The 57,671-nt window shown below is 41.9% G+C and carries 51 protein-coding genes, 8 tRNA genes, 1 rRNA gene, 1 riboswitch and 1 other annotated feature (1 of these 62 running past the window's edge); of the genes, 13 read left to right on the top strand and 47 right to left on the bottom strand.

Annotation, left to right across the window (positions count from 1 at the left end):
* From ACFPA1_RS07345 to ACFPA1_RS07325, 5 genes are all read right to left on the bottom strand, one after another.
* On the bottom strand, positions 1-940 hold the 5' portion of the coding sequence (locus ACFPA1_RS07345) for a DEAD/DEAH box helicase (protein WP_241114069.1). Its footprint begins 551 nt before the window's first position; 940 of the gene's 1,491 nt are visible here — the first part of the coding sequence; the start codon lies at positions 938-940; its stop codon lies beyond the left edge, outside the window.
* Positions 941-1,160: 220 nt separating this feature from the next.
* Positions 1,161-1,850, bottom strand: coding sequence for an alpha/beta hydrolase (locus ACFPA1_RS07340; protein WP_213148138.1), 690 nt, complete (start codon positions 1,848-1,850; stop codon positions 1,161-1,163).
* A 79-nt stretch (positions 1,851-1,929) separates the two neighbouring features.
* Positions 1,930-3,306 carry a UDP-N-acetylmuramoyl-tripeptide--D-alanyl-D-alanine ligase gene (locus tag ACFPA1_RS07335; protein ID WP_378581888.1) on the bottom strand — a complete coding sequence of 459 codons (1,377 nt, stop codon included), beginning with the start codon at positions 3,304-3,306 and terminating at the stop codon, positions 1,930-1,932.
* A 96-nt stretch (positions 3,307-3,402) separates the two neighbouring features.
* Positions 3,403-4,479 (bottom strand): D-alanine--D-alanine ligase, encoded by a 1,077-nt coding sequence (locus ACFPA1_RS07330; RefSeq protein ID WP_213148140.1) that lies wholly within the window; start codon positions 4,477-4,479, stop codon positions 3,403-3,405.
* A gap of 173 nt (positions 4,480-4,652) precedes the next feature.
* Positions 4,653-5,432 carry a hypothetical protein gene (locus ACFPA1_RS07325; protein ID WP_213148141.1) on the bottom strand — a complete coding sequence of 260 codons (780 nt, stop codon included), beginning with the start codon at positions 5,430-5,432 and terminating at the stop codon, positions 4,653-4,655.
* A gap of 275 nt (positions 5,433-5,707) precedes the next feature.
* Between ACFPA1_RS07325 and mgtE the strand changes: the two genes are divergently transcribed.
* The 3 genes from mgtE (at position 5,708) to ACFPA1_RS07310 (ending at position 9,111) form a co-directional block, all read left to right on the top strand.
* Positions 5,708-7,066, top strand: coding sequence for a magnesium transporter (mgtE, locus tag ACFPA1_RS07320; RefSeq protein ID WP_378581887.1), 1,359 nt, complete (start codon positions 5,708-5,710; stop codon positions 7,064-7,066).
* A gap of 122 nt (positions 7,067-7,188) precedes the next feature.
* Complete coding sequence (locus tag ACFPA1_RS07315) at positions 7,189-8,373, top strand: FtsW/RodA/SpoVE family cell cycle protein (protein WP_378581886.1); 1,185 nt, start codon at positions 7,189-7,191, stop codon at positions 8,371-8,373.
* 144 nt (positions 8,374-8,517) lie between these two features.
* Complete coding sequence (locus ACFPA1_RS07310) at positions 8,518-9,111, top strand: DedA family protein (RefSeq protein WP_378581885.1); 594 nt, start codon at positions 8,518-8,520, stop codon at positions 9,109-9,111.
* A 483-nt stretch (positions 9,112-9,594) separates the two neighbouring features.
* Here the strand turns inward: ACFPA1_RS07310 and ACFPA1_RS07305 are convergent, their stop codons facing one another.
* From ACFPA1_RS07305 to argS, 6 genes are all read right to left on the bottom strand, one after another.
* Positions 9,595-9,909: a DMT family transporter gene (locus tag ACFPA1_RS07305; RefSeq protein WP_213148145.1), complete on the bottom strand. Its 315-nt coding sequence runs from the start codon at positions 9,907-9,909 to the stop codon at positions 9,595-9,597.
* Positions 9,909-10,250, bottom strand: a complete 342-nt coding sequence (locus ACFPA1_RS07300) for a DMT family transporter (RefSeq protein WP_378581884.1) — start codon at positions 10,248-10,250, stop codon at positions 9,909-9,911. Before ACFPA1_RS07300 ends, ACFPA1_RS07305 begins: the two co-directional genes overlap by 1 nt.
* Before the next feature lie 65 nt (positions 10,251-10,315).
* A riboswitch (guanidine-I (ykkC/yxkD leader) is annotated at positions 10,316-10,421 on the bottom strand.
* 81 nt (positions 10,422-10,502) lie between these two features.
* Entirely contained in the window at positions 10,503-11,021 is a 519-nt protein-coding gene (locus ACFPA1_RS07295; RefSeq protein ID WP_213148147.1) for a methylated-DNA--[protein]-cysteine S-methyltransferase, read from the bottom strand.
* Positions 11,022-11,080: 59 nt separating this feature from the next.
* Entirely contained in the window at positions 11,081-12,277 is a 1,197-nt protein-coding gene (locus ACFPA1_RS07290; RefSeq protein ID WP_213148148.1) for an MFS transporter, read from the bottom strand.
* A 94-nt stretch (positions 12,278-12,371) separates the two neighbouring features.
* Positions 12,372-12,842 carry a DinB family protein gene (locus tag ACFPA1_RS07285; protein WP_378581883.1) on the bottom strand — a complete coding sequence of 157 codons (471 nt, stop codon included), beginning with the start codon at positions 12,840-12,842 and terminating at the stop codon, positions 12,372-12,374.
* A 71-nt stretch (positions 12,843-12,913) separates the two neighbouring features.
* The gene (gene argS / locus ACFPA1_RS07280) at positions 12,914-14,611 is read right to left on the bottom strand and encodes an arginine--tRNA ligase (RefSeq protein ID WP_378581882.1); all 1,698 of its coding nucleotides are present in this window, start codon (positions 14,609-14,611) and stop codon (positions 12,914-12,916) included.
* A gap of 54 nt (positions 14,612-14,665) precedes the next feature.
* Positions 14,666-14,881, bottom strand: a binding site (T-box leader).
* Positions 14,882-14,993: 112 nt separating this feature from the next.
* On the opposite strand from argS, the gene ACFPA1_RS07275 reads away from it, so the two are divergent.
* On the top strand, positions 14,994-15,245 hold the full coding sequence (locus ACFPA1_RS07275) for an alpha/beta-type small acid-soluble spore protein (protein ID WP_213148151.1): 252 nt from the start codon (positions 14,994-14,996) through the stop codon (positions 15,243-15,245).
* Positions 15,246-15,298: 53 nt separating this feature from the next.
* Here ACFPA1_RS07275 and ACFPA1_RS07270 read toward each other — a convergent pair whose 3' ends face one another.
* The 3 genes from ACFPA1_RS07270 to ACFPA1_RS07260 form a co-directional block, all read right to left on the bottom strand.
* A complete protein-coding gene (locus ACFPA1_RS07270) occupies positions 15,299-15,877 on the bottom strand; it encodes a TetR/AcrR family transcriptional regulator (protein WP_213148152.1) in 579 nt (192 codons plus the stop codon).
* 213 nt (positions 15,878-16,090) lie between these two features.
* Positions 16,091-16,273: an Arc family DNA-binding protein gene (locus tag ACFPA1_RS07265; protein ID WP_213148153.1), complete on the bottom strand. Its 183-nt coding sequence runs from the start codon at positions 16,271-16,273 to the stop codon at positions 16,091-16,093.
* 12 nt (positions 16,274-16,285) lie between these two features.
* Complete coding sequence (locus tag ACFPA1_RS07260) at positions 16,286-17,152, bottom strand: SPFH domain-containing protein (RefSeq protein ID WP_213148154.1); 867 nt, start codon at positions 17,150-17,152, stop codon at positions 16,286-16,288.
* A gap of 183 nt (positions 17,153-17,335) precedes the next feature.
* On the opposite strand from ACFPA1_RS07260, the gene ACFPA1_RS07255 reads away from it, so the two are divergent.
* Entirely contained in the window at positions 17,336-17,917 is a 582-nt protein-coding gene (locus ACFPA1_RS07255; protein WP_213148155.1) for an undecaprenyl-diphosphatase, read from the top strand.
* 372 nt (positions 17,918-18,289) lie between these two features.
* Complete coding sequence (locus ACFPA1_RS07250; RefSeq protein ID WP_378581881.1) at positions 18,290-19,207, top strand: nuclease-related domain-containing protein; 918 nt, start codon at positions 18,290-18,292, stop codon at positions 19,205-19,207.
* 555 nt (positions 19,208-19,762) lie between these two features.
* On the opposite strand, the gene ACFPA1_RS07245 is transcribed toward ACFPA1_RS07250, so the two are convergent.
* From ACFPA1_RS07245 to ACFPA1_RS07210, 8 genes are all read right to left on the bottom strand, one after another.
* The gene (locus ACFPA1_RS07245) at positions 19,763-20,953 is read right to left on the bottom strand and encodes a M14 family metallopeptidase (RefSeq protein WP_378581880.1); all 1,191 of its coding nucleotides are present in this window, start codon (positions 20,951-20,953) and stop codon (positions 19,763-19,765) included.
* A gap of 76 nt (positions 20,954-21,029) precedes the next feature.
* Positions 21,030-21,941 (bottom strand): class I SAM-dependent methyltransferase, encoded by a 912-nt coding sequence (locus ACFPA1_RS07240; RefSeq protein ID WP_378581879.1) that lies wholly within the window; start codon positions 21,939-21,941, stop codon positions 21,030-21,032.
* Between the two features lie 141 nt (positions 21,942-22,082).
* Entirely contained in the window at positions 22,083-23,480 is a 1,398-nt protein-coding gene (locus ACFPA1_RS07235) for an FAD-binding oxidoreductase (protein ID WP_213148159.1), read from the bottom strand.
* Positions 23,481-23,600: 120 nt separating this feature from the next.
* The gene (locus ACFPA1_RS07230; RefSeq protein ID WP_378581878.1) at positions 23,601-24,980 is read right to left on the bottom strand and encodes a dihydrolipoamide acetyltransferase family protein; all 1,380 of its coding nucleotides are present in this window, start codon (positions 24,978-24,980) and stop codon (positions 23,601-23,603) included.
* Between the two features lie 29 nt (positions 24,981-25,009).
* Entirely contained in the window at positions 25,010-25,990 is a 981-nt protein-coding gene (locus ACFPA1_RS07225) for an alpha-ketoacid dehydrogenase subunit beta (protein ID WP_213148161.1), read from the bottom strand.
* A complete protein-coding gene (gene pdhA, locus ACFPA1_RS07220; RefSeq protein WP_378581877.1) occupies positions 25,990-27,054 on the bottom strand; it encodes a pyruvate dehydrogenase (acetyl-transferring) E1 component subunit alpha in 1,065 nt (354 codons plus the stop codon). Before pdhA ends, ACFPA1_RS07225 begins: the two co-directional genes overlap by 1 nt.
* A 169-nt stretch (positions 27,055-27,223) precedes the next feature.
* Positions 27,224-27,781 carry a DJ-1/PfpI family protein gene (locus ACFPA1_RS07215; RefSeq protein ID WP_213148163.1) on the bottom strand — a complete coding sequence of 186 codons (558 nt, stop codon included), beginning with the start codon at positions 27,779-27,781 and terminating at the stop codon, positions 27,224-27,226.
* Between the two features lie 133 nt (positions 27,782-27,914).
* A complete protein-coding gene (locus ACFPA1_RS07210) occupies positions 27,915-28,517 on the bottom strand; it encodes a DedA family protein (RefSeq protein ID WP_378581876.1) in 603 nt (200 codons plus the stop codon).
* A gap of 172 nt (positions 28,518-28,689) precedes the next feature.
* Between ACFPA1_RS07210 and ACFPA1_RS07205 the strand changes: the two genes are divergently transcribed.
* The 5 genes from ACFPA1_RS07205 (at position 28,690) to ACFPA1_RS07185 (ending at position 34,965) form a co-directional block, all read left to right on the top strand.
* Entirely contained in the window at positions 28,690-29,526 is an 837-nt protein-coding gene (locus ACFPA1_RS07205; protein WP_241114081.1) for an alpha/beta hydrolase, read from the top strand.
* A gap of 184 nt (positions 29,527-29,710) precedes the next feature.
* The gene (locus ACFPA1_RS07200; RefSeq protein WP_213148165.1) at positions 29,711-30,430 is read left to right on the top strand and encodes a response regulator transcription factor; all 720 of its coding nucleotides are present in this window, start codon (positions 29,711-29,713) and stop codon (positions 30,428-30,430) included.
* On the top strand, positions 30,427-31,836 hold the full coding sequence (gene pnpS / locus ACFPA1_RS07195; RefSeq protein WP_378581875.1) for a two-component system histidine kinase PnpS: 1,410 nt from the start codon (positions 30,427-30,429) through the stop codon (positions 31,834-31,836). Before ACFPA1_RS07200 ends, pnpS begins: the two co-directional genes overlap by 4 nt.
* 186 nt (positions 31,837-32,022) lie before the next feature.
* Positions 32,023-33,927, top strand: a complete 1,905-nt coding sequence (locus ACFPA1_RS07190) for a PhoX family protein (RefSeq protein ID WP_378581874.1) — start codon at positions 32,023-32,025, stop codon at positions 33,925-33,927.
* Positions 33,928-34,053: 126 nt separating this feature from the next.
* Positions 34,054-34,965 (top strand): EAL domain-containing protein, encoded by a 912-nt coding sequence (locus ACFPA1_RS07185; protein WP_213148167.1) that lies wholly within the window; start codon positions 34,054-34,056, stop codon positions 34,963-34,965.
* 104 nt (positions 34,966-35,069) lie between these two features.
* On the opposite strand, the gene ACFPA1_RS07180 is transcribed toward ACFPA1_RS07185, so the two are convergent.
* The 3 genes from ACFPA1_RS07180 to ACFPA1_RS07170 all read right to left on the bottom strand — a co-directional run bounded on the left by ACFPA1_RS07180 (position 35,070) and on the right by ACFPA1_RS07170 (position 42,203).
* Entirely contained in the window at positions 35,070-35,999 is a 930-nt protein-coding gene (locus ACFPA1_RS07180; RefSeq protein WP_213148168.1) for a phosphate ABC transporter substrate-binding protein, read from the bottom strand.
* A 191-nt stretch (positions 36,000-36,190) separates the two neighbouring features.
* The gene (locus tag ACFPA1_RS07175) at positions 36,191-39,277 is read right to left on the bottom strand and encodes an efflux RND transporter permease subunit (RefSeq protein WP_378581873.1); all 3,087 of its coding nucleotides are present in this window, start codon (positions 39,275-39,277) and stop codon (positions 36,191-36,193) included.
* A gap of 178 nt (positions 39,278-39,455) precedes the next feature.
* Complete coding sequence (locus tag ACFPA1_RS07170) at positions 39,456-42,203, bottom strand: alkaline phosphatase family protein (RefSeq protein WP_378581872.1); 2,748 nt, start codon at positions 42,201-42,203, stop codon at positions 39,456-39,458.
* A 333-nt stretch (positions 42,204-42,536) separates the two neighbouring features.
* On the opposite strand from ACFPA1_RS07170, the gene ACFPA1_RS07165 reads away from it, so the two are divergent.
* Positions 42,537-42,719 carry a hypothetical protein gene (locus ACFPA1_RS07165; RefSeq protein WP_213148171.1) on the top strand — a complete coding sequence of 61 codons (183 nt, stop codon included), beginning with the start codon at positions 42,537-42,539 and terminating at the stop codon, positions 42,717-42,719.
* Between the two features lie 25 nt (positions 42,720-42,744).
* On the opposite strand, the gene phoU is transcribed toward ACFPA1_RS07165, so the two are convergent.
* From phoU to ACFPA1_RS07135, 6 genes are all read right to left on the bottom strand, one after another.
* Positions 42,745-43,404, bottom strand: coding sequence for a phosphate signaling complex protein PhoU (phoU, locus tag ACFPA1_RS07160; RefSeq protein WP_213148172.1), 660 nt, complete (start codon positions 43,402-43,404; stop codon positions 42,745-42,747).
* A 13-nt stretch (positions 43,405-43,417) separates the two neighbouring features.
* Complete coding sequence (gene pstB, locus ACFPA1_RS07155) at positions 43,418-44,191, bottom strand: phosphate ABC transporter ATP-binding protein PstB (RefSeq protein WP_213148173.1); 774 nt, start codon at positions 44,189-44,191, stop codon at positions 43,418-43,420.
* Positions 44,192-44,203: 12 nt separating this feature from the next.
* Positions 44,204-45,013 carry a phosphate ABC transporter ATP-binding protein PstB gene (gene pstB / locus ACFPA1_RS07150; RefSeq protein ID WP_378581894.1) on the bottom strand — a complete coding sequence of 270 codons (810 nt, stop codon included), beginning with the start codon at positions 45,011-45,013 and terminating at the stop codon, positions 44,204-44,206.
* Positions 45,014-45,041: 28 nt separating this feature from the next.
* Entirely contained in the window at positions 45,042-45,929 is an 888-nt protein-coding gene (gene pstA / locus ACFPA1_RS07145; RefSeq protein ID WP_378581871.1) for a phosphate ABC transporter permease PstA, read from the bottom strand.
* On the bottom strand, positions 45,929-46,849 hold the full coding sequence (pstC, locus tag ACFPA1_RS07140) for a phosphate ABC transporter permease subunit PstC (RefSeq protein WP_378581870.1): 921 nt from the start codon (positions 46,847-46,849) through the stop codon (positions 45,929-45,931). The genes pstA and pstC overlap by 1 nt, the downstream gene beginning before the upstream one ends.
* Before the next feature lie 76 nt (positions 46,850-46,925).
* Positions 46,926-47,837 carry a phosphate ABC transporter substrate-binding protein gene (locus ACFPA1_RS07135; protein WP_213148176.1) on the bottom strand — a complete coding sequence of 304 codons (912 nt, stop codon included), beginning with the start codon at positions 47,835-47,837 and terminating at the stop codon, positions 46,926-46,928.
* Between the two features lie 182 nt (positions 47,838-48,019).
* Between ACFPA1_RS07135 and ACFPA1_RS07130 the strand changes: the two genes are divergently transcribed.
* The gene (locus ACFPA1_RS07130) at positions 48,020-48,232 is read left to right on the top strand and encodes a hypothetical protein (protein WP_378581869.1); all 213 of its coding nucleotides are present in this window, start codon (positions 48,020-48,022) and stop codon (positions 48,230-48,232) included.
* 87 nt (positions 48,233-48,319) lie between these two features.
* Here ACFPA1_RS07130 and glmS read toward each other — a convergent pair whose 3' ends face one another.
* The 16 genes from glmS to rrf all read right to left on the bottom strand — a co-directional run.
* Positions 48,320-50,122 (bottom strand): glutamine--fructose-6-phosphate transaminase (isomerizing), encoded by a 1,803-nt coding sequence (gene glmS, locus ACFPA1_RS07125; protein WP_213148178.1) that lies wholly within the window; start codon positions 50,120-50,122, stop codon positions 48,320-48,322.
* A 452-nt stretch (positions 50,123-50,574) separates the two neighbouring features.
* Positions 50,575-51,927 (bottom strand): phosphoglucosamine mutase, encoded by a 1,353-nt coding sequence (gene glmM / locus ACFPA1_RS07120; protein WP_378581868.1) that lies wholly within the window; start codon positions 51,925-51,927, stop codon positions 50,575-50,577.
* A 36-nt stretch (positions 51,928-51,963) separates the two neighbouring features.
* Positions 51,964-53,181, bottom strand: a complete 1,218-nt coding sequence (locus ACFPA1_RS07115; RefSeq protein ID WP_213148180.1) for a YbbR-like domain-containing protein — start codon at positions 53,179-53,181, stop codon at positions 51,964-51,966.
* Positions 53,174-54,001, bottom strand: coding sequence for a diadenylate cyclase CdaA (cdaA, locus tag ACFPA1_RS07110; RefSeq protein ID WP_213148181.1), 828 nt, complete (start codon positions 53,999-54,001; stop codon positions 53,174-53,176). The genes ACFPA1_RS07115 and cdaA overlap by 8 nt, the downstream gene beginning before the upstream one ends.
* A 126-nt stretch (positions 54,002-54,127) precedes the next feature.
* Complete coding sequence (locus tag ACFPA1_RS07105) at positions 54,128-54,751, bottom strand: zf-HC2 domain-containing protein (protein ID WP_378581867.1); 624 nt, start codon at positions 54,749-54,751, stop codon at positions 54,128-54,130.
* Positions 54,752-54,769: 18 nt separating this feature from the next.
* Positions 54,770-55,333 carry an RNA polymerase sigma factor SigW gene (sigW, locus tag ACFPA1_RS07100; RefSeq protein WP_378581866.1) on the bottom strand — a complete coding sequence of 188 codons (564 nt, stop codon included), beginning with the start codon at positions 55,331-55,333 and terminating at the stop codon, positions 54,770-54,772.
* A gap of 264 nt (positions 55,334-55,597) precedes the next feature.
* Positions 55,598-56,497, bottom strand: a complete 900-nt coding sequence (rocF, locus tag ACFPA1_RS07095; protein ID WP_213148184.1) for an arginase — start codon at positions 56,495-56,497, stop codon at positions 55,598-55,600.
* Positions 56,498-56,752: 255 nt separating this feature from the next.
* A tRNA-Lys gene (locus ACFPA1_RS07090) sits at positions 56,753-56,825 on the bottom strand.
* A 73-nt stretch (positions 56,826-56,898) separates the two neighbouring features.
* Positions 56,899-56,973 (bottom strand) — tRNA-Gln (locus ACFPA1_RS07085).
* 43 nt (positions 56,974-57,016) lie between these two features.
* Positions 57,017-57,101 (bottom strand) — tRNA-Tyr (locus ACFPA1_RS07080).
* 8 nt (positions 57,102-57,109) lie between these two features.
* Positions 57,110-57,185 (bottom strand) — tRNA-Thr (locus ACFPA1_RS07075).
* A gap of 9 nt (positions 57,186-57,194) precedes the next feature.
* A tRNA-Val gene (locus ACFPA1_RS07070) sits at positions 57,195-57,270 on the bottom strand.
* Positions 57,271-57,276: 6 nt separating this feature from the next.
* Positions 57,277-57,351: transfer RNA gene (locus tag ACFPA1_RS07065), tRNA-Glu, on the bottom strand.
* A 24-nt stretch (positions 57,352-57,375) separates the two neighbouring features.
* Positions 57,376-57,448: transfer RNA gene (locus ACFPA1_RS07060), tRNA-Thr, on the bottom strand.
* A gap of 28 nt (positions 57,449-57,476) precedes the next feature.
* Positions 57,477-57,551, bottom strand: a tRNA-Asn gene (locus ACFPA1_RS07055).
* 10 nt (positions 57,552-57,561) lie between these two features.
* Positions 57,562-57,671 (bottom strand): 5S ribosomal RNA (rrf, locus tag ACFPA1_RS07050); the annotation flags it as partial.

Genomic DNA, 57,671 nt, shown 5'->3' with positions numbered 1-57,671 from the left:
AAACATGGGTAACGCCGGAAATATCAAGTCCACGTGCCGCTACGTCAGTTGCAACGAGAACATCGATATTACCTTCTTTAAACTTACGTAACACAGAAAGGCGTTTGGCCTGGCTTAAATCACCATGGATGCCTTCTGCAGTGTAGCCGCGAAGGTTCAAGGCTTCGGATAACTCATCGACACGGCGCTTCGTACGTCCAAACACAATCGCTAATTCCGGTGATTGGATATCAAGAAGTCTGGTTAAAACATCAAACTTGTTTTTTTCCTGCACTTCAACATAGTATTGTTCAATCAACGGAACCGTCATTTCCTTCGTTTTCACACGGACAATCTGCGGGTCCTTCATGAACTTTTCAGCAATTCGTTGGATTGGCCCTGGCATGGTTGCTGAAAAAAGCAATGTTTGGCGCCCTTCTTCCGGAACTCCTGCAAGGATAGATTCAATATCCTCGATAAATCCCATATTCAACATTTCATCGGCTTCATCCAGAATTACTGTCTGAATTTGGTCAAGACGCATGGTTTTTCTGTTAATATGGTCAAGAATCCTGCCTGGTGTACCGACAATGATATGCGGCGCTTTCTTTAATGAACGGATTTGCCGTCCAATATCCTGTCCGCCATAAATCGGCAGAACCCGGACTCTTTTACCCGCACCAATTTTATAAAGCTCTTCGGATACCTGGATAGCAAGTTCCCGAGTCGGAGCAATAATAATCCCTTGAATTGCTTCTTGTTTTGTATCAATTTTTTCAACTAACGGAATTCCAAAGGCTGCGGTTTTACCTGTTCCTGTCTGAGCCTGGCCTATTACGTCTTTATTTGCTAAGCTTAATGGAATCGTCTCAGACTGAATAGGAGTTGCTTCTTCAAATCCCATCTTTAGGACAGCTTTCAACGTAGCCTGGCTAATGCCTAAATCTTCAAACTTCGTCAATGTATTCATTCTCCTTCATCTATTTAACAATATTTTTAATATCTAAAGCTAAATCTATTCTCAAGAAACACATCAAGTAACATCTTTATTTTACCAAAAAAAAGACATTCCTCCCAAGGAGTATGCCCATTTTTCACCAATCTTTAGACACATTGCTATTAATGATAACATTATCAATAGTATTATGCAAATAAAGTTTGGATGGTTCATGCCTTATCATTTAGGAATTACCCAAAAAATCAAGCACCTGAGAAAATAGGACCGTACGCTCTCCACAGTGACAGATATGATGTTTTGATTCCTTTATATAAATAATCTTTTTTTCCTTTGCTCCGATGGTCCGATAAAGATATTCCGCACTTTTCGGCGGAACAATCCCGTCAGATTCTCCTTGGGCGATAAAGGTTGGCACATTTACCTGATTCAGCATCGGCCTGATATAGGTAACAAGCCGGCGGAATTCCAGTGTTGCTGCAAGCGGGGTCTCAGTTATTTTCCTTTTATAACGCAGGAACAGCTCATTATTCCGGATGCTGCCGGTAAATATATCCTTAATAAACATCTTTACATCAGCCGCTAGTTGTTTGGGATGAATATAGTAAGCAGCAGCACTAAGCAAAATGAGCTTGTCCACAGGATAATGTGCTGCAAGAAAGCTGGCAATCAAACCGCCCATGGAAAAACCAACGACATACACCTCATCACAAATTTCCAGAAGTTCCTTTAATTCTTCCTCGGCATGGCGGATCCATTCCTGGTAATGAACCCCTTTTAAACGGAGGGTTTCACCATGCCCCGGCAGCGTAGGAACACGAAAAACCCAATCTGTACGGTTCTTTAAATACTCCACCAAGGGCTCCACTTCATATGGGGCGCCCGTAAAGCCGTGAATGCACAAGCAGCCTATCATCCCTTTGTCACCTGCCCCATGGCCAAAAGCGCATTAACATCCGGTCTGCAAGAGACTCAAATAACCGCTCGGCCAATCCTTATTTTTGCAGTGCCTTGACAACTTCCTCCAATTTCATCCCTCTTGATGCTTTAACAAGCACGAGAGTCTGCCCATTTAGATATTTTTTTAACGACTGAATTAATTCCTCTTTATCAAGAAAGTCAAAAACTCTTTCATCACCCAATACGTTTCTTGCCCCCGCAGCGATATGGCTGCCAAGTTGTCCATAGGTGAACAGGAACTCAATTTTGTCAGCATTTAAACCTTCACCTATTTGCAAATGATACTGCTCCTCCTGCGGCCCAAGCTCGAGCATGTCGCCGAGAACGAGGATTTTCCGCTCATAGCCCTGAAGGTTTGACACTAATTCAATTGCCGCCATCATGGACGTAGGGCTTGCATTATAAGCATCGTTAATGATTTTCTCACCACGCTTCCCTTCCACAAGCTCCATCCGCATATTCGTCAGTTTGGTTGTTTTTAATCCTTCAGTTATTTCTTCAAAGGAAACGGAAAAATATCGGGCAATCAGCATCGCCGCAAGTGCATTTAAAATATTGTGTGTCCCTAAAACCGGCAGTTCAAAGGTTTTATCAGAAGCATTAATCTTGAAGCTATTCCCCTGTTCAAGCTGGGTAATTTCAGTTGGAAATAAATCATTCGTATCGCTTCTGCCGAAGGTTTGAACTTGAACATCTCCTTTAAATTGATGAATACGCTCCATCAACAGCGGCTCATCACCATGGAGTACTGCCAGTCCGCCTTTTTGAAGTCCCTGAAGAATTTCAAGTTTGGCTTCAGCAATCCCTTCTCTTGAGCCAAGGTCAAGCAGGTGGGATTCACCGATGTTTGTAATGACAACGGCATCCGGACAGGCCAGTTTGGTAAGGAATTCAATTTCGCCGCGGCCGCTCATACCCATTTCTAGGACAGCTATCTCCGTATCTTCATTTAAGCCAAGCACTGTTAAAGGAAGACCGAGATGATTGTTGTAGTTACCCTCGGTTTTTTGGACCTTATATTTAAGTGACAATAAACTTGAGGTCATGTCCTTTGTTGTTGTTTTTCCATTACTCCCGGTAATTCCAACTACTTTGACAGACAATTCCTTCCGATATTTGCGCGCCAATTCCTGCAAAGCCGCGAGGCAGTCGTCAACAATCAACAGTGGCAGCCCTTGCGGCGGATTCGGAACATCCTTTTGCCAGAGCGCCGCGCCGGCCCCTTTCTTGATGGCTTCTTCCACATATTTATGGCCGTCTACCTTCTCACCTTTAAATGGAACAAATAAGTTGCCCGGTTCAATTTTTCTGGAATCAATCGTTACACCTGCAATAACGATGTCAAGATATGACGTGATATCATTTTGCGCAGAGACCATTTCGGCAATCTGCTTTAATGATCGTTTAATCATGATTAACTCCTCCTCTTATGTCTTATTTATAAAAATGGACACGGCAAAAACAGCCGTGTCAAATGTTGTTTTTTATCCTAAGCTGCGCTTTTGTTGTTAAAAAGTATATTTAATCTGTTGCTTTTCGGCGTGTCTTTCTTTGGCTAGGTCCACAAGCCGCTCAATTAATTGCGGATATTCTACTCCGGTGTGCTTCCAGAGCAGCGGGAACATACTAAATGGCGTGAAACCAGGCATCGTGTTCACCTCATTAATTAACACCTTGCCATCTTGTGTTAAAAAGAAATCAGCCCGGACCAATCCCGAACAGTCAAGCGATTTAAAGGCACGAATTGCCATGTCCTTCATTACTGCGTATACATCCTCAGGTATCTCCGCAGGAATAATCAACGCCGTTTCCCCATCTTCGTATTTCGCCTTATAGTCATAAAAATCCTTTTTCGGGACAATTTCTCCGGCAACGGAGCATTCTGGTGCATCATTGCCAAGAACAGCAATCTCGATTTCGCGGGCAGTGACGCCCTCTTCAATAATGACTTTTCGGTCAAATTGGAAAGCCTCTGAAAATGCAGTATCAAGCTCAGCCCGGTTGCGGCATTTGCTGATTCCAACGCTCGAGCCAAGATTGGCCGGCTTTACGAAGCATGGATAGCCGAGCTCCTTCTCAACTTGTTCGTAAGCTTCTTCTTTGGCACCCGTCCATTCACTCTTAATAAAAGAAACATAGTTTACCTGCCCAAGACCTGCTTGTGCAAATATATTTTTCATGACGACTTTATCCATGCCGGCTGCTGAAGCCAAAACACCGTTCCCGACATACGGCAGGTTTAGGATTTCCAATAATCCTTGAACGGTTCCATCTTCCCCATTCGGTCCATGCAAAAGTGGAAAAATGACATCAAGCTCAGCGTTCTCTTGGTTCTCCGATTGGAATAGAGCAGGCGATAAAGCGGCCGGGACTTGACTGTCAGCGGAATATGCCAGTTCCTTTACTGTTTCAGCCGGTTCCATTAGCTGCGGACCTTTAATCCAGCGGCCTTCTACATTTATATAAATTGGATGAATTTCAAATTTTTCAAGATCTAATGCTTTCATGACAGCAAGAGCCGTTTGTAATGACACCTGATGCTCTGCGGATTTTCCTCCGTAAAGCAATCCTAATTTTGTTTTCATGCTGAAAACCTCCATCTTTTCATTCACATTTTATTTTATCACTTTCTTTAATCAGAAAGGAAATTCGATATACCTAAGTTTACTTGATTTTCAAATTTATATTATGAAGCCCATAGTTTGTTTGTTTCCTCTTGGTTTTTCCACGACGAAATAGGCTGACTTTTAGGTCAGCCTTAAACAACGTTAAGTTTCCATTCTTTTGTCTTTTTGTCAAAAATAATTTTTGCATGATAAGGCTTTGTCCTAATATATTGATATTCCTCATACATATCATCCATATTAGCATAGTCGCCAATCACCCAAATTGGAATTTCAATTCGGGTCCGCTGAGCGTCCGCATCCCTAAACGAAATGCAAATTCCTTCCTTGATGAACGGCGTCAAGGACAGCAGGATTTCCTTATTCACCGGCGTGTATGTCCGTTTTTTACGAAGTCCCAGCAGCGACTTTTCCGGTTTTATTTCCCCCAGCTTATCGGAAACCACTTCACTTAGTAAATGGAAAAAGTCCTTGAAGCTGCGGTAATATGTTTTATTAAACCAGCCGTCATCATGAGCTAAGTAAACGAAACGGTTGCCCAATTTATTGTAGAACGGGGTTTTCAAGTGTTGTTTATGGTGGCCTAAGTATAATAATTCCGCCATTTCCTGCCCAGAAAGTTCATTTAAAACATCTTCTTCCAGAAAATCAATCCAGCAGAAATCTCCGTAACCGTAAACATCATCCGCAGCCAATTTGTTTATTCCTTCTTCCGGACAGTACTCGAGCAGTGTGTGCATGTTAAAATCAGCATCATCATAGCGGTGCTTAAGTAACAGCAGGTGATTTAAAGACCCGGAAAAAGCTGCCGCAAATTCTGCGAATTCAATCCCATAGGATAAAACATACTGGTCTGATTGATTTAAATGTAAATAAATAAGGTCCCGTATGTCTTGATGATGATGCTTTTTCAACGCCAAACTCCTCCGTTCAAACACGTTTTATATTTTATCAGTTCCAGTTTCCATGAAACTTCCAAATGCTTATAGACAATACCTCCTCATTTTATCAAAAAATAGGAAAAATAGCTTATTTCATTTCTTTTACAAATAATAATATTCGATTAATGATTTAACCTAAAGGTATTACCTATAATGACGTATACTATGGATTAACCATATTGACTATTCTATGTACTCCCGCCTTATTTAATTTATAGCGATTTGGTCTAGGAAAGGAGTGATAAACCTTGGTTAAAGATATGACTCATGAGGAAATAAGTTTATATATTATCAACACATTAACTGAAAATAAAAAGGCCGAATTTGAAGCTGCTCTGGATGAACTTCAGCCCTACGATGTCGCGGCGATTTACAAAGAGTTGCCAGAAAAGCAAAAGAGCAGGTTTCTACTTTATTTAAAATATGATCTTCTTGCCGACCTGATGGAAGAGCTGGAAAAATCCGAACAGCTTGAATTGTTGAATATGCTGGGGATTGAGAAATCCAGCAAGGTCCTAGATTTAATGGACAATGATGATTTGGCCACGCTTCTGCATGAATTGTCTCCTGAAAAAATAGATTCCCTCCTTTCGGAAATGGATACAAAGGAATCTAATGCCGTCAAAGATATCATGAGTTATCCTCCTGAAACAGCAGGAAGAATTATGACGAATAGGTTTGTTTGGATTCGCAACTATTATACCGTCAGGGAAGCGGTTGATAAGCTTAAATCGTTTGCTGAGTTTGCCGAAACGCTGAATTATTTATATGTCATTGACGAAGATAGCAAGCTGGTGGGAGTTGTATCCTACCGCGATTTACTGCTTGCTGGTGAAGGCGACAGGATTGACAACATTATGTTTGAACGGGTTATTTCTGTTACCGTCACAACAGACCAAGAAGATGTCGCCAAGACCGTTGAACGCTACGACTTTATCTCTGTACCGGTTGTCGATGAGAATCATGTGCTGCTCGGGATTATTACAGTTGATGACGTCATCGATGTCGTGATTAAAGAAGCAAATGAGGATATCGAGAAGCTGTCTGCTTCAGGTAAAGCAATCGATTTTGATACAAAAACGCTCGTTGCCGCAGCGCGAAGGCTTCCTTGGCTTATCCTGCTTCTGTTCATTGGGCTTATTTCAGGACGGATTATTTCAAGCTTTGAAGACACGTTGAAGCAGGTGGTTGCCCTTACCTTTTTCATGCCAATGATTGCCGGAATGACCGGTAACACCGGAACGCAATCGCTTGCCGTCGTTGTCAGAGGACTAATTTCTCACGATATTGATAAAAAGGTTATCTTTCGTTTAATCATGAGGGAGCTCGGAGTGGGAATTTCGATCGGCGCAACGTGTGCGATATTAATATCGATCATTGCGTATATTTGGCAGGGAAGCCTGACGTTAGGATTTGTAGTCGGCAGCTCACTGTTTTTCACTCTAATCATCGGAACGCTTGCCGGGACCATCATTCCGATTATTCTTTACCGTATAAAAATTGACCCTGCAGTGGCCTCAGGGCCGCTGATTACCACCTTAAATGATATTTTTTCCTTACTCACTTATTTCGGGATTGCGACGATGTTTCTTCATTATTTAATGTGAGACTGAAACTTTTCCTTCTTAAAATCGTTAAATAATATGACAGATTTTGCCTATGTTGTTGTAGGCTTACCATTTCTTTGTTAGTCTGATAATAAATAATTGCTAAAAATAAGGTGTGGTCTATGGATACAGAGATAAAAAAAGCGGACCGTTTTGATTGGACATTAACATTATTATTATTTCTTTTCTTTCTTATCAGCTGCCTAGCAATTTACAGTGCCCAATCGACCGGTCAATACGGAGAACGGAATTTCCTGATTATGCAGGTCTTTTGGTATGTGGTCGGCGCTGCCATTGTTTTGGGATCCATTCTTTTCGACAGCTATCAGTACCGCAAACTTGCCTGGGTACTATATGGCTTTGGGATTTTCCTGCTAATCCTGTTAGCGGTTGCCCCGCCAAGTATTGCACCCGAAAGGAACGGCTCGAAAAACTGGTTTGTGATTAAAGGCATTGGGACCATCCAGCCTTCAGAGTTCGTCAAAATCTTTTTAATCTTGGCCTTAAGCCGGGCAGTGGCCGCTCATCATGAAAAGTATATTGAAAAAACGCTGACGACCGACCTGCTGCTGTTGCTTAAGCTTGGCTTTATTACCGTGGTGCCGCTTGGTTTAATCGTAGTGGAAGACTTAGGGACAGCCCTGGTCATTATGGCGATTTTGACCGGTGTTATCCTTGTTTCCGGCATTTCGTGGAAAATCATCTTGCCCATTTGCAGTGTTGGCGCTTCGTTTGTTGCCCTAATCTTTTATCTTGTGTTAAATAAACCGGAAATTCTTGAAAAATATCTCCATGTGGAAACCTATCAATTTAATCGAATATATTCCTGGCTTGACCCGGCTAATCATTCATCCGGATCAAGCTTTCATCTGCTGCAGTCATTAAAAGCAATCGGGTCAGGTCTTATATCTGGCAAAGGTTTCAGCAATGGGGTGGTTTATGTCCCCGAAGCCCATACCGATTTTATTTTTAGTGTGATCGGCGAGGAATACGGCTTTGTCGGCGGCAGCGTTGTCATCGGACTGTACTTTTTGCTTATTTACCATTTAATTAAAACGGCGCTGGATACGAATGAGCCGTTCAATACATATGTTTGCACGGGCATTATCTGCATGATTACCTTTCATGTGTTCCAAAATGTCGGCATGACAATTCAAGTGCTTCCGATTACAGGAATTCCCCTGCCCTTTATCAGCTACGGCGGCAGTTCGCTGATGGGGAATATGTTTGCAATGGGTCTTGTCTACAGCATCCGCTATCATCATCGAACCTATATGTTTTCTACAGAAAAATCATTAAGTTCCTGATTGTCTATGAGGCAGCGGCTGTTAAGCTGCTTTTTTCTTTTTGAATGGAATGTCTGGATGAAAAAGACCATATATATTTCTTTATGAGACAAACTATTATAAACTGGTTAGAGTGACTATTATTTACATAAGTGAAGGTGTGCTATGAAAGAGTTTATTTTTTCGGTATTAGATTTTCTATCACAGTTAGGTTATTTCGGGATTGCTTTGGGATTAATGATTGAAATCATCCCAAGCGAGCTCGTTTTAGGATATGGCGGCTACATGATTTCGCTCGGAAAAATTAATTTTGTCGGGGCCGTAATTGCCGGGACCATCGGCGGAACACTTGCTCAGTTGTTTTTATATTGGGCGGGCTATTATGGCGGTCGGCCATTTTTGGAGAAGTACGGAAAGTATGTCATGATTAAAAAGAAGCATATCGATGTAGCGGAGCATTGGTTTGAAAAATATGGCGTAGGGGTCATCTTTACAGCCAGATTTATCCCTGTCGTCCGCCATGCGATTTCCATTCCTGCCGGGATTGCCAAAATGTCTGGTCTTAAGTTTACTCTTTATACCGTGGCAGCGATTATCCCGTGGACCATATTGTTTCTTGTGTTGGGCAAGACATTGGGTGCAAACTGGTCGCATATTAAAGAAGCGGCACAGCCATACGTCATGCCGCTCCTGATCGCAGCGATTGTGCTGGGAGTTATCTACTTTTTAATTAAAAAGACGAAGAAAACCACTGACTAGACATTGTAAAAGGTTTACTTGTGAGGTGCAAAACGGTAAATCACAACCCTAACCACATAGCAAATCACATAACCTTTCACAACACAAATTACAGTATATTGCACAGTTTATAAGGCTTTGAGATAAAAATATCTCTAAGCCTTTCTTAAAATTTTCTATATCTGACCAAAGCAACCGTAAGTTGTACAAGTTCATTAGACAGAGTTTGATAAATAAGGGGAGAAATTTCCCTTATTTATCAAATAAGATTAAGAATAACTAAAATAGGCGGAGAAATTTCCCCTATTGACTAAAAAAACTCCAGAATTGGGGATTATGCTTTGTTTAAGCGGAAAACCTTCCCTTATTTACGCTTGAATGAGCCCTATTCTCCTATTAGCGGAAAAATCTTCACTTATTTTATGATCACTAGTTACTCCATTAAGGATAAGACTTCTAATGTTTCAAAAAAATCAAGTGAACCTCATTAAATGAAAGGGCAAACTACGAAACCACCTTCAACCCAACCGCCGCACTCAAAACCATGGCAATAAACAGAAGTCTCTTCCATTCCCTCGATTCACCATAAAATAACATGCCTAATAAAGCCCCGCCTGATGCACCTATTCCAGTCCAAATGGCATAAGCTGTGCCCATCGGCAATGTTTTCATCGCATTAGCGAGAAATAAGAAACTGCCGCCGAAGCCAATCACCAATAACACAAAGGATTGCCAGTTTCGATCCCTATGCACTTTGTTAATCATCGCCACACCAAACATCTCAAAAAAACCAGCCAACATTAGCGAAATCCAAGCCATCAGGAATCAGCCCCTTCCTCAGCAGAATCTGTCGTTACTAATTTCAAGCCGACCACTCCTGCCAGCAGCACGAGTATTAAAAGAATTTTTACTAAATCAAACGGTTCCCCAAAAAAGAGAATATCCGAAATAACCGTACCGGCTGTGCCTAATCCTACAAAAACTGCATATACCGTACCTACAGGGAGTTTATTCCCCGCAGCGATTAAAGCATAGAAACTGATAATTATAGACACACCCGTACCGGCCCATTCCCAAACATTATCAGCATGCTTTAATCCTACCACCCAAAAAACTTCAAAAAATGCTGCAAAAAACACCTTCATCCACTGTAAATTCATTCTATTCACTCCTTCCCCAAATACCGGAACAAACAAAAAAAGCCCGGAGATAACTGTTTATCAGTATCTCCCAGGCTTTTATCCCTCCGTGTACACAGACATATCTGTGCGTTTTCTCTCGGACCAGACCAGCGCACGCACCCGCGCCACGGAACCCTAGAAAACTTTTCAGCTATTTAATTCATACCGCCATTATAGCACAATTTATTTATAAAATTGGTTAGCAGTTTCGACCATTTCAAACCAAACAAACTAGAGCATCACCTTATGCGGCGCTTCTTCTTTCATTTTGCGGCCTTCGAGTTCAAGCAGCTGCTGTTTAATCGGGGTATTACTGCCGGCATAGCCGGTTAGGCTTCCGCTTTTTCCAATTACCCGATGACACGGGATAATAATCGGCAGCTGGTTCGCCCGGTTGGCTTGTCCGACGGCCCTGACCGCTTTCGGATTTCCAATCGTTTCCGCGACATCCGCATAACTGCGAACTTCGCCATAAGGAATCCTAAGCAGCGCATCCCAAACCTTCCTGCGAAATTCGGTCCCCTCGACGGAAATCGGTAAGTCAAAATCACGGCGCTGGCCGCCAAAATATTCATCCAATTGCCGGACCGCTTCCTGGCAAATGGCTGTATCCTCTTTTAAATCAGGATTTTCTTCCAAAAACTTAACCCAGTCCTCTTCAAACAATTCAATTCTTTTCAAACCCGTTTCGTCTGCAATAATCCGCAATGTTCCAACTGGGGACTGATAGACAGCAAAGCCTAAACTCATCGTAATCGCTCCCGGACTTTGTATTTATGTTTATTATACAAAAAATAAAGAAGACTTGCCTAAGCAAATCTTCGATTCGGTTTTTCCTTATTCATTTTTTCCTTATATATGAAAAAGGCATACAAAAGCATTGAAACGAATACAGAGAATGCCGCTGCTTTATAGATGCTGCTATAGCCCAATAGATGGCCGATTTGTCCAAACACCATTGCTCCTATACCGATTCCCAAATCAAAAAAGGAGAAAAAGGTGGCATTGGCCATCCCTCTGCGGTTAATGTGGGTCTTTTCAATGGACCACGCCTGCAGGGCAGGCTGAACCGTGCCAAAGCCAAGGCCATACAGGCCTGCGGCAGCAAATAGAATAGTGCTGTTGGGAAGCCATGATAACAATAGCATCGCCGCTAAAATTAACAACGTCCCGGGAATAAAGACTGCCTGATGCCCCTTTCGATCGTATAACTGTCCTGCAAAGGTTCTCGTAATCATTAAGGCAATGGCATAAATCAGAAAATACCATTCAATTCCTTCAATCTGTTTTTGGGCCGTATAAAGAGGGAGGAATGACGCTATACCGCCAAAGGTAACGGTTAAAAAGAACATCAGCATCGATGGCTTTAGAGCACTTTTTTCGTAAAAATTAAGTCTCCCCTTTGGCTTTTCCTGTCTTGGCTCCACCTTTTTATAGGTTATTCTTGATGACAATAATAAGGCAATCAGCCCTAAAACTGAACAAATTAGAAAAAATGTTTCAAACTTCAATACCCCGGCTAAAACCAAACCCAGCGCCGGACCAAAGGCGAGGGCCAGATTCCCCGACAGCCCATAATAGCCCATCCCCTCTCCGCGCCGGGATGCCGGAATTAAATCGGTGGCGATGGTTCCTGATGCGGTGGTGGAAAGGCCCCAGCCCACCCCTTGGACAACACGCATCACAAATAGGAAGGCAATGCTTGTCAGGAAGCCAAAGGATCCCACTGATAGGACAAAAATGGCCAACCCCAATAAGTATACGAAGCCTCTCCCCTTTGTCTCCAGTGCTTGCCCCGCAAAAGGGCGGAGAAGCAGTGCAGAAAAGGTAAAAATACCAATGACGAAACCTATTAACTGGTCATTGCCACCTAGTTTCTCCACAAAGAGCGGAATTGTTGGCAAAGTCATTTGAAATCCTAGGAAGATAAAAAAATTAGCGAATATAATAAGGACAAAATCCTTTGTCCAAATTCTTTCTTTCAGTCTTTCCTGCTGATTATCCATAAAGATTGTTAGACGTCCTCTCTTTTTTCTATGTTTCCCTATATATAACGAAAAATCGTTTCTACTAGAGCAGAAACGAAATTTCACTTTTTATTTATTTTACTTGAGCAGCCGCTTGGACAACTCGTTTCATTGCTGAAATTTGCCCTAAGTGCATAGATTCATGGAAGATGGCAAAGCTCGTCAATTCACCGTACGTTTCTTGGCCAAGAAATGGTGTTTTAAGTTTCTCTGCAAAACTTTCAACCGGAATTTCTTGAATTCGTTCAAATTGTTCCTTTAACTGAACCGTCAATTCCTGGACAGATGGGACTTCACCATTCCAATCAGCCGGTTTTGTACCGTTGCCAAATAGTTCTAAATAATTGGCTGGTAAATTAGCTGACTTTTTCGGAAAGCCAAACATAAATTGTTCGGCAACAGTTAACACATGGCCCACATGCCAGTGGATTGTATTATTGAATCCTTCCGGCTGGATATCTACAATGTTTTGATCCAGCACCTCTACATTTTTTAGCAGGTAATTCCTCGCTGTTGCAAAACTTTTTAATAATACCTCACTCATCCCTTAGCCCTCCAATCATTAATCTAACTTTTATTGTATCCCATTTTTAACCAATGGTTAAGCAAAATGCTTTACATTTCTTCAGGAGCTTCAATCCCTAAGAGACGCAAACCTTCTTTAAGAACAACTGTTACAGAGTAAACAAGTGCCAGGCGTGCGCTTTGTTCCTCGCTCTGCTCGAGTACTTTAACTTCCGCATAGTATTTATTGAAGACTTGGGCGAGGTCGACAATGTATTTTGCGACTTGGGATGGATCATAATTTTCGCATGCACGCTTAATGGCGCTGGAGAAATCCATTAACATGCTGATTACCTTCCACTCGTTTTCCCATGTAGTCTGGTAGACGGACGCCGGTGCCGATTCCGCCTTCCATCCAGCTTTTCGTAATATTGAGCTAGCTCTCGCAAATGTATACTGAACATAAGGGCCGGTTTCCCCTTCAAAACGAAGCATTTCCTCTAAGGAGAATTCAATATCGTTCATCCGGTTGTTTTTTAAGTCGTGAAAAATAACTGCGCCGACACCGACCTGTTTGGCCACTCCATCTTTGTCTGCCAGATTTGGATTTTTTTCCTCAATATTATACCGGGCCATCGTGATTGATTCGTTCAAAACTTCCTCCAGGAGGACAACCTTGCCTTTACGGGTCGACATTTTCTTGCCGTCCTTTAGCATCATCCCAAATGGAATATGGACCATTTTATCGGCCCACTCGAAGCCAGCTTTATTCAATACCGCAATCAGTTGTTTAAAGTGAAGACTTTGCTCATGGCCGACGACATATAAAGATTGTGCGAAGTCGTAATTTTCTTTTCGGTAGATAGCAGCCGCTAGGTCACGAGTGGCATACAGCGTCGCTCCATCCGATTTTTTAATGAGGCATGGCGGAAGCTCCTCTTCGGTCAATTCGACAACCTGGGCCTGGTCAGATTCCACGAGCAGCTGTTTTTCCTCAAGAAGCTGGACAACACGGTCCATTTTATCATTGTAAAAAGCTTCCCCGGCATAGGAGTCAAATTCCACGTTCATAAGCTGATAAATTCTTGAGAACTCCTTTAGGGACTCATCACGGAACCATTGCCATAAGGAGTGCGCTTCTTGGTCGCCATCTTCAAGCTTTTTAAACCAGCCGCGTCCTTCGTCTTCAAGAGCCGGATTCGTTTCCGCCTCTGCATGGAATTTAATATACAGGGCAAGCAGTTCCTTGATTGGATTTGCCTTGACCTTTTCCACATCTCCCCAGCGTTTATAGGCAGAAATCAGCTTTCCGAACTGGGTGCCCCAGTCGCCAAGGTGGTTGATTTTGATTGGCTTATAGCCGCATTTTTCAACAATTAAAGCAATGGCATTTCCAATAACAGTAGAACGCAAATGCCCCATGGAAAATGGTTTTGCGATATTAGGAGACGACATGTCAATGGTAACATTGCCACCCTGGCCAAAATCATGGGCGCCATATTTGCCTTTTTCAGTAATAATGCTGTTAATGATATGTTCGGCGACAAGCTTTTTATTTAAAAACACGTTAAGATAGGCTCCGACCACTTCTACTTTTTCAAAAGTGGGGGACTGGATTTTTTCGCTTAACTCTTGGGCAATTAAATTCGGTGCCTTACGCTTCAGTTTTGCGAGTGAAAAACACGGGAAAGCTAAATCCCCATGGTCCTGATTTTTTGGTTTTTCAATTAACTGCTCGATATTCTGGGAGGCTAATTCGCCTTCTAATGCTTGATATAAGACTTCTGCAAGCCCTTTCTTAAAATTCATTTCCTATGACCTCCTCCAGTTTTTCTATAAATGCAAAAAACTCTCGTCTCTATAAAAAGAGACGAGAGTTTGAAATTCCCGCGGTACCACTCTAATTGTTCATACTGAACCAACTTTGATCTTTGTTAACGGAGGACTCTCCGGCACCCTCTACTATTTTCAAGGGCACTTCTCCAAAGTGCGTTTCATTATCTGCTCCGTATCAGGCTTCCACCGTCCCTGACTCGCTTGGACTTACGAGATAACTACTCTCTTTTTCACCGAATTTATTCGCTTAATTATTGGTTATTATACTGGAAAGAAACGGTTTTATCCAGTCCTTGCTGATGTTTTTGATGAATTTTTCCGTTCTGGAAATTCTATTCGTAAAGGAGGGATTTGTATGGCGAGAAGAAACAAAATTCTTGTCCCAGAGGCGAGAAGCGGGTTAGATCAGTTAAAGGCTAAGGTCGTGCAGGCACAGCGTCCTGAGGATGCCAAATTTGAGGCCGCTGAAGAAGTGGGCGTACCCTTATCAAAAGGCTATAACGGCAAGCTGACCTCGGAACAAGCCGGCAAGGTTGGCGGCCGGCTTGGCGGCAGCATGGTCCGCGAACTCGTCAAAATGGCTCAGCAAAACCTAAGTAAAAAATAACCCAAACTAAAAGAACTGGAGCACTGGGGCCTGTCCCCCAGTGCTTTATCGCGTTACTTTCCTCTTGGCAGCCCCTTTAACAAAAACACCTTCATAATTTCCGCAATTTGCTCAGAGCTTAACGGGTCATGATTTTTTTCCCAATCCGAAACCAATGCGATATACATTTTTAGCAAAAGAAAGCTAGTTATTTCCGGGTTCACCGCTGGGATTGCTCCCTTAGCAATAGCAGTTTCGATTTTATCCTTTAAATAACCAATAATTTCGTCCTCCACATGCTGGAGCATTTCCGAAACTGCTAAAGTTCCCATTTCCGCCTCTTCTTGTACCAATTTAATCATTAATTGGTGCCTAGAGCGGAATTCCAATAAACGATAAAGGGCCCGATGGACATTTTCCGTAAAAGGCAATTCCGGGTTAATGACAGAATCCGCCTCCGCAATCATTTCCTTCACTAAAGAAGAAATAATTTCTTCAAATAACTCCTCTTTATTTTTAAAAAATGTATAAATGGTTCCCTTTCCGACGTTTGCAAGCTTGGCAACTTGGTCCATGGTCGTTGCTTTATAGCCAAACAAGGAAAAAGACTTAGTTGCTGCCTCCACAATCATTCTTCTGCGATCAGGTGCCATAGCGCACATCCTTCTCATTGACTAATTTGGTTCTACGGTCAATTAATATGCTTTTACTATAGCACAGCCTGAATTCGGTTTCAAATTTATCTGGAAGGTTTTTGGAAGGCTGTCAAACTTGCGGAAATTTGGCTAGTCAATAATTATAAAATCGTACAGTGTCAATCTCAGACACTCTGCTGTTAAAAAACCGGAGGCGGTTTGCCTCCGGTTTTAATCTTCTTCTTTTTCTCTGGACGTTTTTGAGTTTTTTAATCTTCCGGCATCCTTTAATGCCTTTTTTATAATCAGTTCAATCTGGGCATTCACACTGCGGAATTCATCGTCTGCCCATTTCTCCAAAGCATCATATATTTTCTGATCAACGCGCAGTAAAAACCGCTTCTTATCGGCCACATCATCACTACCTTAATAAATCGATCCTGTATTAATTACCGGCTGGCTTCCCTTATCAGAAACGATGGCAACCATTAAATTATTCACCATTTGCGCTTTCTTTTCCTCATCCAGTTCGACAATTCCTTCATCCTTTAATTGATCAATTGCCGATTTGACCATGGATACCGCACCTTCAACAATGACCTTGCGCGCTGCGAGGACCGCTTTGGCCTGCTGTCTTTGCAGCATCGCATGGGCAATTTCACTCGAATACGCCAGATGCATGATCCTTGCTTCAATAATTTCCACACCGGCCAATTCCAAGCGTTTCTGCAAGTCCTTTGTCAACTCGTCACCAACCTCATCCGAGTGCTGCCTTAACGATACTTCATAATCATTGTTGACATTATCATATGGGTACTGGCTGGCGATATGGCGCAGGCCTGTTTCACTTTGCGTATGCACAAACGTTTTGTAGTTTTCAACATCAAAAACGGCTTTGGCAGAATCAAACACCTTATATACAACTACCGCAGCGATTTCGATCGGGTTCCCTTCCAAATCATTTACCTTTAATTTATCACTATTGAAGTTAATTACCCTTAGGGATACTGTTTTTCTTAAGGTTAAAGGAATCGTCAACCAAAATCCTTCCTGTTTGATCACTCCGAGGTAGCGGCCAAATAAAGTAAATACCTTTGCTTGATTCGGCTGAATGACAGTGAACCCGGAAAGCAGGAGAAACAACACCACAACACCAATCACTGCGAGGACAAAAGATACAGGACTTTCAGTTAAGGTAAATTGCCTGAATGAAAATACTACCGCCGCCCCGATTAACAGAAACAATAATACCCCCAAAAATCCATTAATTTTGAACATATCTTTCTCTCTCATCCCAACCACTCCCCTTTTGAAAAATTTTTCCATCTATATCATTATGATATCATTTCGGTATCAAAAGGTGAAGGAATATTTACCTATATTTTTTTACCCGGTTTGGCGTTATTAACGGTAACATTTTCACTAACTTTATAGTATAATCCCTTTATCTGGTAGATTCGGAGGTTATAATTTAGCATGTCTATTATGGAAATTAATATTAATGTGTTTCGAATGATTAATAATTTGGGGAAACAATACGACTTTTTGAATCCTCCCATTATGGCTATCGCTGAATACACGCTGTATGTGTTAATACTGGCTTTAGTGTTGTATTTGTTTACAGGCGGTCGAAAAAATAAAGTGATGGTCATTTGCTCGGTATTCACCTTGTTAATGGCAGAAGGTCTAGGAAAACTGGCAGGAATGCTCCACTCCAATAATCAACCCTTCGCTGAACTGTCCAACGTCAATAAACTTATCGAGAAAGCAGTCGACAATTCCTTCCCTAGCGACCATACGATGATATTTTTCTCCCTATGCGTAACGTTCTGGCTTTTCAGGAGAGGCTGGAGTTTCTTGTGGATCCTGTTGGCTGTGCTTGTAGGGTTTTCGCGGATATGGGTAGGGGTTCATTATCCAGGGGACGTTTTGGTCGCTGCTATCCTTAGTATCATATCTGCTCTAGTTGTGCACCGGTTCGTTCCAAGACTTAAATTTATGCAAAACATAGCAGGAGAACAACACATTCCAAACCGGACGAAATACGAAGAGCTTTAATATTTAATAACGGAAAGAAACGCTTGGATAAAAATCCAAGCGTTTTTAATTGTACTATACTATTCAAACGTTTGATTAAAGCGGAAAGGCTATTGTGCTTTACTATTCAATCGTTTAATTAAATATCGGAATGGGGGAAAATCTTGCATTTACAGGAGTTTCCTTTCTTTATGTTATACAAATCAATCGTTTAATTAAAAGAGGTACTATACTATTCAAACGTTTAATTAACTTAAACAACAATATCTGACCTTTGTAATTGTCGATATTTTTAGAAGGTTAACAAAGTATTCATTTCTTGAGGCAGTGGGGCAGGCCGATTCCGTTTAAAATGGACTTGGAGTTTATTTTTAGAAAAGGATGTGGTCGGATGTGAATTTAAAACCGCTCGCTGAATCGAAGAGATTTAAAATTTACCATTTTCTAAATACGAGGATGGAGTTACTGCCAGACGATAGGTGGAATTACCAAAAATTGAAAAGCGGCTTTGAAGGTGAGTTGTTTTTTCAGTCTTTAACGGACAAGCTTCAATGCAACTGCTATGTGTTAAACGATTTACTGTTTGAATTAAATGGCACTACGTTCCAAATCGATTCATTGATTATTTTTCAAGATATTATCTCGTTGAATGAAGTTAAAAATTTTAGAGGGGATTTTTTTTATCAAGATGGTAAGTTCTATGATTCTAATGGAAAGGAACGCAAAGACCCCTTAGTCCAATTGGAAAATTGCGAGTCTATGTTTCGCCAATTGCTTGAAAAGCTTGGCTTTAAATTCACTGTTATAGGGAAAGTTGTCCACGTGAACCCCGAATTCACCCTTTACCAAGCTCCTCTAAAGGTACCAATCATTTTTCCAACTCAACTTAATACTTATATGCGGAAATTAGAAGCGGCCCCGGCTGCTCTGAATAGCAAACATCGGAAACTCTTAGAAAAATTATTATCCCTGCATCTAGCAGAAAACCCCTATGCCAAATTGCCTGACTATGAATATGGCAAGATGCGGAAAGGGCTCACATGCGGGATTTGCTGCTCATTTCAGGTTTCGGTTAATGGCCAGCGGTGTGTTTGCGGTGATTGTGGGCACGAGGAAAAAGTTGAGTCGGCGGTGCTGCGGCATGTGGAGGAACTGCGGCTGCTATTTCCGGATTTCAAGGTTACTACTAATTTGGTGTTTGAGTGGTGTGGTGGGGGTGTGGATAGAAAAAGAGTACACAGGATTCTGTGTAACCATTTTAATATTGTTGGGGAGCGAAGATGGGTCTATTTTGTGCATAAACAACAATAGAAACGATATTAATTTTCCACTTTTATTGAAAAGGTAGCTATAGCTATTTATAAGACATCGATCCCCTTTTTTGGGGATTTTGTTTTTTAAAGATTATTAATAGACATTTTTATTGTCTCAAGCAGCAATTTTTCATTTAGATAGGCTTTTATTGGACATTTCCTCTCCTCCACTCGACTGGTTTGTCCATTAGACATCTTCTATTGGACATTTCCTCTCTTCCACTCGACTGGTTTGTCCATTAGACATCTTCTATTGGACATTTCCTCTCTTCTACTCGACTGGTTTGTCCATTAGACATCTTCTATTGGACATTTCCTTTCCTCCATTCGACTGGTTTGTCCATTAGACATCTTCTATTGGACATTTCCTCTCTTCCACTCGACAGATTTGTCCATTAGACATCTTCTATTGGACGTTTCCTCTCTTCCACTCGACTGGTTTGTCCATTAGAAATCTTCAATTGACATTCCCTCTTCCACTCGAACATTTCTGGCCTTTATCCAATTAAAAATAAAAAACAGGCAGCCATCCCAACATGGCCGCCCCCAGAATTCAAAGATACAACCCCGCCAAAAAGATCCCCAAAGCCTTCTCATAAATTTCATCAAATTGCGAAAGGGGCAGCGGGTTCACCCCGTGGCCAAGTTCGACCGTGAAGCCTGGCCGCTGCCAATCCTGAATGAACCAGTCTTTGTAGCCGGCATAGCTCTCGAGGGTTTTAACAGGTTTATACCCGCTTACCCTGCTTAACTCATTGACCATCCCCTCGGATACCGGTGGTTCCATGTTCTCAAAGCCCCAATAGATTTCCTCGCCCTGGGTATGGAAGGCAAAGACTCTGGCATAATCGCGGTTCCGGGTTAAGTCTGCCATTGCGATAGCTTCCGGTTCTGACAACGGCTTCTCGCCGCCATAATCGCGCGGGCCCGGCTCTTTTGGATTCCGTGCCCGTTCCAGCTCCCAGCGTGCCGGGAACTGATCATTCAAATCGACACCCCGGATATTCGCTTTCCAGCCGGAAAAATCCGTGCTTCCTTTGTTGAATTCGACGACTCTATTTTTCCACTCAGGATTTTCAGGCGGTCCATGCAAAACGAGATTAACCCCATCCGGATTGACCATAGGCACCACCGATAAAGCGGTTTGCTGATACAATCTGGACATCTCAAGACCGCGAATCGGATTTTGATTAGTCAGCGACAACAGGTAATCGTTTAAAAACGTCATTAACACCGCTGTCGTAATCCACTCGTTGGCATGAAAGGAAGCATTATAATGAATTCTCTTTGAACCCTTTCCTATACGCAGCTCAGATAACTCGTTTCCGAGAACTGATTTCCCGATCGTGTTCAGCTGCAAAAATGGATACACATTCTGTAGCCGTCCGATATCCTTCGCCAACCGGATGAAATCGTAATTCTGCTTTCCTTGAACCAATCTCCAAGTGATTCTCAACGGCGTTTTTATCATTTGCCCAATCTGCAGCTGGTTCGGGTTAATATGTTGATTAACGAGTAATAATGCATCCACACCCAGATTCCGATGGCGGGCAATCGCCCATAAGGAATCACCCTCCTGGACCTGGTAGTCCTGTGCAACAAAGCCAGGAATTCTAATTCGCTGTCCGACGGAAATTTTATCGGGGTCAATGTCCCGATTTGAATCCAAGATAAGCTGTAAATCTAGATGAAACAATTGGCTGTAGTACCATAACGAGTCCCCACGCCTAACGATAATATCCATGAATGCCTCCTACAGCTAAAAATTGGTATCAATAAAAATGTATGCTGGCATTCCTGAAATATTAATTTGCCGCCAGTTATTTATGCACAGCCAGATGCGCAAAGTGAAAATGGTCAAAGGCGTGGAGACTATCTTCCCTGTTGGAAAAATATAAATCTTCGATATTAGCAGGAGCCAGGTTTTCATACACGAGCATGTTACAATTCTGCAGTTCGAGGTCCAGTTCCAACGGGTCAAAGCCTGTTTTCATTGGTTCTCCCGTTTGTGCGGTAATTTGCCGCATCTGAATCAGTCTTTTGGAGGCAAACTGGTCATCAAACGCAGCAGCATCTAGGTAATCGAATACGAAAGAAGTTCCATTTACAGACATCCCCGAAATGGTCGACAAAAGTTGAAAAAAGTCTTTTTTCTCGAGGTACATCACCACACCAAGCAAACTAAAAAAGCTTAATTTTTGCGGATCATAGCCGTATTTTTTGAGTTCGTTTTGAAGTGAATTGTGTTTAAAATCTACGGGGACAAATTTTACGTTGGCTGGCAAGTCCATGCCTAGTTCTTGAAGCCGATTTTGTTTAAAGGCTTGGGTTGCGGGATGGTCGACTTCATAGATGGTGAAATCTTCGGGTAAATCCAACTGCCTTAACGAAAAGGTATCAAATCCGGCACCTAAAATCACATATTGCCGAACACCACGTTCAATCGCTGCCATTAGCGCATCCTCTGCATATCTTGCCCTGCTGACCAATTGCGGAACCGTCTGATTATTCATGACCCAGGCTAATTTTTCCTCAAAGGCAGTCAATTTTGTACCTGGATCAAAGAAGGCAATGGCGTTGGCCCAATTGGCGCCAATCAATTGCTTTTCCTCCTCAAGCAAAAGGGCATTGGCCATATTGTCTTGAAAAATTGGCTGGCTTGATGCAGCTGCATGATAGCCTCTGGCAAAGCAGCTTACTAACGCGGTCAAACTTTCCTTTGTTTTTTCCAAATCAATTCCCCCTTCTTTTAAAAAAGAAAAAACCCCCAGCAAAAAAATTCGCTAGGAGTTAATAGTAAGCCCTCTATCAATACGTGTCAATTGCATAATATTTTATTATAACATAAAAATTTTAATTTGTCAATACATATTTTACTTAAGTTCAAATGGAGCTGACAAAGGCACATTGTCGAAAATCTTCCCTGGATTTAAGATATTGTTAGGGTCAACCATTGTTTTTATTCCCTTCATAATGGACAGAGTGTCCCCATGTTCCTCTTGAAGGAATTTCTTCTTGCCGAGGCCAATCCCGTGCTCACCTGTACAGGTTCCTCCTTTGGACAGGGCATACTGAACGATTTGCGTATGAACCTCCTCGACCTGCTTCATGTGTTCTTCATCCTGCGTGTCCACCGAAAAAACGGCATGGTAATTCCCATCGCCAACATGGCCGAAAATGACAGCATCAATTCCATACTGGTCAACAATTTTTCTAGTATATTGTAAGGCATCGGAAAGCTCCGATAACGGTACGCATACATCCGTTACCATATGCCCCTTACCAGGATTCGCGGCGATGATGGCCAGAGCAGCCTGGTGGCGCGCCTCCCAGAGCTGTGCTCTTTTAATGGAATCATTTTCGAATTCAAAGGTGACACATTGCTCATCCTTGATAATTTCTTGGACGATTTCGAGGCTGTTGGTGACTTCCGGTTCACTGCCGCTAAATTCCATAAACAGCGTCGGTTCCTCCCGATATGATGTGTTTTTAAAGGCATTAACGGCTTGGATTGTTTTTTGATCAACGAGTTCAATCTTCCCAATCGGCAGGCCGGCTTTTAGAAGTACAGTGGCCGCTATTCCCGCTGCTTCAATCGATGGGAATGTTGCTTTGATATCAATGGTGGTCTCAGGGATGCCTTGCAGCTTCAGGATAATCTCTGTAAATACTCCCAGTGTTCCTTCCGAGCCGACAAATAAACCGGTTAAGTTGTATCCTGCTGATGATTTATACGAATATCCTCCAGTGCGAATGGAGGAACCGTCTGCCAGGACTAGCTCCAGTCCGAGAACCTGGTCCCGCATGACTCCATACTTAACTGTATTCGTCCCGCTCGCGTTGGTAGCCGTCATGCCGCCTATCGTCGCATCTGCCCCCGGATCGACCGGAAAGAAGAGTCCATACTTTTTCAACGCTTGGTTTAGCTGATTTCTCGTAACCCCCGGCTGAACCGTGACAATAAAATCATCAGGGCGAACGGAGATAATTTCATTCATCAACGTAAAATCAAGACTAATGCCGCCGTTTAAAGGGATGATATGCCCCTCAAGGCTCGATCCCGCCCCAAAGGGAACAACCGCAACCTTATTTTCATTTGCAAACCGCATGATACGGCTGACCTCTTCCTTAGAAACCGGGAAAACCACCACATCAGGCATCCGCGGCGAGTGGTACGAAATCCCCTTGCTATGCTGCTCCAACACCGCCCCATTCACACTAACCCGCTCAGCATCCCCAACAATCCTTAACAACTCATCATACAGCCACACAACCTAGCCCCCCCTAACAAACTCATAAATTCACAAATTCACAAATTCACAAACTATCCAACCACGGCGGACAAATGTCTGCGCGCGGTGCCTGACTCCATATTAATTCACCCTATCAAATTATCGCCCTTCCAGGATGAATAGTTCCGGGTTTCCGATGAGGGTGCCGATTTCTTCCATGAAGGCGTTGGCAGGGGCACCGTCGATGACGCGGTGGTCGAAGGTTATGGACATGCCCATGACTTGACCGATGACGATTTGCTCGTCCTGAACGATTGGTTTTTTCTTGATGCTGTGGACACCCAATATGGCGACTTCTGGATAGTTGATGATTGGAGTGGCAAACCAGCCGCCATTTCCTCCTGTACTCGAAATTGTAAATGTACTGCCCGAAAGCTCATGTGGTTTTAATTTTCTTTCTCTCGCCCGCTTTGATAGATCTTGAAGCTCCGCTGCTATTTCCAAAATCGTCTTTTGGTCAGCATGTTTGATGACCGGGACGAGCAAGCCGTCATCCGTGGCCACAGCAACCCCAATATGGATGTTTTTCTTATAGATAATTTCAAGCTTCTCATCGTCTACCGTTGCGTTAAAGATAGGGTGCCGGCTCAGTGCCTTGGCGGCGGCCTTCACGAAAAACGGAAGGTATGTAAGCTTGACTCCAGCGCTTTCGGCATGCGGCTCCAGCTGTTTTTTTAGTTCAACCAGCTTGGTGACAACGACCTCGTCCATCCCGCTGCAATGGATGGCTGTGGATTTTGATAGTTTCATGTTTTGATAGATTTTTTTTCTTAAGCCCCGGATTGGCTCTCTTACTTCTTCTTCCAGCCTTACTGCTGCTTCTCGTTCTGACGGAGATTCCTTAGGCGGCGCAGATACTGCCGCTGCCTCCTGCAACTCAAATGCCGCAACAGTCGCCGCTGCCTCCTTCTCCGCAAGCGTCTTAAAGTTCCTGACGTCCTCTTCCGTCACTTTTCCGCCTTTTCCTGTTGGCACAACCTCGGTAATATCGATACCAAGTTCCCTTGCCAGTTTTCTGACAGACGGTGCCGCAATGACGCGTTTCTTTGGTGAAATACCTACTGAATTTTGCTGTAAATTATGTTGAGTAAATGAATTGGTTTGTGTGGAGACTTGTTTCGTGTGTTCAAATTGTGTGGATTCTCGTTGTAATGTATTGATCCCGTTTGAGCCTTGTTGGATGGATTCATGTTGTCCTGACGTTTTACTAGCTGACACCAGCACTCCCGCTCCAGCCTTTACGTCCTCAAGAACTGTGAATAAAACTTCGCCGACCTTAACAACCTCGCCGACTTCCGCGCCGATGGATTGTACTACTCCCCCGACTGGTGATGAAATTTCCACCACAGCCTTATCGGTTTGCACCTCTACGATGTTCTCATTTTCCCTTACATAGTCACCGGCTGCCTTAAACCATGTCAAAATCTCTGCTTCGTGTAAGCCTTCGCCAATATCAGGAAGACGGAATTCATAAGCCATATTTTTATGCCACTCCCATTTTTGAAAAATTAATGTGCTAATACCTCTCTAATCCCTTGGCTGATTCTGTCTGCATTTGGAAGCCAGTCTTCTTCCACTGATGGCACCGGATATGGCGTGTCAAAGCTTGTAACCCGCACAATTGGCGCCGACAGATGGAACAACGCCTTTTCGTTAATCATTGCGGAAATTTCAGCACCCGGTCCTCCGGTTTTCACCGCCTCATGAACAATCATGGCCCGTCCTGTTTTTTGCACGGAAGCAATGATGGTATCCTCGTCTATCGGCGACACCGTCCGCAGGTCAATAATCTCAATCGAAACAGGCTGCTCCTGCTCCCACTGTTCAACTACCTTGCTTACGAGCGGCACCGTCTGTCCCCACGTAATTACCGTTAGGTCTTCGCCATCTTTTACAACCTTGGCTTTGCCAATCTCAATGATGTAATCCTCTTCCGGCACTTCCTGCTTGAAAGCACGGTATAACTTCATCGGCTCCAAAAATAAAACAGGGTCATTATCGCGGATAGCCGCTGTTAACAGCCCCTTGGCATCATAAGGGGAACTTGGCATTACCACTTTCAGCCCCGGTGAATGCAAAAATAAACCTTCTAAACTATCAGAATGCAGCTCCGGAGTCTTGACTCCCCCGCCATACGGTGCACGGACAACCATTGGCGCACCCAGCACCCCGCCAGACCGGAAGCGAAGTCTCGCTGCCTGTGCTGCCATTTGGTCCATCGCTTCATAAATAAACCCGAAGAATTGGATCTCCGCCACCGGGCGCAAGCCCCTTGCTGCCATGCCGACTGCCGTGCCGACGATTGCCGATTCCGCAATTGGCGTATCTACTACCCGATCTTCTCCAAAAATAGCCTGCAGACCGTCAGTTGCCCGGAACACACCGCCGTTTTTTCCAATATCCTCTCCCAAGCAAATGACTCTCGGGTCTCTCTCCATTTCCTTCTTTAAGGTAAAATTAATTGCCTCTATCATTGTCATCGCGGTCATTATTTCAAAACCCCCTCTGATGAAACAGATTGCTGCTGCTCAGTAAGCTGGCTGGTCTTTTTCTCATAAACAATTTCAAATATATCTTCCACTTTACTTTTAAGAGTATTTGCAGCCAGTTCAAAGGCCTCAGTGACCTTTTGTTCCGCTAATTCAAATTCTCTCTGCTCCAACTCTTCATTCCAGATTCCTTTTTCAAGCAAAAACGCCTTTATTCGTTTCAGCGGGTCCTTGGCGAGCCAATCTTCCACATCGCTTTTATTTCGGTATTTTGTCGGGTCATCCGCAGTGGTATGCGGGCCCTGTCTGTATGTAACAGCTTCAACTAATACAGGCTGTCCGCTGCGCGCCCTCTCTAACGCCTGCTTCATTGTCGTATAGACCGCCAGGACATCGTTGCCATCCACCTGAATTCCGGTGATTCCATAGGCAACCGCCTTTTGGGCAATCGTTCCGCTCGCCGTTTGTTTTGATCTCGGAACACTGATGGCCCACTGGTTATTCTGAACGAAAAAGACCATCGGAAGATTGTAAACACCGGCAAAGTTGAGGGCCTCGTGGAAATCACCTTCGGAGGTGCCGCCGTCACCGATATAGGTCACACTGACACTGTTTTCACCTTGGTATTTCCCTGCCCAGGCCCCGCCTACAGCATGAAGGCACTGCGCACCGATGATAATTTGTACTGGAAAAACATTGGCCCCTTCGGCATCCGTTCCCTTTAAATGCCCCATCGTATAAAGGAAAAAGTTTTTCATTGGGAATCCGTGAACAAAAAGGGCCGCCCCTTCCCGATAGCTTGGATAAATCCAATCCTGATTTTCCAGTGCGAAAGCGCTGCCAACTTGCGCCGCTTCCTGCCCGCTTAACGGTGCATATGTACCAATTCTCCCCTGCCTCTGAAACTTTAAGGCTCTTTGGTCAAATACTCTTGCTTGCACCATCCATTTGTACATCGAAATTAACTCGTCATCACTTACCTCAGGCGCCCCGATTGTCAGCTTTCCGTTTTCATCTAAATACTGAACCCTGTTGACTGGCAATTCATTCGGTTCAATCCACATATAAGTACCTCCTTTTAAAAATCTCCCTAATTCCACCTGCTGGCATTTGTCCATGCTTGCGACTAGCATATATGCCCTCTATGTTTTTGTCAATACAGTTGTTCGAAGGTTCAGAAAATACACTTATTTTTAAAAAAGCAGGAGCATTGCTGCGCTCCTGCCTAAATTGTTATTTATTTTGGTTTAATTGATTAATAAATTCCCTCATAAAGCCAGGCAGGTCTGGCCAGGCATGGCCGGAAACGAGATTTCCTTGAACATGGAGATGGTTTTCAATATAAGTCGCTCCTGCCGCTTCCACATCTGGTTTGCAGGCAATATAGGCAGTTAACTCGCGTCCTTCCATATACTTGCGTACAGTTGTTAGCACGAGACTAGCATGGCAAATGGCACCGACTGGTTTGTTTGCCTCAAAGAAATGGGCAACGATTCGCGGCACATTCTCATTTAAGCGGATGTATTCCGGCGCCCTTCCCCCTGGAATAATCAGCCCGTCAAATTCCTCAGGATTTACATCCTCAAAAGCAGTTTGGGCTTCGATTAAGTATCCTTTGCTTTCCGTATAAGTATCCCAGCCGATAAAATCATGAACGACCGTCTGTAGCTTCTTTTTCGAAGGAGCTGCGATTTGCACCTCAAACCCTTCTTCCAAGCAGCGAAAATATGGATAATAGACTTCCAGCGCTTCTACAGCGTCCCCTGCTAAAATCAGTACCTTTTTAGACATTGAAAATTCCTCCTCTCTAAAAATAGGGCCATTGCCCTTTATTTATATATTCTGAATCTCGAATTCTATTTCCTTCCAATTGGATGTTTTTTAACAATTAAAAAGAGCAGGAGTTTAAGCCCCCTGCCCCGCCTTACACCTTTCCGACCATCCCTCTTTTCCGCCAATAAAAATAAAAAACAACGCACAGGATGAGTGCCAACAAAATAATGTAAATACTGTATTTAGATAAATATCTCTCAACCAAGATCCAGTCCTGCCCAAGTTTTTTTCCTAATGTAATGAATGTAAAGGTCCACAATAGTGCACCGCTATAAGCATAAACGGTAAATTTTTTAAATGGATATCTATTTATTGCAGCCACGTAGGCTACCAGGTGGCGGATTCCTGGAATGAAGTAGCCGACCAATAAAAGAGGCGGTCCAAATTTTTTAAAAAGCCTTCTGGTTCGATTGATTTTGATTTCGGTAATATGTATTTTTGGACCGTACTTCAATAACAGAGGCAACCCGAATTTATATCCAATCAAGTAGCTTAGCGAAATTCCTCCGGCTGCACCGACGAAAGCGCAGACCAATGAGTTAAAGTAAACTATTTTTCCTTCGTAGATGTTATAACCAAGATAAGTTAAGAGAACCTCATCGGGTATTGGAAGTCCGATGATGCCGCCTATTAATGCGATAATGATGCCAAAATAGCCATAATGCATGAGCAAATGATCAATATGGTGCTCCACTCTAATCCCCGCCTATTTAAAACAATTCAACATTCTTTATATTGATATTAAACCGCACAAATCATGCATTTAGCAAATCCATTTATCCCTCATATAATCTAAACAAACCTTGAATAGTTTTACCAATAATTAGGGCAATCTATTTTTTAAAAAGAAGAAAGAGATGAAGCCAATGCTTTTCAGACTATTTCTATTGTCCGTTACTTTGGTTATAACAATGTCCTTTACTCAATCTATCAATGGGCAAGAATTGAAACATATGAACCTTCATTATGGTGCGGATGTGAAGCAAACATTAGACATTTATACACCAAGTGGTAAAGAGAGCATAAATCACCCGGTTATCATTTATATCCATGGCGGCGGCTGGATGCGCGGGGATAAATCTAATGTCTCGGATAAGCCCTCTTTTTACACAAACAGGGGGTATGTATTCATATCCGTTAATTACCGGCTCCACCCTAATGCAACGTACAATGACATGGCGAATGATATCTCTACCGCGGTGAAATGGGTTTACGACAGGGCTGACCAATATCATATAGATAAACAACGGTTAAATTTGATGGGGCACTCTGCAGGCGGACATTTGGTCATGCTCATCGGTACGGATCATAGCTATTTGCAGCATGCAGGGATACCAGCAAACACGGTACAATCCATAGTGAACCTGGATGGACCAATCGACTTAGTGAAGTTTCTCCCTAAAAATGAGCAATATAAAGAGGTTTTTGGATATGATCGTAACGCATGGATGGAGGCATCCCCTGCTGCTAATGCTGTTAATCAACACTTGCCGCCCATGTTGTTGGTTACCCAAAACAGAAATAGCGTTTTTGATTTTATAGAAAAAACAAAAAGCGCCGGCAATTCAGCAGATATATTTGTAACCCATTCATTAACACATCGGGAGATTACCAAGCTGCTTGGTTCAAATAATAACTCGGCTGAAGCGATGAGTTTGACTAAAGCAGTGGAGGATTTTCTGAAGACTAATAACTCAATGTAAGGGCGCTTTTGGATAAAGGGTAAGCTGAGGCTTACTTTTTCTTTGTTGTTATTTACTCGCTTTTAGATATTGAGGCAGAAGAACCGTCCCCACGTCTCAAAGATTTACATTGTCTTTACTTTAGATTTACATTCCCCTAATAAAGGATTAACAATTTGTATGTATTCTTGAATGGGGGTGTATTATGAAAACTAAAGTACTTGTTGTAGATGATGAACAGTCTATTGTGACGCTTCTTCAATATAATTTGGAGCAGGCTGGTTTTGAAGTTATAACTGCGATGGATGGTGAAGAAGGAAAACTGTTAGCGGAACAGGAGTCACCGGATATTATCGTTTTAGATGTAATGCTTCCAAAATTAGATGGAATGGAAGTATGCAAACAGCTTCGTCTGGAAAACATCAAGACTCCTATTATCATGTTGACAGCAAAAGATGATGTATTCGATACCATATTAGGTCTTGAGCTTGGCGCCGATGATTATATGGTAAAGCCATTCAGCCCGCGAGAAGTAATTGCCAGAGTAAAAGCGATCTTAAGAAGAATCCAGGCCCAAGCGGAGCAATCTTCTGAAAAGACTAATGAGGAGCAACAGGAAATAGTAATTGGTAACTTAGTCATCCATCCTGAACGATATGAAGCCTACCTTCAGAAAAGACCGCTATATTTAACATTAAAGGAATTTGAATTGCTTCTATTTCTAGCCCAAAATAAGGGTCGAGTGTTAACACGGGAACAGCTGCTCAGTGCTGTTTGGAATTATGACTTTGTAGGGGATACTAGAATTGTCGATGTAAACATCTCGCATTTAAGAGAAAAAATAGAAGAGGATACAAAGCGGCCAGTTTATATTAAAACGTTACGTGGACTGGGCTATAAACTTGAGGAGCATAAAGACGAATGACCATTTTTAGGACAAGATTAGTAATGGCATTAATTACCCTGATCAGTTTCGTATTAGTTTGTTTAGGAATATTGCTTGGTGAGCTGCTTAAAAGCTTCTACATAGAATCAATGAGCGATGGCCTAAAAATGAACATCATATGGGGCATTGCCTTATTCCTTGTCATTGCCGTAGTGGTCATTATTTTTCTTGGAATAAGAATTATCTCAAAGTTTACAAAACCAATTGTTGAAGCAACAGATGTCGCTATTGAACTTGCCAAAGGAAATTACCGGGCAAGAACAAACGTAAAACGGCTGGACGAAACAGGCATGTTAGGCAGATCCCTTAATAGACTTGCCCAGAACCTTCAAGAACTCGTTAAATCCCAAGAAATGCAGCAGGAGCAGCTTAAGGTATTGATTGAAAATATGGGAGCGGGTTTGGTCCTAATTGATAGCAAGGGATACATTAATTTAATAAATAGAGGATTTATTGATATTTTTCAAGTAAGCCAAGCCGATTATTTAAATAAGCTTTATTACGAAGTCATCGATCAAGAAGAAATTCGTGATTTAGTGACCGAAGTTTTTCGGATAGAACAAAAGGTAAGTAAACAATTACTCATTCCATTATTAATTGAAAGAAGATATTTTGTTGTATACGGCGTGCCGATTATTGGAACTAATCATGTTTGGAAAGGTGTTTTGCTCGTCTTTCACGATATTACAGAAATTAAAAAGCTTGAGCAAATGCGAAAGGATTTTGTCGCAAATGTTTCACATGAATTAAAAACCCCGATTACATCGATTAAAGGTTTTACTGAAACTTTGTTGGATGGTGCGATGAACAATCAAGAGACGTTAGAATCGTTCCTGTCCATTATTTTAAAAGAAAGTGAACGGCTCCAATCACTCATACAAGACCTTTTAGACCTTTCGAAAATAGAGCAGCAAGGCTTCAAGTTAAACATACAGAAAATCGATTTATTTAAATTGCTTGAAGACGTTATTACACTCCTCCAAGGGAAGGCTGAGGAAAAGACCATTAGCCTCGAGCTTCTTTGTCCAGAGGACCGTGTACAAATACATGGGGATGTAGATCGGCTGAAACAAGTGTTTATCAATTTAATTGGCAATGCCATTACCTATACACCAAGCAATGGGAATGTTGGGGTAATCCTTCTCGAGCATGGTGAAACTGTCCGTGTTCATGTTAAAGATACAGGCATAGGAATTAAAAAAGAAGAGATCCCCCGTATTTTTGAGCGGTTTTACCGCGTCGACCGTGCCAGGAGCAGGAACTCCGGCGGCACAGGTCTTGGCCTGGCCATCGTTAAACATTTAATCGAAGCCCATCATGGTCAAATCAGTGTAATAAGTGCTCCTGGTGAAGGAAGCGAATTTATTATTGAACTTAAAAAATAATTGTTGTTTATTATTGAAGAAACAGTTCACTTTCCTGAACTGTTTTTTTCTTTGGCTCCATTTGAGATAAGGTTTTAACCTAATCTTTTCATTCCCTTAACAAAACTCTAATACGCACTTAACAAGTATTTTGTTTAATTGAATAGGAGAGTTTAATTTTTCTATTATACGAGGAGGGTCATCCTAATGAAAAAGATGTACTTTGGAAAGAAATATCCTACCATAGCTCTTGCTCTATCATTAACAATTCCTGCCTTAACACCAGCGGCAGCTGCATCCAATAATCAAGTAACAATTGATTCTGTTAAGTTTAATGGAATGCCAGCACCTACTACTATTGATAAAATGGTTAAGACGTACACAGAAGCAACAGTAGATGTAAAATACAGCAATGGTGAAGTAAAGAACTTCCCGCTTACTTATAAGAAACTATTTAAATCTGAAGATAAAGTGGCTATCAATAAAGGCGAGCTGATTCCTGCTGGTACTCCGATTGATGTAAACGGAAATCCGATCATGGATACTAGTGTAGAAGGGAATCCAACGTACTATGTATCCGATGCTCCTGATTCTAATAGTTTATTAAAGCCAATTGCGGGAAAACAATACATGGTCACCCATTATGAATACCAAACAATTGATGCTGCTGGCAAATCCGCTTATGGAATTGTTCCTGCATCCATGTCCCTGACAACTCTTGACCAAAATAATAAAACCGGTGAACTAACAACGAAAGAGGTAAAGAAGATTGATTTTTCGAGCGTAAATGGTCTTTGGATTCCATGTAATGGATCCCTATCACCTTGGAATACCCATTTAGGTTCTGAAGAATATGAGCCGGATGCCCGCAGTTTTGAATTGGATTCAACGTCTTATGCCAGAACTCAGGTAGAAAGCTTTGCAAAGCTTTATTTCGGGGATGCTTTAAAGGCAAATCCATATTTCTATGGATTCATTCCTGAAATTACTGTAAACAAGGATGGTTCTACTTCGGTCGAAAAACATTATAGTGCCGGCCGTTTCTCGCACGAAGTAATGAAGATGATGCCGGATAAGCGTACTGCCTTCTTCGGAGATGACGGATCCTATACGACGTTGTTTATGTATGTAGCAGATAAAGCGAAGGATCTTTCTGCTGGAACACTATATGCGGCTAAATTCCATCAAACAGGAACTGAGAATGGCGGTACTGGAGACTTAGAATGGATTAAACTCGGTCATTCAACTGATAAAGAAGTCAAAGCCATCATCGACAGCGGGGTTAAATTCAGTGATATTTTCGAAACATCCGATGTACCAAAAGAAGGCTTTAAAGCCATTAAGCAATATTCATACGGAAAAACGGAATACTTGAAATTGAAGCCTGGTATGGAAAAGGCTGCTGCGTTCTTAGAGTCCCGCCGTTATGCAGCAATGCTTGGAGCTACAGCTGAATTTAACAAAATGGAAGGCGTAACTCTAAACGAAAAGGACAAGAAAGTATACATTTCGATTTCCGACCAAAGCAAAGGTATGGAGGCAAACTCCGCGGATCCAGTTGATGATATCCATCTTCCAAAAATTAAATCAGGTGTTACGTATCAATTGGATTTAACATCTGGGCAAAAAGACAGTGAAGGGCAAAAAATAAACAGTGAGTATGCAGCGGCTAAAATGTCTGGGCTTATTGCCGGGAAGGACATGCCATCTGCAGATGCATTTGGAAATACAGCAGATGTGAATTCAGTGGCCAATACTGATAATCTAAGCTATTCCGAAGCATTAAGAACATTGTTTATAGGGGAAGACAGCGGAATGCATACTAATAACTTCGTATGGGCCTATAATGTTGATACGAAGGAATTATCAAGAGTTTTATCAGTACCAGCTGGGGCTGAATCAACCGGTTTATTTGCAGCAGATAATCTAAAAGGTCACTCTTATATTATGAGCAATTTCCAACATCCTGGTGATGAATTAGATGCTAAGAATATCACGGCAGTTGATAGGACTGAATTAATAAATGCCATGGAGAAAGAAATTGGTATTAATCGTACTGGTGGAGTTGGGTATATTTCTGGACTGCCTTCACTTGAAAACTTGAAAAAATAAACAGGTAAAGATGCTGATTAAAATCTTACTCCGGTAATCTACTGATTCCCGGAGTTTTTTCAGGTCCATCTAAATGTTAACAATTGTAAATTAAATATAATCTTACTTAAAGCAGGTGCACCCAACATGGATATTCAAGAAACCAGCCATTTATTTTCGACATTTAAGCGTAGTATCTTTTATTCTTATTTCAAGCACTTAAATAACAGAAGAATGAAGGAGGTTTTGTATTATAAAAGATTGAAGGAATTACAAAAAATAATGAAAAATAATACATTAGATACATTCTTTCAACCAATTCTTAAGTTACAGTCAGGAGAAACGATAGGATATGAAGCATTAAATCGTCCCCCTGTTACGAATCTATTTCCAAACACCGATACGTTTTATGAATTTGTTGGACAATCGAATCAAGTGTTTTTATTTGAGTGTTTTTGTAGAAATATTTCTCTTAAACGTTTTATTAATCGCTTAAAAGGGAGTGTCCGACAAAGAACCTCATTACTATTTATTAATATCCACCCTCATGTTTTATTAGATTCCAATTATCATAGCGGCGAAACACTTCAGCTTTTAACCGAGCTTGGCATCGAACCAAATCAGGTTGTCTTTGAATTAACAGAGAGAAGTGCTGTTACTGATTTTGAACTGTTTGAAAAGGTCCTTTCCAATTATCGTTCCCAAGGATATCGAATTGCCATTGATGATGTGGGTTCCGGGTACAATAGTCTTAAAACATTAATCTATTTAAAGCCTGAGTTTATTAAGCTAGATCGATCATTAATTCAAAACATTGATCAAAATATCGAGCAGCAGCAATTGGTAAAATTAATTATTGAATACGCAAAACAATCTTCTACGGAGATAATTGCAGAAGGAATAGAGAGAACGGAGGAACTGCATTTCATACGTGAACAAGGAGTCCATTACGGTCAAGGCTATGCACTTGGTAAACCACATCAGGAAGTAAAGCCTGGGATTCTTCCTAAGTATTCAGTAAATCATCAGAAGACCATCGTCGAAGGTGAAGCCAGCTAATACTTAAAAAAGAAGCATCGTTGGAAAATCATCCCCCCGATGCTTCTTTAGTTCATTTGATATTAAAAAAAGGTAAATGCTACCGCACTTACCTTTTTTTAATATTATAGATTTTTTTGTTTTCCTTCAGCGTCACGTTCTACTTTCATTTTCGTTACAGGAAGGTAACCTTGTTCTTTCAATAAAGTTGTTTGAACATCATCACTCATTAGGTAATCAAGGAATGCTTTTGCAATTTCAGTTGGCTCACCTTTAGTATATGAGTGCTGGTATGCCCACACTGGGAATTTACCAGATTGAACGTTTTCTGCAGTTGCTTCAACGCCATCGATTGCAAGTGGAGTTACAGTATCATCAGTGAAGTAAGAGAATGCAAGGTAACCAATAGCACCGTCTGTTTCGCTAATAATCTTTTTAACAGTGTTTGAAGAATCCTCAGTCACGCCTTCAGCAGGTGTTGCGCCGTCAAGAGCAAACTTGTTGAAAATAGCACGAGTACCTGAAGAGTCAGGACGGTTTACAAGAACGATCTTTTGATCTTTCCCGCCAAGTTCTTTCCAGTTTGTGATTTTACCAGTGAAAACTTTGATTAAGTCATCTTTTTTAATATCTTTAATACCAACTTTAGGGTTAACAGCAGCAGTCATACCAACAACAGCTACTTTATGGTCTTTAAGTTCGCTTGCTTTATCAGGAATTTTTTCTTCAGCAAAAACGTCAGAGTTACCAATTTGAACAGATCCTTCAGATACTTGAGATAAGCCTGTACCAGATCCGCCGGCATTTACTTGAATATCAACTTTTGGATTTTTTGCCATGAATTCTTCAGCTGCCGCTGCTACTAATGGCTGCATCGCAGATGAACCAGAAATAACTAATGAACCGGAAAGTTCTTTCACTTCTTCAGTTTTAGGTTTTTCCTTGCTAGTATTTTCTTCTTTCTTATCTGTTGAAGCACTGCCTCCACAAGCTGCCATGATGACCATTAATGCTGCAAATAATGTAAGAAGGCTTAATTTTTTCAAGCTTTTCATTGCGTTGGTTCCTCCTCAGGAAGTTTGATTATATTTATTTGCCTTACACATATAAAGATAGTCCAAAAGTATTAAGGTAGTTTTAATTGAATGTAAAGGTTTAGTAATTGGTTGTAAAGCTTTTGTAAAACCCAATTATAAAATTACGAAATAAAATTCCCTATAAGGTGGCTTTAAGAATAACTTCCACTTTACGCTGAAATCTGCGAGTGTTGCTTAGCCTTCCTTTTGTTGACTCTCCCACTCATCCATTCATACATGATAGGTATAACCAAGAGACAAATAAGCGTGGAACTGACCATGCCTCCAACAACGACAACGCCAAGTGTTTGTGAAATGATCGTGTCCCCCTTACCTGATACAGCTAAAGGGAGCAATGTTAAAATAGTCGTTCCAGCTGTCATTAAAACTGGTCTTACCCTGGTCGCAGTTCCCTTTAAAATGGCTGGCTTCGGTTCCAATCCAGCAGAAAGATTTCTCTCAATTTTATCAACAAGGACAATCCCATTTGTAACGACTATTCCGGTTAACATCAATAACCCAACTAATGCTGCAAGATTCCATTCAAGCCTAAAAATAAACATTCCAATGACAGATCCGATAAATGCTAACGGAATACAGATTAAAACGGATAGGGGGGCTCTCCATCCCCGAAAAACAGCACTGATGATTACGAGAACAAGCAAAATGGAAAAGAATAGCGCGATTGCCATTTCATAAATCATTTGATATACCTGCTGCGGTGCACCAGCGAAGGAATACCCGATTCCCTCAGGCAGCGGAACTTTCTTAAGAGCATTTTTTACTTGTTTCGTCACTTTCCCAATGTCAGTAGAAATAATATTTGCAGTGATAACTGCATATGGTTGTCCATCCTTCACTTGAATCACCGATGAACCCGTTGGCTCTAATAAAGCGAGCTGATCCAATGTCACGTTTTGACCGTCCTTACTTAAAAAAGTTTCTCCGGCCATCAAAGCAAAAATATCTTTTGAACTGTCTTTTTGTATATCTGAATGAATGACAATTGGGAAGGTATTTTGATTAATCGAGATGAACCCTTTTGTCCCCTCAGCCGTATATTGCTGAATTCGATTTAAAACATCCTCACGTTTAATGCCATAATACTCGATTGCCTTACGATTAAGATTAATCTGATACTGGGTTTGTTGATCGTCATTATCCGCAGCCCCTTGTACTGACAGCCCCGGAATAAGTTTAAGCTCATTTCTCACCGTTTGAGCCATTGTTTCAAGTGTCTGACTATCTGATCCAGTAAGATTAATTTTTAATTGGGAATCATCGCCTGCGATATTCTGATTGGAAACAGCGTAAACAGCTTTGCTTGTAAAAGCATTTAATTGTTTCTGTAAACTCGCAATAAAGTTATCGACGTCAGTTCCTTCCTTTACCTTTATGGACAAATTAGCAATGTTCGGTTTTTGAAGCCATCCACCGCCAGCATCAAATACGTCATCCGATTGAGGGGTAAAGGATGAACCTAAGCCGGAAGAATAGGAGTCCACCTTAGGATTTTGCGCCAATAGGGTTTCCAATCTTCTCACCTCGGCGTCAACTTCTGTTAAGGAAGTATTTAGAGGCAATTGTACTTGTACAACGACTTGGCCATTTTTACCTGCTGTCGGTAAAAAATTTACCGGAAGGAAAGCGGCTCCCACCGAAGTTAATAGAAATAAGCCAACAAAAGCTGCTACTACTTTTTTCTTCCGTCGAAACGCCCAGGTTAAAGCTTTATTAGCAAATGGTTCTACATTAACACCGCCGGAAATCGGTTTTCCGGTCCAAAATAAGTTGTAAAGAACCGGAACAACCAAGATGGAAACTAATAGTGAAATGATCAACGCAATTACCACAGACCAGGCAAATCCTGAAAAAGCTGCACTCACCAAGCCGCCAATTAGGGCAATCGGTACATAGACAGCAATGGTGGTCGCTGTTGATGAAACAATTGCAGGAATCATTTCACAAACGGCATTAGTTAACAGTTGAATACTGGATTTGCCTTGTGCCTCGTTTACTTTTCGGTTCATATTATCAAGGATAACGATTGAGTCATCAACTACCCGGCCCATAGCAACAATTAACCCCGAAACTGTGAGAATATTGAGACTGATTCCCATCGTTTTTAATAAACCGGTCGTTGCCAATAGACAAATTGGCAGGGATAGGGCAATTAATAAAGTTGAACGCACTTTACGGAAAAATAGAAACACACAAATCATCGAAAATAAGCAGCCTAATAACCCCTCTTTTATAAGACCTTTTAAAGACGCCTTCACCTGTTCGCCTTGATCAAAAAGAATGGAAGCTTGTACATCTTTATTTTTTAATGCAGGAATATCTTGGATTTTGCTCTTTATTCGGTCAGATACATCCGTAATATTGGAAGAAGGAGTCTTTAAAACATCTAAAAGTACACTAGGTTGCCCGTTCGTTCGTGAAACGGTCTCCAGATTAACAATGGAGTTGGAAATATCGGCTACTTCTGAAAGTGGAACGGTTTTACCATCCGAATTATGAATCGGCAGCTGCAGCAGATCTTGTTGACTTAATCCCCAGCCTGAAACTTGGACAGGAATGGAAACCTGGTTATTTGTTACCTTGCCTTCTATTCCAGTTGTATAGTTTTCTTCGAGAGATTTTTTTACGTTATCTACTGTTAACCCCGCTTTTCGCATATCTTCCATCCGGAGGTTAATAGCATATCCGGCCGTACCTCCACCGGATACTCGTACATCCTTTACCCCCGGGACTGATTTCAGTCGATTGACAAAATCCTCTTGAATCGCGGTTCGGAGCGTATTTTCTGTTATGTTTGCCGAAGAATTCATCAGACTTATTCTTATAATCGGCATGGAATGGGTGCTAAGACGTGTTACTAGCGGTTTATCAACAGCAGCAGGCAGTTTGATATTTTCTAAGGCTTTTGAAACCTGCTCCTCAGCCTGCTTCATATCATAACTCATCGGAAAGTTTAAACTGATCAATGCCCCGCCGTTAAAGGAGTTTGTCTCCACATCGTCAAGGCCTTCCACGACCCGTACTGCCTGCCCAATTGGCTCCGTTATCATCACCTTTACCTGTTCTGCTTGGTAATGATCGGCTCGAACAGTAACCGACAAGGTAGAATTGTTAATTTCCGGTAAGTAATCCCGCTGGATCTGCCACGCAGACATTCCACCCCACACAAGGATCAGAATGATTGAAGTTAGTATGAGAATGGCGCGTTTCATCGATTCATTTATCAATCGTTTCATATCAGTTGTATCCGGGCAATGACCCGAACCTCTCCCCCTCTTATATGATAATTAGGCTGTTTCTTTACTAGCTCATGGCTTGTCTTAAACAACAATAGCTATCTTTACAGATAGCCATTGTCGTGTTACTAACTGTTTTTTCAAAGCAATTCCCTATGAAAACAGTAGATTGCTACTATTAATCATTGTCAGTTTCAGACGGAGCAAAGCTTTCAGGCTGCTTCTCGACCTCTTCTGGTGCAAGAGCTTTTTTCTCACCTGGATATGGCTTATCAAAGCCTTCGGTCGCATACCAAACGGCATGGTTTTGCATATTTGCGTTAATTTCATCCGGTACTGCATGTTTGCCGGTTAACTTATCTTTGTTCTTGTTGGACCACTGTGTCCATTTTTTCGAAAGTTCCTGTGCCTCCGGTGTAACATTGGTTGTGTTAGCAAGCACTACCGTATTGGCTTCAGGTGTCCCGTTTAACGTGTCAAGCGGGATTTGGTTTGGCACAAATTCGTATGGCGTAAAGTCCGGCTTGTCCGTAAAGAGTTCACTCATTGGCTCAGCAGCTGCGTCATTTTGGTTCATTGGAGGAATCCCAAGAATCTGCTCAATACTGCGAACCATATTGATGACAGTCCAATAGTGGCTGTTAGTAATTCCCCTCTTAACCCAAGGGCTGATGACAAATGCAGGCTGACGATGTCCGTCAACGTGATCTAAACCGTTTTGGGCGTCATCTTCTGTAACGATTATGACAGAGTCTTTCCAGTAAGGGCTGTGAGAAATCAAGTCAACAATTTTACCTACTGCCAAGTCATTATCTGCAACCATCGCTTGAGGTGTAGGGAAGCCCGAAGCGAGTCCATTGGTATGGTCATTCGTTATCCACATTGTCGTAAGTGCTGGTAAATCTTTATTCTTAACGTGTTGTTCAAACTGTTGTTTGAAAATTTCAAAACGATATTGGTCTGGTATGCCCATGTCAAATGTTGGGAACGGTTTATGTGTAATTGGTTCAAGTGAAGGAATATCCGTCTTTGCCTCATAGTTTCCAATCGGAACATGAAGATCACCTTGCTTTTGGCCGGAAAGAATTAAATAATCATTATACCAATCAGTCCAGGAGCCTTGTGGCAGCGTTCCGGTAAAAGCAGTAGTATCCTCCCCAAAGTTTTCTACAGTCTTGCCATGTTTAAGGGCCTGATCCCATAAATGGCCTGTAGGTGCATATGCCATCGCATCCCCAGCACCACCAGGATAGCTTCGTACGTTTGCAGCATCTGTTTCTTTATCCTCGTAATCATTGTTGGTTCCTTGCATTACCCATTGATGTCCGCTTGCTGACTGGATACCGCCAACATAAGTATTGTCCAAAAGCGGGAACGTAGTAGCCAGTTTATGAAAATTAGGAGTCACTTTTTCCGGGAACTGCGTTAAAGCTGGTTCACCGTTTCCTTTTCCAAGATCACCAAATACTTGGTCATATGTCCGGTTTTCTTTGATTATATAGAATACGTGTTTAATCGTTGAAGGCTCACCGATACGCTCAGGCATCGCAACAGGCTTTTTATTCTCGCGCGGCTTCGCGTTAAGATCCTTTAAGCCATACCAGTTATTGTTTTTGTATACTTGGTCTGTTCCCTTTGCTAAGGCCTCTGCAGTCGGGAATGGAATCAAGGAAAGTGACCCTTTCTGCGCATAAGAAGAGTGACCGTTTACGGTAATTCCCTGGATGTTTAAATTACGTGTTGGCCCGCGTGAACCAATCCCATCGGCATTGGCAACGACAAGATTTTTATTGACTGAATCGACTGCGATATCGACTGGGAACCATGCTGTTGGTAAAAGTCCTTGTAATTCAGGTGTCTTATCTGGACTCTGCCAGTCATAGACCGCAATGGCATTGTCACGGCCAAGGCTGACCATTAACTTGCCATCCACCATTTTAACAGCGTTTGGCGCTGAACCTTTTGGCGCATTTGGATATGGTTTAATGTCAATTGTCTGGACCACATCATTTGTCTTTGAGTCAATAACTGAAACTGTGTCATTATTTGTGTTGGTTACAAATATGTACTGTCCTGACTGTGTCATCCGTTCAGGCTGTACGCCAACTGTAATATTTTTAACCACTGTATTTGTCGAAAGGTCAACCACAGAAACCGTTCCCGTCGTAGTGGCACCTGTTTTATCTGTAACAACTGGAGTTCCAGAAGAGTCAACCGTAATGTCGCCAGGTTGAGCTTTGCGGCCGCCTTGGTTGGTAACATAAGCGAAGTTACCATCAACTAATACGCTTGTAGGAGCATTTTCGACGGCCACTTTGGTTAATGCACCTGTTACCGGATCGATGACGCCAAGGCTGTTGTCACGGTTTAAAGCAACCAGAAGCTTACCGTCTGGCGCCACAGTAATATCAAGCGGGTTGATTTTACCGCCAACAGATGCTGCTGGAAGGTTGATAGATTTTTGGACTTTTGGAGTGCCATCTTGTCCAACGCTCAAAACGACAACCTTACCAGTACTGCCTGACGTACCAGTTGCATAGAGCTGGTTTCCATCTTTTGAATAAGCCAAGCCCCACATACTGGAAAGTCCTAAGCTGATATCCTGGGCTTTCATAACTCCGCTTGCAAGATCGATGACATTGATTCCAGTTCCCCCGTAATTGTTGCGGCCAACGATTGTTACTGCAGTCTTTCCATTTGGATGAACAGCAACGGTCATAGGGTTACCCCCAAACTCGATTTGCTTTCCTGCTGGTGTAATTAATTGGTTGACTGGTGTCTGTACAGAACCATCAGCTTGTACACCTACTAGATTGCTGCCAAAAGCACCGTTTTGAGAAGCGTATGCACCAGCTGAGCCTAATAGCATGGTACTTAATGTTGCCGCAGCAACCAGCCTTTTCTTTTTCTTTAATTTCTTTAACACTTTTCTCACTCCCTTTGTTTGTTTATTTGTTTGTAACATACAACTAAATACTACTCTCAATTTATTAAACACGTATTGTGCTTTCGTAAAAGATACATGAAAAAAATGGTAACTATTTAACTATTACGATTTTACTAATTTCGTTCATTTGAACCGCCCAGGGAGGATTAAACAGGCATAAGAAAAAGGGATGTCAAGTAAATTCACTTGAACACCCCTTAAAAAATTAGCACTAAAAATAAGGATCTTTTACATTTTATTTATACTGATTTAATATACCCAATCTAAAATGAAAACATGGTTAAACCATTGCAAATTAAAAGGAGGATATCCATGTTTCTAAGACAGTTTACTAACAATCGCATGATTACTATTGATTATGATACAAATGGAATTTTGAAGATACTGAAAGGTAAAGTTTGCGGTGTTAATTTAAAAGAACAAGTCCTTTATTTAAAGGATGAAAAGCAAAAGTCCTTTTCAATTAAATTATCAGGCATCAGACATATTCATTAACTCCATCATCATTCTAATGAACAATCTAGGCATTTAAATCATAACGTTCTCCGGTCACAAGGTAAATAACATGTTCCGAAATATTGGTTGAATGGTCCGCAATCCTTTCGATATATCTGCATACAAATGCTAACTGATTAATTTGATTAATATGGTCCGGATATTTCTGTACATATCCCATAAGCTCTTTTATAAGTATTCCATACATTTCATCAACCTTATCGTCTTTCTCTGCACATTTTTTTGCCATCTCAACATCTTCCGAAAGGAAGGCGTTTAAGGAATCACTTAGCATCTCCAAAGCAAGATCCATCATTTTGGGAATGTCGACAATTTCTTTTATATGTTTTTCTTTGCCGATATGCAGTGTTGACTTTGCAATATTAACGGCATTGTCGGCAATGCGTTCCACCTCTGAAGAAATTTTGAGCGCTACAATGATTTTTCGAAGGTCTCTTGCCACAGGAGATTCCTTTGCAATTAAAATAATTGCCTTATTATTGATTTCATGTTCCAGTTCATCGATGGTTGAATCATTTTCAATAATTTCATTTGCCCTATCGATATCTTGTTGAATAAGAGTATCAATGCTTTCTTTGATAGCATCCTCCGATTTTCGAGCCATTTCAATAAGCATATTCTTTAATTGTTTTAAATGAGTATCGAAATATGATCTGGTATTCATTATGTCACCCCTATTATCCAAATCTCCCTGTAATATAACCCTCAGTCCGTTCATCCCTTGGGTTCGAGAAAATCTTTGAAGTTTCATCGAGTTCAATTAATTCTCCCATTAAAAAGAAAGCTGTTTTATCCGACACCCTTGAGGCTTGCTGCATATTGTGTGTCACAATAACAATCGTATATTTTTCTTTTAGTTCTAAGATTAATTCTTCAATTTTCAAGGTGGAAATGGGATCAAGGGCGGATGTTGGCTCGTCCATTAATAAGACCTCTGGTTTTGTGGCAAGAGCCCTGGCAATACACAGCCTTTGCTGCTGGCCGCCCGAAAGCCCGAGAGCAGGTGCATGTAGCCGGTCCTTTACCTCATCCCATAAAGCAACGTTCATCAATGATTTTGTGACAATCTCATCCAGATGCTTCTTTTTTTTGATTCCATGGATTCTTGGTCCGTAAGCGACATTATCATAAATGGACTGTGGAAAGGGATTTCCTTTTTGAAAGACCATTCCAACCTTTTTCCGCAATTCTACCAAGTCCAATTTTTCATTTAATATATTGTGACCATTAAAATTGATTTCTCCCGTCATCTTTACATTCGAAACATAATTAATCATCAAGTTCAACGTCTTTACAAAGGTTGACTTTCCACAACCGGAAGGACCAATCATAGCTGTGACCTCTTTTTTGATAATCGGAAAATTAATATTCTTTAATGCATGATGTTCACCATACCATAAATTAAGGTCCTTTATATCAAATACATTCCTGGTTAAGGTTGCAAACGTCACACCATTCCCCCCTTATCCGAATCTTCCCGAGATATATTCCTCTGTTTTTTTAACAGAAGGATTGGTAAATATCGTATCTGTGATGTCATATTCTATCAAATCACCGCTCAGGAAGAAGGCTGTTTTATCAGAAATACGCGACGCCTGCTGCATATTATGAGTAACGATTATGATTGAATAGTCCTTTTTCAACTCCACGATAAGATCCTCAACCTTGGCATTCGAGATAGGGTCCAGCGCTGAAGATGGCTCGTCAAGGAGCATGACAGTTGGCTTCATTGCAATAGTCCGGGCAATGCAGAGACGTTGCTGCTGCCCTCCGGAAAGGGATAGTGCCGATTTATGCAGACGGTCTTTTACTTCTTCCCACAATGCTGCTTTCTGAAGACTTTCCTCCACGATTTCATCCAGATTGCTTTTCTTTCTGATGCCTGAGAACTTCAAAGCGTGGGTGATATTATTATAAATGGATTTTGGAAACGGATTCGGCTTTTGAAAGACCATCCCGATTTCTTTCCGTAACGCTACAACATTTATTTGCTCTGATAAAATATTTAGGTCATCATAAATAATTTCCCCTTTTGCCCTTGCTCCGGGTATCAAATCATTCATCCTGTTAATACTGCGTAAAAATGTCGACTTTCCACATCCCGATGGGCCGATAAGAGCCGTTACTGAATTTTCTTCAATATCCATTGAAATCCCATTAACAGCCCGTTTTTCACCATAGAAAATTTCTAAGTTTTTAACATGCAAAACAATATTTTTTTGAATATTTTCATTTCTTTGAACCATGTCATTTTCGGCTGGTCTTTGCTTCATTGCTGTAGCCATGTTTTTTCACCCGCTTTTATTTAGTTGCCGTGACTTTACGATGAATCAAACTTCCAATCCATCTTGCTAATAAATTAAAAATTAATACGGAAAGGACTAAAACGGCAGCCGCACCGCTTGAGACCTCTTCCACGTCTGGAATTAAGCCTTGCGTATTGACAGCCCAAATGTGTACCGCCAAGGTCTCCGCTGGACGAAAAATATTTAATGGGGAAGTGGCAGAAAAGGGGTTCCAGTTTGCATAATCAAGTCTTGGTGTAGACAATCCGGCAGTAAATAATAATGCCGCTGCTTCCCCAAATACACGGCCGGAAGCAAGGATGATACCCGTTAAAATAGTGGGAAAAGCGCTAGGCAATATAACCGTTTTAATGGTGTGCCAATGGGTAATCCCTAATGCAAGGCTGGCTTCTTTTAACTCCCGGGGAACAGACCGAATTGCGTCCTCACTCACACGGACAATAACAGGCAGATTGAAAACGGTAAGAGCTAATGCACCGCCTAAAATTGTATAACCCCATCCTGTTAAATTAACAAACATTAATAAACCGAACATTCCAATCACAATTGAAGGCAGAGAAGCTAAAACTTCGATACAAGAACGAATAGTATCAGTAATCTTCCCCGGTTTAGCATACTCCGCCATATAAATGCCTCCACCTAACCCTAATGGGACGGCAATCACCATCGTAATGACCAAAACATACAAGGAATTGAACAATTGATCGCGGATTCCCCCTCCAGCTCTTACGTTGCTTGAGGGAGTTGTTAGGAATTCTAGCGAAATATTTTTTAATCCGTTAACCAAAATATAGTAAAAAAGACTAACAAGAATTGCAATGATAATAAATGCTATGCAATAGAACACACCAGTAGCTATTCGATCAGCAGTTTTCGTATTCATTACAATTTCCTCCTTGCTGATAAATAACGAATGAGGAGAATAAATGCAAACGACATGACTAATAGAATCAATCCCATTGACCAAAGAGTATTATTTTCCACACTTCCATATGTAGTATGACCCATGTTTAACGTTATAATGGTAGTTAACGTGGCAGATGCATCCAATAAACTTGAAGGCAAATTCTTCACGTTCCCTATAACCATTTGGACAGCCAATGCTTCACCAAATGCTCTCGCCATTCCAAGTACAATAGCTGTCAGCAGTGATGGCATGGCAGCAGGAATAAGCACTTTTTTGATGGTTTGCCAACGGGTGGCACCCAAAGCAAAAGAACCTTCTCTTAATGCCCCTGGCAGAGAACCCATTGCATCGGTAGCGATAGATGTTACTGTTGGCAATATCATAATGGAAAGAACAATGGTTCCGGAAAGCAGGCTAAATCCTAGTCCTCCTATATTTTCCCTGATAAACGGGACTAATACGGAAAGCCCGATGAATCCATATACAACAGAAGGAATACCAACTAACAACTCAATTACAGGCTGCAATATTTTTCTACCCCAGGATGGGGCAATTTCGGTCATAAAGATTGCCCCGCCAATCCCTAATGGTGCCGCAACAAGCGCAGAGAGAAAAGTGACGGCAAAAGACCCAAAAATAAACGGCAGCGTACCATATTGCGGATTAGCCTTATCAGTAGGATTCCAAGTCCTACTCGTTATGAATTCAATCAGGCTAACGCCATTTTTTATAAAGGATTGGAGCCCTTTTGTCCCTAGAAATATCGTAATGGCAATGGTGGCAGAGATCATAATAACAGCACATAAGATGACCAGGGACTTTCCCCTAAATTCTCCACCCAGCCAATCTTGGCCGGATTTCAGCAGCCTATCTTTGGCAGAACTCGACTTTTCCATATTGCACCAACCCCCTATAACTACATCATAAGGGTAAATGTGGTGACACATTTACCCTTTAACTGCCACATACGACCTATTTGTTTGTTTGATTACCTTTCGCGTCACGTTCTACCTTCATTTTTGTTACAGGTAAATACCCCTGCTCTTTTAACAACTTATTTTGAACATCATCAGACATTAAATAGTCCAAAAATGCTTTTGTCGCACCGCTTGGTTCACCCTTAGTATAAGAGTGTTCGTACGCCCAAACTGGGAATTTGCCTGATTGGACATTTTCATCTGTTGGTTCAACGCCATCAATCGACAGAGGGGTCACCTTATCATCGGTGAAGTAAGAGAATGCCAAGTAACCAACTGCCCCAGCGGTTTCATTAACAATTTTTTTAACCGTGTTGGAGGAATCTTCTGTAATTCCTTCCGCAGGTGTTGCTCCATCAAGAGCAAATTTATTGAATACTGCACGAGTACCTGACGCATCAGGGCGGTTGACTAATACGATTTTTTGATCCTTACCGCCAACATCTTTCCAGTTTGTAATTTTGCCTGTAAAAACTTTAATAAGGTTTTCTTTTGAAATGTCTTTAATTCCAACACCTGGGTTAACTGCTGCAGTTATTCCAACAACCGCAACTTTGTGGTCCACTAATTGGTCAGCCGGAATCCCTTCCTTTTCTTCCGCGAAAACATCAGAGTTCCCAATTTGAACAGATCCTTCAGCAACCTGGGATAATCCTGTACCAGACCCCCCCGCATTTACTTGAATGTCTACTTTTGGATTATTAGCCATAAATTCTTCTGCCGCCGCCGCTACAAGAGGCTGCATGGCAGATGAGCCGGAAACGACCAAGGAGCCAGAAAGTTCTTTTCCGGCTTTATCACCGGTATCCTTAGTTGTGTCTTTTTTCGCTCCTCCGCCGCACGCAGCTGCAAATATCATCAAAGCTACAATTGTTATCAATAGGCTGATTTTTTTCAAACTTTTCATTGCGTAAATTCCTCCTAGATAAGGTTAGTATTAGGAATTGCATCATTCTTTTTTATGATGCCTCTGCCAAAAATAAATATTTAAGGAAGATACAAATTTTCTTTGGTGTCCTGTGAATTTATTTTTTCAAAAAATTGAACATTAGAAGGGAATATAGATTAATGAATAAGAGAGGGATTAGCATGTCCGATGGTGAACAAAACAAAAATGAGGCTAAGGAAGTAAATCAATATTTAAGTCAAAAATTTAAAGATTATAGTGCAAGATATTCTCAGGTAAATTCCGAAACAGAAAAGGCAAATCAACAAATTCAGGAACAATTCTATGGAGAAAATAAAGAAAACAATCTGCTTCCTTTTCATGTTGATAGCAACAATCCTCCCTTAAAAAAGTAACAAGCCCCATTGCATCAAGCTAGATCCAAAAGCAAAAAAAAACGGTTCTTTTGCTTCAAAACTGAAGCAAAAGAACCGTCCCCATGCTTACTCCACTGTTACCGACTTCGCGAGGTTACGTGGTTTGTCGACGTCGCAGTCGCGGTGCAGGGCTGCGTAGTAGGCAAGGATTTGTAATGGTATGACAGAGATAAGTGGTGTTAATAATTCGTGCACTTCTGGTATGACGAAGCTGTCTTCGTCCATGTTTAGTCCGTTCATTGAGATAATGCATGGATTGGCGCCGCGGGCCACAACTTCCTTCACATTGCCGCGAATGCTTAAATTCACGCTTTCCTGAGTGGCAAGAGCAACGACTGGAGTACCTTCTTCGATTAAGGCAATCGTTCCATGCTTTAACTCGCCGCCAGCAAAGCCCTCTGCTTGAATATAAGAAATTTCCTTAAGCTTCAAGGCGCCTTCTAAGCCAACATAAAAGTCAATGCCGCGGCCGATAAAGAAAGCATTCCGAGTGACTGAGAAGAATTCACGGGCAATGACTTCAAGTATTTCCTTAGAGTCACATAGAACATCCATCGCATTAGCAACTAAGCCAAGCTCATGAATCAGATCAAAGCCAACTTCTAAACTGCGACTCTTGGCTGTCACTTCGGCTAAAATTGCAAGAACTGCCAACTGTGCTGTATAAGCCTTAGTCGAAGCTACAGCGATTTCTGGACCGGCATGCAGCAATAAAGTATAATCCGCTTCACGTGATAATGTCGATCCAGGCACGTTTGTAATCGTCAACGCTGGATAGCCCATTTCTTTTACCTGAACGAGCACGGCACGGCTGTCGGCAGTCTCACCGCTTTGTGAAATGAACACAAACAATGGCTTTTCAGATAAAAGCGGCATATTGTAGCCAAATTCGCTGGAGATATGGACTTCAACCGGAATCTTTGCCATTTTTTCAATGAACTGCTTACCAACAAGTCCTGCGTGATAAGAAGTCCCTGCAGCAATGATATAGACGCGGTCAGCAGCGTTTACAGCATCAATGATGTCCCGGTCAATCACAAGCTTGCCCTGCTCATCTTGATAATGTTGAATGATTTTACGAATAACAGCAGGCTGCTCATCAATTTCCTTCAACATATAGTGAGGATATGTCCCCTTTTCAATATCACTGGCATCAAGCTCGGCTGTGTATGGCGTACGGCTGATGACTTCTCCATCTATGTTTTGAATAGTTACTTCATTTTTTGTTACGATGACGATTTCTTTATCCATTAATTCAACAAACTGATCGGTTACTTGAAGCATTGCCATCGCATCGCTCGCGACCACATTGAAGCCGTCCCCTAGGCCGACAAGCAGCGGGCTTTTATTTTTTGCTACATAAATGGTGTTATTGTCTTCTGCATCCAAAAGCGCTAGTGCATATGAGCCATGCAAAAGTGTCAATGTTTTGCGGAAGGACTCTAATACGCTCAGGCCTTCGTTTGCAAACTTCTCGACAAGCTGCACAATGACTTCTGTATCGGTTTCACTTTTGAAAGAAACATCTGCTAAATATTCGCGCTTTAGCAGATCATAGTTTTCGATGACGCCGTTGTGAACAAGCGTAAAGCGGCCGGATGCGCTTTGATGCGGATGGGAATTTCCTCTGCTTGGAACCCCGTGTGTTGCCCAACGTGTATGGCCAATTCCAACGTGTGCCAATACTTTTTCATCGACAATGCTGCGAAGGTCGGCGATGCGTCCTTTTTCCTTAAAAATTTGAATCCCGTCTTCGTTTTTAACAGCTATACCTGCTGAATCATAGCCTCTATATTCAAGCTTTTCTAAACCTTTTAGTAAAATTTCCTTCGAATCTAAATTTCCAATATATCCAACAATTCCGCACATATTTATTCTTTTCCTCCCTGATATAGGGGGCAAGAAGCTTTGGAGGCGTACCTGCCCCCTTATCTCTGTTTTTTTATAGGTATCTGTCTATACCTTTTCAACATTATTTTAGTATGTGCATTTTCTCCCCTTTGTGCACCGAGTTGCCTCCGTGTTTTAAGGAAGAAATTGACGGTTGTGCGTTTCAACCGGGAGGTATCCGCCGAACATTTCGATAATCCTCCACCTCGTCAACTAGCCAAACCCTCTGTCGGCTAGTTCTGGCGCTTTTGTAAAACAACTGTTCTACCGCTGCCCCCCTTCCAATAACATTGCCTTTCATTAAGCAAAGCAAGTTAATAGTACATGATACGCATTGGTTCGTCAACTTAAAACTTAATGGAAAAATTAAAACCATACATAATAAAATATGCATAAGGGAATTAGAAGTTCCCTTATGCATATAGCGAATTTTATTCTTCGTTTAAACCCATTTCCGCCTTAACAACAGCAGCAATACGGTTCACATATTCTTCGCAAAGCTCCTCTGAAGATGCCTCTGCCATTACGCGGACAAGCGGTTCTGTTCCTGACGGACGAACAAGAATGCGTCCGTTTCCAGCCATTTCGCTTTCCACCTGTGCAATAATCTCTTTTACCTTTTCATTATCGGTTACATGGTGTTTGTCTGTAACCCTGATATTGACAAGTTTCTGCGGGTATTTTTTCATTTCGGCCGCTAGTTCTGAAAGCTTCTTTTGAGTTGCTTTCATAATATTCACTAACTGCAGGCCTGTTAATAAACCATCACCAGTCGTATTATAGTCAAGGAAAATAATATGACCGGATTGCTCACCGCCAAGGTTATAGTTATTTTTCTTCATTTCCTCGACAACATAGCGGTCACCCACTGCCGTAGGAACACTTTGAATGGCTTGGCTTTCTACTGCTTTATAAAAACCAAGGTTGCTCATGACAGTTGAAACAATAGTATTATGCTTTAATCGGCCCTGTTCCTTCATGTATTTTCCACAGATATAAAGGATATGGTCGCCATCAACGATGTTCCCTTTTTCATCAATCGCAATCAAGCGATCGCCGTCGCCATCAAAGGCCAAACCAACGTCCGCTCCTTTTTCCTTCAGCAAAGCAGCCAGTGCTTCTGGATGGGTTGAGCCTACGCCCGCATTAATATTTAAACCATTTGGAGCTGCTCCCATCGTCGACAAATCAGCATCCAAATCAGCAAACAAATGCATCGCAAGCGACGAGGTTGCCCCATGGGCACAGTCCAATGCCACATGGATTCCGGAGAAATCTTCATCCACCGTATTTTTTAAATATTGCAGGTATTTTTGACCGCCTTCGAAATAGTCCATGACAAGACCAAGGTCGGCCCCTGTCGGACGCGGCAGCTGATCCTCTGGCAAGTCCATCAAACCCTCAATTTCCAATTCCTGCTCATCAGAAAGCTTAAAACCGTCCGGACCGAAGAATTTAATTCCGTTATCCGCAACCGGATTATGAGAGGCAGAAATCATAACACCTGCCTGTGCACCTAAAGCTTTAGTCAAATAGGCAACACCTGGTGTGGAAATAACACCAAGACGCATGACTTCTGCTCCAATCGAAAGCAAACCGGCGACAAGCGCACCTTCTAGCATATGCCCGGAAATCCGGGTATCACGTCCAATTAAAACCTTTGGACGGGCATGTTCCTTTGTTAACACATATCCGCCAAACCGGCCAAGTTTAAAAGCCAGTTCCGGAGTTAATTCGCTGTTTGCGACTCCACGTACTCCGTCGGTTCCAAAATATTTTCCCATTCTATTATCCGCTCCTTCTATATCTATTGCTCCGAATTAAGCATTGTTTGTTATCGTTATTTTTGCTGTAGATTTATCAGGCTTATAATTAACATTCGGCGGGCCATCAATATGAATATTCACTTCATGATTACCTTCCGGAAGGCTTGAGAGATCAACATATGCGTTAAAATCTTCAGGTCTGAGACCGCTTAGGGCAGTGCTTGGCCCATTTATGATTAAATTAATCACTTTGTTTGCCGGGTCGGTAATGTCCGCTTTCAAATTAGGCCCTAAGCCTTTAATCTTAAGCGGCACTCCGGATACAGTTGTTTCCGCCTGCTTGCTCACCTTTACAGTAGCTTTTACCATTTGCGGGGTTACCTTCGAGATGCCATTTGAAATAATAACAGGCAAATCCAATGTCGTATTATCATTTATTTTACTGACATCCACTTCTACCCTGACACTTTCGGTATTTTTTAATATATCTTCATCCCCTGTGATGACAGCCTCCGCTGTATCTAGGTCGATGGAATCTATTGTCACGCCGGCCGGCGGAGAACCTTTTCTAATTATATTGATGGGAACCGTTTTGGCGGTTTCTTTGATTGGAAGTGTGACCCTAACGGTTTCCGGTTCCACCGTTACATCCAGTTTATTTAAATCCTTATCAAGAACCTGAATCCGAGCCGATTTTGTTGTGGTTTCCTTCAGCTTTTCTTTCTCCTCAAGGACGGCCTTAACATACGTAATTCGGTCGATTTCACTTTTGGCTCCAGTAATTTTTACCCTTTTCGGTTCCACTACTGGGGTTCCGGCAGCATATCCATCTTCAATTTGGCCTGGGTTAAACTCTGCCTCAATCTTGAATTCCTTTGTTATTTTTTCCTGTATGGTTACATAAACGGAGTTCGGCTTTATGGAAGCCTGCAATTTATCGGATAAGTCCTTAACCTTCAGATTCACCTTCTGCCGACCTATTTTGGCATTGGTTAAATCCACATAAACCTCAAAGTTTCTTAAAGCCTTAGCCGACTGAATATGTGTGATCGGCCCTTTGAGGCCGACATCAACAGTATATGGTACTCCCGAGACGACTAGGTTTTCAGTATCATAATAAATCTTTACCGGTATATCTTTTATGGTCTCACTCGTTTGCTCTCCAGGCACATATACATCTTTGCCGGCATGCGGAACAGAGGAGTATAACAAAACCGCCAATACAAGTGCCAAGATTTTTATAAACCATGGGGTATCCATTAATTTATCCATTGCTTTTTCCCCTCCAGTTCCAACGAGCTGAAGAAGCTTGTTTTGCTTTGTGCTGATCCAGCAATTCATTAGTCAGTAATTCGCGAAATTCATCCGCTTTTACATCACGGTGCAACTCGCCATTTTTGGTAAGCGAAATGGCGCCCGTTTCCTCCGATACGACAACTGTAATACTGTCCGTCACTTCGCTTATTCCTAAAGCCGCCCTATGCCGTGTTCCCAATTCTTTTGAGATAAAGGGGCTTTCTGATAAAGGCAGATAACACGCCGCTGCCGCCACATTATTTCTTTGGATAATGACTGCGCCGTCATGAAGCGGTGTATTCGGAATAAAGATATTGATCAGCAGTTCAGAAGAAATTCTTGAATTTAATCCAATTCCCGTTTCTATGTAATCGCTCATCCCCGTTTCTCTTTCAATCGAAATAAGGGCTCCAATCCGCCGTTTCGCCATATAATCTGTTGCTTTCATAATGGCTTCCACTGTTTTCTCCTGATCCTCATCTTCAGGATTGTTTGATCTGGAGAAAAACCGGCCTCTTCCCAACTGCTCAAGAGCCCTTCTAAGCTCTGGCTGAAAAATAATGATAATGGCTAGGAATCCGTAGGTAATGACCTGCTCCATCATCCAACTCAAGGTGGTCAGCCCGAAAAAATCACTGGCGACCTTCACAAGCAGAATAACAAAAATTCCTTTTAAAAGCTGAACCGCTTTGGTTCCTTTAATAATATTAATTAATTTATAAATGACATACCAGACAAGGACAATATCAATTGTACTCGATATATACTTCCAGAATGTCCAATCGGCAAACGGCATGGTTTTTCCTCCGTAAATTTGCTAGTAAAACAATATAACCAATACATTATATCACAAACTAAACTTGTACTTATTATATGTTACTGTTTAAAAAAACAAATCACTCCATTTTGAGTGATTTGTCATTTATTTAGTTTCCGTCTGGTCAAAAACACCTACTACGTCTTTAGCTGTTTTTTTCATCTGGTACCAGATCCAATCAAACACTTCGTTTACTACCTCAATATCGCCCGTAACATGTCCTGCAGAAGCGAGGTACTTTTCCCCATTGATGACCGTTGCATCTCCCTGGATTTCTCCTTCTATTCTGAGTGTTCCATTTCGGACGACAACGTCACCCTTGACGACTTCTCCCTTAGGGACAATGACCGTGTTGTTTTTGACAATTAAATTCCGTTGTTTTGTCACAGAGAACTCCCGCTCATGATTCCACGTTGACATCAGGCTGCCACCCATTAAGACAACAAATAAGGACGCTGCCGTTAGAATTGGGTGATTCTTAAACCAGCGTGTCATTAGTACCTTCTTCTTTTCCTTCGGCAGACGTGCCAAAACATTGGCTGTAAAATTGGCTGGGGCCTGCATATTTGAAACGCTTTTGACAAAAGCGATCGTTTTCTTCAGTTCGTTAAAAATCGTTTCACAGTCTTTACAGTTTTGGAGGTGTAGTCGTAAAACCTTCTCCTTTTCTGAATCAATTTCTTCGTCCAAGTATTCGTGCATGAGTTCGATGATATGGTCTGGACACATTCTTGTTTCACCTCTTTTTTACACATACCTTAATTGTTGTTTCAATGCTTCTCTTCCGCGGTGAATTCTTGTTTTGACTGTTCCAACCGGAAGGTCGAGAATTTCACTTATTTCGTTTAAGGACAAATCCTCCATGTATTTTAATACGATGGCTGACCGATATTTTTCGGGGAGTTTTAAAATTTCCTTTTGGACTGTCTCTTGCAGCTCCATGCTTTCTAATTCCTTTTCCGGCAGTTCGGTATTGGATGGAATCTGCGAATACATCGTCAGCCCTTCCGTACCGGCCACATCTGCATCTAAATAATGGTCCGGTTTCTTTTTACGCATCCGGTCGATACAAAGATTGGTGGCAATACGAAAAAGCCACGTGGAGAACTTTAAATCTTGGTTAAAGGACTTTATATTCACATAGGCACGGATGAATGCTTCCTGTGCTGCATCCTCAGCCTCATGCCGGTTACCAAGCATTCGAAAACAAAGCTGAAAAACACTGTTTTTATATATTTCAACAATTTCCCCAAATGCGTCTTGGTCGCCTTTTATGACTTGTTTTATTCTCTTTTTTACTATAGCTTCCATTAAATTACCTCAGCTCCAATGCTGCTATCCGATATACGTATCGTTAGCAAAAAGGTTTCGTTTTAGGTAAAAAAAGTTCTCAATACCTATAATTTTAACAAAAAATTAGTAAAAATTGCTAAAAGAATTCATAGAGGTATTAATAGTAATGTTACATTGGAATTATGAACGTTTTGTGGAGGAACGATAAAAGAATTGTAAAAAGTGGCGTGATAGCGAGGAAAAAATAACAGCTGCCTAAAGTTGGCAGCTGTCGCGTAGTTTTTATAGAAGTTTTTCGCCAAATAAAGACCCCATCAGTCCGACAGCAATGGAGGCGGTTTTATTTTTTTCATCGAGAATTGGATTTACTTCAACAAATTCTGCAGAGGTAATTAATTTTGATTCCTCGAGCATTTCCATAGCAAGATGGCTTTCGCGGTAGCTGATTCCCCCCATTACCGGTGTCCCAACACCTGGGCATTCGCTTGGATCTAGGCCATCGAGGTCAAGCGATAGGTGAACACCATCGGTTCTTTCCTTGAGGTAAGCGATTGTTTCTTCCATCACCTTTGCCATTCCGAGGCGATCGATTTCGTGCATAGTGTAAACCTTGATGCCTCTTTCTTTAATTAGAATCCGTTCTCCTTCATCAAGGGAGCGGGCGCCGATAATGATAACATTCTCAGGCTTTACCTTTGGTGCATAGCCGCCGATATTTGTTAATAATGGATGTCCCAAGCCAATGCTGACCGCAAGAGGCATACCATGGATATTTCCGGATGGGCTAGTTTCAGCCGTATTCAGGTCACCATGGGCATCGTACCAAATAACACCAAGGTTTTGATAATGCTTCGCCACACCTGCTAATGTGCCGATGGCAATGCTGTGATCGCCGCCAAGAACAAGCGGGAACCAGCCTTCATTAAGGGCCTCATCAACCTTTTCTGCTAGTAGAGTATTTTTTTCTGCAACCAGGTCTAAGTTTCTTAGATTGGATTCTTTATCGACAACAACCTCTGGTCTTCCAATTGGAATATCTCCCATGTCGTGAATTTCTGAAAATAACGGCTTTAAGCGTTCGTTGATCCCAGCATATCGAATGGCACTTGGTCCCATATCAACCCCGCGGCGCATCTGTCCCAAGTCCATAGGCATTCCGATAATTGAAAGTTTCTTTTTCATTATGTCTCCTCCTAATTGTCTATGCCTCTATTTTAACCGCTTTCATAGTGATGACTCAACTCGACATAAATTTGTATATATATGCGTGGGGCGGGGGGGAGAGGTTTTTAAATTGTAGGCGAAAGAGGTTCGTGATCAATGGGGATGAAGGACAAAATGAGACCACGGCTTACGAAAAATGTCCTTCATAAGCCGGCATATAGCAATAATAAAAAACCCAAGGATACAATATCCTCGGGTTTCTCGTAAAAATTATGAGCCATGAAGGACTCGAACCTTCGACCCTCTGATTAAAAGTCAGATGCTCTACCGACTGAGCTAATGGCTCACTGTCATTGCTTAAAATATCTCTCGATATTTTTCGCAAAATCCACTGATGTAATCTCAGGGATGTTATGATTTGGCTGGGCTAGCAGGATTCGAACCTACGAGTGACGGAGTCAAAGTCCGTTGCCTTACCGCTTGGCTATAGCCCACTAATGTGATTCTAGCTTGTCCATATATCAACAAAAATATAAATGGTGGAGGGGGACGGATTCGAACCGCCGAACCCTGAGGGAGCGGATTTACAGTCCGCCGCGTTTAGCCACTTCGCTACCCCTCCACAAAAAGTGGTGCCGGCTAAAGGACTTGAACCCTCAACCTACTGATTACAAGTCAGTTGCTCTACCAATTGAGCTAAGCCGGCATAATAATATGGTGGAGGATGACGGGATCGAACCGCCGACCCTCTGCTTGTAAGGCAGATGCTCTCCCAGCTGAGCTAATCCTCCAATAAGTGGTGACCCCTACGGGATTCGAACCCGTGTTACCGCCGTGAAAGGGCGGTGTCTTAACCGCTTGACCAAGGGGCCATATTATATTATAAAAATCAGGTAAGCTTCCAAGCGGGCTCGAACCGCTGACCTCTTCCTTACCATGGAAGTGCTCTACCTACTGAGCTATGGAAGCACAGCTATCTTTTTTGGTAAAAATAAAGTGGCTCCGCAGGTAGGACTCGAACCTACGACCGATCGGTTAACAGCCGATAGCTCTACCACTGAGCTACTGCGGAATAATGAAATGCCTGGCAGCGTCCTACTCTCACAGGGACTTACGTCCCAACTACCATCGGCGCTGAGAAGCTTAACTTCCGTGTTCGGGATGGGAACGGGTGTGACCTTCTCGCCATTGC

Origin of the sequence: Neobacillus sp. GCM10023253 (assembly GCF_042653105.1) — a bacterium.
GTDB lineage: Bacteria > Bacillota > Bacilli > Bacillales > Cytobacillaceae > Neobacillus > Neobacillus citreus.
Note: the sequence above shows the minus strand (reverse complement) of the source record. Positions and strands in the feature narration are given on the sequence as shown.

Coding starts and splice junctions, on each gene's coding strand:
- pdhA (WP_378581877.1), bottom strand. CDS start 27,054: ATGTGGATTGAACCGAATGAATTGCCAGTCAACAGGGTTCAGTATTTA.
- ACFPA1_RS07260 (WP_213148154.1), bottom strand. CDS start 17,152: ATGAGAGAGAAAGATATGTTCAAAATTAATGGATTTTTGGGGGTATTA.
- pnpS (WP_378581875.1), top strand. CDS start 30,427: ATGACCATTTTTAGGACAAGATTAGTAATGGCATTAATTACCCTGATC.
- pstC (WP_378581870.1), bottom strand. CDS start 46,849: ATGGAAAAGTCGAGTTCTGCCAAAGATAGGCTGCTGAAATCCGGCCAA.
- ACFPA1_RS07105 (WP_378581867.1), bottom strand. CDS start 54,751: ATGTGTCCAGACCATATCATCGAACTCATGCACGAATACTTGGACGAA.
- ACFPA1_RS07285 (WP_378581883.1), bottom strand. CDS start 12,842: ATGAGTGAGGTATTATTAAAAAGTTTTGCAACAGCGAGGAATTACCTG.
- ACFPA1_RS07305 (WP_213148145.1), bottom strand. CDS start 9,909: ATGGCTTGGATTTCGCTAATGTTGGCTGGTTTTTTTGAGATGTTTGGT.
- ACFPA1_RS07190 (WP_378581874.1), top strand. CDS start 32,023: ATGAAAAAGATGTACTTTGGAAAGAAATATCCTACCATAGCTCTTGCT.
- ACFPA1_RS07255 (WP_213148155.1), top strand. CDS start 17,336: ATGTCTATTATGGAAATTAATATTAATGTGTTTCGAATGATTAATAAT.
- ACFPA1_RS07175 (WP_378581873.1), bottom strand. CDS start 39,277: ATGAAACGATTGATAAATGAATCGATGAAACGCGCCATTCTCATACTA.
- rocF (WP_213148184.1), bottom strand. CDS start 56,497: ATGAAAAAGAAACTTTCAATTATCGGAATGCCTATGGACTTGGGACAG.
- ACFPA1_RS07275 (WP_213148151.1), top strand. CDS start 14,994: ATGGCGAGAAGAAACAAAATTCTTGTCCCAGAGGCGAGAAGCGGGTTA.
- pstA (WP_378581871.1), bottom strand. CDS start 45,929: ATGAATACGAAAACTGCTGATCGAATAGCTACTGGTGTGTTCTATTGC.
- glmM (WP_378581868.1), bottom strand. CDS start 51,927: ATGGGAAAATATTTTGGAACCGACGGAGTACGTGGAGTCGCAAACAGC.
- ACFPA1_RS07290 (WP_213148148.1), bottom strand. CDS start 12,277: ATGGATAATCAGCAGGAAAGACTGAAAGAAAGAATTTGGACAAAGGAT.
- ACFPA1_RS07335 (WP_378581888.1), bottom strand. CDS start 3,306: ATGATTAAACGATCATTAAAGCAGATTGCCGAAATGGTCTCTGCGCAA.
- pstB (WP_378581894.1), bottom strand. CDS start 45,013: ATGAAGCAAAGACCAGCCGAAAATGACATGGTTCAAAGAAATGAAAAT.
- ACFPA1_RS07135 (WP_213148176.1), bottom strand. CDS start 47,837: ATGAAAAGTTTGAAAAAAATCAGCCTATTGATAACAATTGTAGCTTTG.
- argS (WP_378581882.1), bottom strand. CDS start 14,611: ATGAATTTTAAGAAAGGGCTTGCAGAAGTCTTATATCAAGCATTAGAA.
- ACFPA1_RS07215 (WP_213148163.1), bottom strand. CDS start 27,781: ATGTCTAAAAAGGTACTGATTTTAGCAGGGGACGCTGTAGAAGCGCTG.
- glmS (WP_213148178.1), bottom strand. CDS start 50,122: ATGTGCGGAATTGTTGGATATATTGGAAATTTAGATTCGAAGGAAATT.
- cdaA (WP_213148181.1), bottom strand. CDS start 54,001: ATGCCGTTTGCCGATTGGACATTCTGGAAGTATATATCGAGTACAATT.
- ACFPA1_RS07330 (WP_213148140.1), bottom strand. CDS start 4,479: ATGAAAACAAAATTAGGATTGCTTTACGGAGGAAAATCCGCAGAGCAT.
- ACFPA1_RS07165 (WP_213148171.1), top strand. CDS start 42,537: ATGTTTCTAAGACAGTTTACTAACAATCGCATGATTACTATTGATTAT.
- ACFPA1_RS07180 (WP_213148168.1), bottom strand. CDS start 35,999: ATGAAAAGCTTGAAAAAATTAAGCCTTCTTACATTATTTGCAGCATTA.
- ACFPA1_RS07115 (WP_213148180.1), bottom strand. CDS start 53,181: ATGGATAAATTAATGGATACCCCATGGTTTATAAAAATCTTGGCACTT.
- ACFPA1_RS07245 (WP_378581880.1), bottom strand. CDS start 20,953: ATGGATATTATCGTTAGGCGTGGGGACTCGTTATGGTACTACAGCCAA.
- phoU (WP_213148172.1), bottom strand. CDS start 43,404: ATGAATACCAGATCATATTTCGATACTCATTTAAAACAATTAAAGAAT.
- ACFPA1_RS07340 (WP_213148138.1), bottom strand. CDS start 1,850: ATGATAGGCTGCTTGTGCATTCACGGCTTTACGGGCGCCCCATATGAA.
- ACFPA1_RS07130 (WP_378581869.1), top strand. CDS start 48,020: ATGTCCGATGGTGAACAAAACAAAAATGAGGCTAAGGAAGTAAATCAA.
- ACFPA1_RS07310 (WP_378581885.1), top strand. CDS start 8,518: ATGAAAGAGTTTATTTTTTCGGTATTAGATTTTCTATCACAGTTAGGT.
- ACFPA1_RS07270 (WP_213148152.1), bottom strand. CDS start 15,877: ATGGCACCTGATCGCAGAAGAATGATTGTGGAGGCAGCAACTAAGTCT.
- ACFPA1_RS07185 (WP_213148167.1), top strand. CDS start 34,054: ATGGATATTCAAGAAACCAGCCATTTATTTTCGACATTTAAGCGTAGT.
- sigW (WP_378581866.1), bottom strand. CDS start 55,333: ATGGAAGCTATAGTAAAAAAGAGAATAAAACAAGTCATAAAAGGCGAC.
- ACFPA1_RS07205 (WP_241114081.1), top strand. CDS start 28,690: ATGCTTTTCAGACTATTTCTATTGTCCGTTACTTTGGTTATAACAATG.
- ACFPA1_RS07230 (WP_378581878.1), bottom strand. CDS start 24,980: ATGGCTTATGAATTCCGTCTTCCTGATATTGGCGAAGGCTTACACGAA.
- ACFPA1_RS07300 (WP_378581884.1), bottom strand. CDS start 10,250: ATGAATTTACAGTGGATGAAGGTGTTTTTTGCAGCATTTTTTGAAGTT.
- ACFPA1_RS07225 (WP_213148161.1), bottom strand. CDS start 25,990: ATGACCGCGATGACAATGATAGAGGCAATTAATTTTACCTTAAAGAAG.
- ACFPA1_RS07295 (WP_213148147.1), bottom strand. CDS start 11,021: ATGAGTTTAGGCTTTGCTGTCTATCAGTCCCCAGTTGGAACATTGCGG.
- ACFPA1_RS07315 (WP_378581886.1), top strand. CDS start 7,189: ATGGATACAGAGATAAAAAAAGCGGACCGTTTTGATTGGACATTAACA.
- ACFPA1_RS07200 (WP_213148165.1), top strand. CDS start 29,711: ATGAAAACTAAAGTACTTGTTGTAGATGATGAACAGTCTATTGTGACG.